Here is a 57671-nt window from a genome sequence, read left to right as displayed (position 1 = left end):
TCCTCAGAAAGCTGTTTTCGCGTCTCGGATTTGCCTGTCGGATCACCAATGCGACCCGTAAAATCACCGATGATTAGCTGTACCTCATGGCCCAGATCTTGAAATTGGCGCAGCTTCTGCAAAACGACCGTATGCCCGATATGAATATCTGGCGCGGAAGGATCTAAACCGAGTTTCACTTTTAAGGGAATCCCGGTTATGACGGACTTGATGATCTTCTGTTTGAGCGCATCTTCGGGTACGATTTCTGCTGCACCGCGCTTAAGTATGGCAAGCTGATCCTCTACTTGTTGCTACTGCTCTTCCGATAACTGATCCCATGTAAACATACAATCCCCCCGTTCAATTGGTCAAAATAGCGTACTGAAATGCAAAAAAGACAACCTCAACGTCCACAAAGGGACGAGAGATTGTCTCGCGGTACCACCCTAATTAAAGAGAGCGGATTGCGCGCCAATAGGCATGCAGCTTCTCTTTCACTTAGAAATTTAACGACAATAAATTGCCGGGTGTAAGCTACTAATGCCCATATAGCGCACTTTCCCCTCACCAACTCAGAACTGTAATTCGGCATATAAGCATGCATCGGTTTGCACCATCCACCGACTCTCTGCAGCAGCGGCCTATCTCCTACTTCGGGCATCGCCCATGTTCGTCATCGCGTTCACGAATATTAGATTATGGACCATTTAAACATAACTAGCTCACATTTGTCAACAGACATTAACTAGCGGCTTGTGACGTGAATCTTTCCTTCTCCCTGCGAAAACGTAACCGGAGCAGGCGCAGCCATTCATAGGCACGATCCAGCTCTTTTCCTTTGAGCTCTTCGGGTCCTGTAAGCGTCTTGAGGACAGGCTTCAAGTAGCGATCCCCTTCAGACTCATAAGCGTTCCATGCCTTAATCTGCTCTTCTTCAGGGACCGAAGCTAGCTCCGCTTCCACAAGCGGATCCATGTCGTAGCCTTCGCGCTCTAAGTCTTCAACCCATAGCAGCAATTCTCTGCGCGGCATCGTCAAATTCGCTTGAAGATCAGCGAGACTGCCGCCGCCTGCCACGATTTCCAGCAGCTTACGCTTGCTGACTTCGCGATCAAGCTCGATGCGCAGCTTTTGCTCTTTCTGAGCAAAGAGCCATCCTTCGAATTTGATCATGTCAACGTAGTTCGCCACCCAATCCAATGGAAAACCATTCGTACGTGATCTTTCGCCGATTAGTCCAAGCAATTGCTCAGCGTACATCGCTGTCTTCTGCTCGCCGAAGCCAGGAATTTGCTGCAGCTCTTCCTTGCTCTGCGGTAAAAAGACCGAAATCATCCGCAGCACGCGGTTCGTCGCCAGGATGTAAGGCGCCTTCTTCTCACGAGCAGCCTGTTCTCGGCGCCATGTACGAAGGGATTCGTACATCTCTTCATTCGGATTTTCCTCACAGTAGTACGTTAACATTTGGGTCATCTTCGCTTTTCCCGTTAAGCCTTGCGTTAATTCCATTTCTGTCTGAACCAAGGGGCGGAAACCTGATCTCATCTTCTCACGCAAGCCTTGGCGGAACGCATACAGCATCTCATCCCAGCTAATGCCTTGGTACCACATATCTTGCCCGAGCCTTCCAGCGGCATCTGGTTCACTCCAATGCACACACCAAATCCCATGTTCTTCCGCAATCGAGACCTGCGCGGAGATCAGTTGTTGATCCCCTAAATTCTTCTCTAACGTGTTCAGAAATACAATGTTCATCCCTTCAATTCCTCCAGACGTTTCACGAATTTAGTTTCAGAAAAACGAAAAAGCACCTCTTCCGCCGTAAGGCAGAAAAGGTGCTTCCTTTTTCTAATATCCAAATCATACCATGTTTGTCAGATAGGCGCAAGAACCGTTTTGCCACCAACCCTTTATCGGTTATAATGGGGTCATACTAGAAAGAGAATGGAGAGTCCTTATGTCTGATTATGACTTCTTATACGATCATCAAGAAGAAACAACGACCCGTTTTGTCTGTTTCGTTGGCAATGCGTTACACCGTTTTGACCTCGCTATTATGACAACAACTCGTTACTATGGCAAAAAGCTGGTCATCGATTTGCAATCGGGACGCAGCGCTGTAATTGGTCCGGATGATTTGGCTGAAGAGGGCTATCTGGAGCATGTTTTCAAAATTAATGAGGAACAAGCCGCAGAACTCAATGAGTTCTTATCCCAAATTATCGGATCGATTCATTTCACGGATATTTAATGCGGTGACGGGGGAAACTGGAAAAAGCAAAACCTGAAAAGGAGGCTTATCCATGCGTAAAAAGTCATCACAAGTCAACCATGTAGAGGGATTAGGCTTCCTCTCAGAAGACCGCCTCGCTGCGTACACTGACCTCAAGTCCGTTGAGTCACAGCGAAACGACATGATTCCTGAGGAGTTTCCGGAAGGACCCTACGGCACAAGCATGCTGTCAGAGTCACTCGGAAAAAGCACCCCTTGGCGAGAGGACCAACGTCCGACCAATCGTTTTGCTTATGAAAATCGCGAACTGCATGAAGGCATTACAAGAGATTATCCTGGCGCAGATGATGCAATAGGAGAATCGACCGAAGGCTTGTCCTAGGTACTAGGTACGCAGAAACGCCGCTAACACCCGTAATTGGGACGTTCGCGGCGTTTTTGGTTATCGTCGATTATTTACCTAGCAGCTCCAAATGTCTGCCAATATGATGTCGCAGTCCTTCAGCAAAGACAGCCTCTTGCTCAGCCATCGTTTGGAAGAATTCATCTGCAAACGTGCGGCTGCCGTCAGCATTCTTCGCTTGAAGAAGCAAACCGTACGTAATGTGCAGCAATTGACGCGCATTATTTTCTTCCATGTAATCAGGAAGCTGTGCATCTGTTACATCGCTAAGTGGAACGATCGCGCTAATGTCCGTCGTAACGTGGTAATAAGCTGTCGCTTCCACAAAGTGATCAAGCGCATATTGGTGCATACGGCGATAAAGCGTCGGATTCACTTTGGCTACAACACGTACCGCTTCGAGCCAATTCGTACCCGCAGTTTTGATATGGAATAAACCATTCGTATATTGCCCGATCAACGGGAACACACTGAATTTATCACTGCCGGAATGGATACTCAACTTATATTCAAAATGCACAGCAATGGCCGCATGACTCGCTAATTCACGCTCAAATTGCGCGATATCGCCGATGTAGTCGATCCCTTTTTGGAATTCGCCGCAGAAGCGTGGCGCCATACTGAAAATCGTAACACCGCGGTCACGAAGCTCATTAGCTACCAAGTAATGGGCCTCTGGGGAGGTTGGTGTCGCTGTTTCATCGATGGAAATTTCGAAATCGACCGCACGATCTAAGGTAACGATATACTTACGGTAGATCGCTTCCATGAAATTGATAGCCGCATCATAAATGAGAACATCTTTCTTCAACGCTTCTGCCGTATAAGCAAGTGTTGCTCCTGGCACATTCGGTGCCGTTTGCAAGTAGCGCTCTTCATAGCGATTACGCAAGCTGGCTGGCAGCTGCTCGTATTTCGCGGCAATGTCCGCTTCGGACATGGATTCAATGGTGTTATCGATATTCTCGGAGCAATCCAGCGTCAGCATCGTAAATCCAAGGCGCAGCGCGTACTCAATATCCTCTTCTTTCTTCAAATGGTCGCCATCCGCGCCATATCCGTCCGTGTAGCCCTCTTGCAGAACCGCATAAGCCGCGGCATCCAGAACATCCTCGTACGTGCGGCCCGTCAAGGCAAGCTCACGAATACTTTGCTGAGCCAAAACAGGGCGAATATCTTTACCACGGATCGTTTGGATATGTCCAGGACTTGCAATTCCAAGGCGATCACCTAAGCCCATCGTCGCTACTTGCGTACCGAAAGCTTGAGGTGCTGTATATGGCAATAATTGATTGATGATCAAACGGTTTTCATGAGAAAGAGGGGCTATTTTCCCGCCTTCAACAGTTTCTCCTTGCAATTGATCGAATAATTCTCCAGACCCAACTACAAGTAGTTGCTTGCCTGATGTTGTCCGCACCATAAGCAACGTGGTATCTCCCACTTGTGTTTGAGATGCGCCATATACGTTGATGACTTCCGATGAAAACTCGCTTACTTTCCCTGCCCGTAAGGCTTCTATTAGTGCGTTCATTTAATAATCCTCCTCATAAATGCAAGCGTTTGCTATTGTTCTATAGCTTCATCATATCGCAAGTAAAGAGAATTTTCTCTTCATCTATTCCTATTTTAGGCGAAAACTGTTCATATCTTTCACTCGAATTGTGCTATACTTCCTTTACAACCTTCAAGTGGGAGGAGATCAGCCATGTCGCGTACCGTTACCTTCGGCAATGAAGATGAAGGTCCTTTTTATTTTCAACACATTCATCGTTCAGGTCCCTTCGAGCGGACTCAACATATGCATGAGATGTATGAGCTTTATTATTTATATGAAGGAGAACGCATGTATTTCATTCGTGACCGCTCATATCTCATTTTGCCTGGAGACCTTGTACTCATTGATCGTCGCGAGCTTCATGCCACTTCAGATTCCGATAAACTAGGACATGCACGCGTCGTCATTAATTTCGCAGACAGCCTTGTTGAAAACGCAACAGATGAAGCTCCCTTCCTTTTGAATGCGTTCCAACATACTTCACCTGTCCTTCGCTTGGATCTGCCTACACGGCGGATTGTCGAGGATCTATTAGGCAAATTAATGCAAGAAGCCCGCGAGCCTCTGCTCGGTCAAGCTTTTGCAATACGGCAGTATTTGATTGAGCTGCTCCTTTTCACTGCCCGCTTCGTTCGTATGCATCCCGTCACATCACCTGAGCATGTCTCACCCCTGCATCGCAAAATATCAACCATCGTGCGCTATCTCAATGCGCATTATGCGGAAACCGTGCGGCTCGAGGAGCTCGCCGAGCGATTTGAAATCAGTCCTGCTTATTTAAGCCGGATGTTCAAAGAAATTACTGGCTTCTCGCTAGTTGAGTATGTGAGCCTTGTTCGCGTTCAGGAAGCGCAGCGTTTGTTGGCTACGACCAAGCTCAAAGTGATCGTGATCGCTGAGCAAGTAGGTTTCGGTTCTCTTGTGCAATTCGGACGTGTTTTCAGGCAAATGACGAAAATGACGCCATTGCGGTATCGACAGTCGACTGTTGTGCGGTAATCAAGACATGAAATCTAAAGATGCCATCCAAAAAGAAAAGGGGATTAACCAATAGAAGCGTAATGCTCCTAATGGCGAATCCCCTGTTTTCACTTACTATTACTTGTAAATGGTAAAAATCAGATCCCGGTTTCCGCTATTTTCCGTACTCCAGGTTGTGCCCCCGTTTGTGGAAACCCGTTCAACACCGCCGGTGTATGTATTGCTGTCGTTGTAAGCAAATCCATATTTATTGTTCGTTGAACCATCATCGAGCGAAGCAGGCGAGCGCAAAATAATGCCGTATTTCTGCGTCGTATCAAGCCCAGTGAGTTTTGGATAGATGGCGTAAGGAGTTGCCGCTCCAGGAATATTGTTCGATGGCAGCGCTGCTGTAAACAGCTTTTGCACAGGATTGTTATTCACATCCAGCTTCACGATATCGATGTAGAGATTGTCTTCAGGCACTTTGCTCACATAGCTCTCATACAGATACATATCAATTCTCGGCAAGCTGCTGGACGTTAAGGAGAACGTCTGCATGCGCTGTAGATTAGCGCGAATATCCGAGTACGAGCTGTATGTTGCAGTGCTGTTGTCCTGATCGATCATACTGCCTGTATTGCCAGTTATGTTATAGGCTTCTATCTCATTAATCGACGCTAAGAAGTTGGCTTTGCCCACATAAATTCGGATCTTCGACGTTGAAACGGTTGGAAAATCAAACACTCGGTTATCTCCGATCGTGAATCCGTTCTTGAGATTAACAAAGCTGGTTCCATTCCAGTACTGCAAATTGTACGTATTGATTTGGAAATTCTGATTGCCATAGCCGTATTCTTTGACGGCAATACGGTTCACGCTGGTTGCAGCACCGAAATCAATCTGCACCCATTGATTATTATATTGGCTGTCCGCAGCACTCCAACGTGTTGAAATGTCGCCATCTGTTACTTTGGAAGCCTCGTAGCCCGCCGAATAGAAGCTGGAGGCTGTTGCTGTTTTGCCTGCCGCCAAATTCGCAGGAGCAAGTGGCAAAGCGGAGCTCGTCGGTGAAATTCGTAAAATAACGGATTCACCTGGTTGCTGCAGTCGTGTATAGCTGCCAGTGAACGTGCCGATTTTGGTGTTACTATAAAGCTCTGTAATCGTGTAAGTCGTGCTTGCGCTAAGCCCCAGATCAGCGAAAGTTACGGTCGTAGAAGCCGAACTGTTCATGTTCCAGTTGGACAATCCAACGATTTTATCACCATTTGTATCCGTGGAGTAAATGGCTGACGGCGAATGCTCAAGCTTATGGTAAAAGTTCGTCATCTTAATGGGTTTAGCCGCTTTCCCCTGTCCAGATAGAGCAATCAAAGATGGATTCGTCAGAGCTTTCATTCGATCTTCCGAAATAAATGGAACGTTGTCTCCAATAATGTTATGTCCGCCTTCAAGCATCGTTACCGTCGCGTAGAGCTTACTCTGATTCAGCGTATTCTTGTAAAACCCATTTGCGATATTTTCGGGCAGTGCCATGTCGGGGTCATTATAGGTATAAAGTGTACCATTCGTCCACCAGGATGCAGCGGAGTTAAAGGCTTGACGCTCGATACCCGAATAGAGATCACCTTGCAGCGGAATGGTTGTGTCGATCCCTGATCTTCTGCCATGCGCATACCCAGAAGGGAGCAGCGGAGCGATCGATTCGTTAATATAAATATGCTGCGTAGCCGAAAGCAGCTCGTCGCGCATGATCTGCATGCCGATACGGTATGCCTGCATCCCGTTTTTGGAAGCATCATAATGGTTGCCTTCATACATGCCCAGATCCAGAAAATCCAGCTTCGCATAATCCATTCCCACATTGACGAAATCGACATCCATCAAATTTTTCAGATAAGCTTGCGCCCCTGGATGCGTCGCATCAATGATGTACGTGCCTGCGCCGAGATACGTTTGGATTGGAGATCCCGTGCTATCCTTAAGCGCGATATCTTGGAACGTGAACGTAGGAGCCCCCGGAACCGTATCGGTCAGCTTTTGGTAAATAAAGAAAGGTGCTGTGTAATTGCCCGCTTTCAAGCCCTTGTTGTGCACATAATCGGAATAAGCTTGGAAATCAGTGGGATACGCTTGGCCTGACGTTCCTTTATAACAACAGTCTAGATTCATATAAGTGTAGCCCAATGGTTTCAGGTTAGCGGCAAAATAATCAATCATGCCATGCATGGCATCTACCGTTGGCAGACCGTAGAAACTGTAATAGCTGTTGTAGCCCATCGGCACACCGTCGGTCCATGAGAGCTTCGGTTCACCTACGGCATACGTTTGACCGAATTGCTCCAGACCATCTTGGTAATTACTGTAATAGCCAAGGAAAAACTTATCCGACGAGATTGAGGTTCCACTTTGCGCTCCACCCGCATTATAGACTGAAAATCCCGTTAACGGACCATTAGCCGTGGATGCTTGATGCAAATACTGCATGCTCTTCCAGTTAGGCGTATTGGCAGCACCTGCAATAAATCCTTGCTTGCTCGTATTATCGAACATAGCAGCCACCCAATAACTCGTACCGTCAAACGCGCCCCAAGTAGTCGTTGAGGTGTTTGTACGATCGATTTGATTCTCACCGTTACCAAAATCATTCACAGGCGCAACGCCGTAATCGTAATTATTATTGTATGGCGTTGTGTAAATCCGTTTATCCGTACCTGTGCCAATGTCCAAATTATTCGCTGCAATCGGCTCCAGGAAGTTAATGCTTTGCGAAGTACTTTTCGTCACCGTCATGCTGGCTAGTGCAAAAGGTTTATTCTCATACAGGGTTATGTAAAGAATAATGGATGAACCTGATGTCAGCGTATTGGTAATGGTTAATTTTTTACCATTAATGCCATAACCATCCGTGCCAATTGTTGCCCAGCTCGCTGATCGAGTCCCTGCATCGAAAGAACTGATCCGTGTTGAACTTCCCGTTACACCGTAATCGGAGTAGAAGTTGCTGATGATGCTCGTTGAACCGGAACTGAAATTGCCTTTACCTGTCGACAAATCGTAGGTGATCGTTAGCGTCCCATTCGATGCGGTTACGACATTCCCTGTCTGAGAGATGTTGACTGTGGCGGCCAATGCCTTCGTGGCTCCTGCTTGCAGCAAACCGACAAACATCACTGCGAAAACGGCAATGGCTAAAAGAGATTTTTTAATCATGAATTCCCTCCTGTTTTCATTTCTGTTAACGCTTACAATTCCGATTATAACGTTCCATCCAGGTGCAATTAAATCCAATATTTTGTGGAGAATATGTCTCAATTTTTGTGACTTAGCTTCCTAAGATGGGGCCGATTCCAGTGAAAAAGGTGGAGTCCCAAACTAACATGGCCCAGTGGCCACCACCAAGCATAAAATGTACTCGGCCAGTGACCTGATGTTTGAATGGAACATCAGGTCACTGGCCGATACTTTTTGGGCAAGATACACTCGGAGTCCCCAACCAAAGCCTCGTATGAGCGAGTACTTGCCGAATAGGGAATCCTCGTGTGCTTATTGCTACAGAAATCGTGATTATTCGGGCGATAAGACCAAGGCGAGTGCGTATTGGTCGCATGAGGTGCCATTTTGAGCAGCATACTTGCCTGATAAGCAGTCCTAGCGTGCCTATTGTTTCTGATCTTGCGATTATTCGTGCGATAAGACCACCGCGAATGCTTATTGGTAAAATGAAAATAGCTACTCTAGAAGTAGTAAAATCTACTTCCGGGACCCTCCTCACTTCCAACCTAATTCAATCGTTTTAGACGTATCATTGAACTCTTATAATCCCCGCGCAATGTCAATGGAACGCCAAGGTGCATGAGTGTAGAACCATGACGGACGACCGCTTCCCCATTGTCCATCAGTATTTCATAAGACGCTTGAAGCTCAAGCGCTTGCAGACGTAAGTTCCGTACTTCGGAACCAAAATGCTGCGATTGTAAGAACGTAAACACAACGATCTCGCTATTATCTATGCTATTGTATTGATAAGCCGCCACATTCGAATCTCTCAACGAAGAGAGGCGGTATAAGCTGCCACTTAAAATAACTGGCCTAATTTCCTTGTACAGCGCCACATAGTGCTTCGCTTCTTCCAAATCCGCTACGGACCATTTGCTGATGTCCGCCCCGATGCCTAATCCACCCATCATCGCGCTATGGAATCGGTACGATAGAGGGAGGCTTCTGCCGTTAAAGCTGTGCGGCGACTCGGTCACCCAGCACATCATGACCGCCGGACTGTAAGCGTATGTGAAACCCTCTTGAATCGTTAGCCGATCGCGCGCATCGGTGTTGTCACTAATCCAAGCTTGATCCGCATAGCGCAAAATACCAAGATCAATTCTCGCGCCGCCGCCTGCGCAAGTCTCAAATTCCACATGGGGGAAACGTACTCTAAGCTCCGCCCAAATAGCGTACAGGTGATCCACATGCTTCATCCATATGGACTCTGTCTGGTGCCCTGAGGCAGCCGTGCCTGGCTCCGTAACGGTTCGATTCATATCCCACTTGATGAAAGAGATGTCATACTTCGTAAGTAATGTCGTCATGAAATCGAGAACGAATTGTTTCACTTCCGGCAGCCCCAAATTCAGCAGCAATTGATTGCGCAGCTGCGTACCTTCACGCGTCGGGAATTGATACACCCACTCCGGATGTGCTCGATATAAGTCGCTGTCCGGATTAACTGATTCCGGCTCGACCCAAAGGCCGAACGCCATCCCTAGTCCCTTCACATGGTCAATTAGTTCCTCTAGACCGTGGGGGAATTTCTCGGCATTCACATACCAGTCGCCCAAGCCCGCTCGGTCACTGTGACGCTGACCGAACCAGCCGTCGTCCACGACGAAGCGCTCCACACCTAATCTAGCTGCCTGCTGTGCCAGCTCCTTCTGCCCTTCCACCGTGACGGCGAATTCCGTCGCCTCCCAGGAATTGTACAGCACTTTGCGCAGCTTGTTCGTCGGAAGCACGTAATCCCTTTGGTATTGGTGCAGGCTGCGGCTCATCTGACCGAAACCGCCTGAAGTGAATCCGCCGACGAATACCGGTGAAGTGTATGCTTCACCCGATGCTAGCACGAAGGAGCTGTCGAAATCATTCACGCCCCCTACGATTCGCACATGCCCGAACGTCGTCTTCTCCGCAACAATTTTCCAGTTGCCGCTCCATGCAAGCGCGCCGAACCATACGTTACCGGATGTTTCATCTGCCTTTCCATTGTCCATGGCGAACCATGGATTGGCATGTGGGCCCGTGAATCCTCTGCGCGATTCCAGCACCTTTTTACCCTCGGACAAGACCGTCGATCTTAATTGGTACTCGCCCGCCCAACGCCCTGTCACATGTGTCATTCGGTAATCAGGCAGAGCCTGCACCGTCCAGACGGCTGCCATGACCTGCTCGATACGAATGGGTTCATCTAGCCCGTTGTATACCTGCACGTAACGTTCAATTAAATCGTGTTCAGGTATCCCTTTGTAATGAACTTCAACGCGTATCGCATAAAACACATCTACCAAGCGAAGGACAACCTCATTATCGCTCGCTATGCGGTGCCCTTCATATTGCAGCTTCAAGTCCCTTACGCCATCAGCAAACGAAACCTTCAACGCCGGTTCGGCATAATGACAGCCACCCCAGCCTCCGTACTCTTCGGTCTCCCGATCGATTTCCGCATCAAAAGAGCTGTGTAGTCTGCCACCTAGTAAATGACTACAATCCGCGGCCTCTACATGCGCACCCCAATATACATGCTGAAGGGTCCCTTTCTCGTTGATTCCAAACACGTAAGAGGAGTGATTCGTACGGATTTCGAAGATATTTTCTTTGTCCAAATATGTTACAGGCACTTCTACCGTCCCCCTTTTATCTAGCCTTTGATTGCCCCAGCGGCAATCCCTTTAATGATGAATCTCTGCATAAATAAGAAAAAGATGATGATCGGAATCATGCCCATAACGGCATACGCAAACGCAAGATTTAAGTCACTGCTGTATTGACCGAAGAAAAAATACTGTTGCAGCGGGATTGTCCGGTAATTTTTGTCCTGCAGATAAAGCAGCGGAAGTAAGAAATCATTCCAAATGTACAGCGCATTTAAGACGAGTACCGTCGCCGTAACCGGCTTCAGTAAAGGCATGACAACTCTGATAAAAATCCCCGGTGTCGAGCACCCATCAATCCTAGCGGCTTCTTCGATCTCACGGGAAATCCCTTTCACAAAACCGGTGTAAAACAGCACGCCCATCTGCACACCGAAACCACCGTAGATCAGTGCAAGTCCCCAATGGGAATTGACGAGGTGAAACGATTTGCCGATCTGATACAACGGCAGCATAATAACTTGAAAAGGCACCATCATACCCGATAAAAACAGGATGAATATAAAGTTATAGAACGGCTTATTCCTGCGTGCAATCGCATAACCGGAAAGCGCAGAAGCGAAGATAATCAACGCGACGGAGATCGCTGTAACAATTAAGCTGTTGATCAGTGCAGCAGGATATTTGGACGTATTCCACGCGTGCGTATAATTAGCAAAGTTCAAACTCGTCGGCAGCGCATAGAAGGAGTCGAAGGTTTGCTTGGCTGTTTTGAGTGACATAAGCAGAGCAACATACATTGGAAATACAAAGAGGATAGCCAGTATGGCGACCGCAACGAATGTGCTGATTCGTGTTAATTTCATTACATCTCCACTTCCCGTCTTCTGAAAATGGATAATTGAACAATGGTCACAATGACAAGTATGACGAAGAACATCATCGATAACGCCATGCCATAGCCGGCTTTAAAGGAATTGAAGGCCGTTTTGTAGATGAACGTCGTGATTACTTCCGTCGCAAAGCCTGGTCCCCCTTGCGTGGTGACCCATACAAGATCAAACACTTTCAATGATCCTGTCAAAACAAGGAGCAGATTAATCGTTATCGAAGGCGCAAGCAACGGTAATGTGACATGCCAGAACGCCCGCCACATGCCGGCTCCGTCCATTTTGGCACTCTCTAGAAGCTCGCTTGGAATGCCTTGTAAACCAGCAATATAAATAATCATTGGCGCACCCACGCCCTGCCATAGGGCTACGAGAATCAATCCAAACAAGGCATGATCTGGGTTGCCAAGCGGACTTGTCACATCCCAGCCGAATATACTGAACAGCTTGGGAAAGCCCGTGCTGAAATTATATTTCCAAATAAAACCGGATAAAACGATAGAAAGGATGCTCGGCAAGAAGAAAAGCGTGCGGAACAAGTTTTTCAATTTCAAATAAGAATCCAGAAGCAAGGCCAATAGAAGAGATAGAACATTGATCAGCACCATGAGGATAATGGCATATTTAAACGTATTTCCAAGTGCGGACCATACGTCCGAGTCTTGGAAGGCATGCACGTAGTTTTCCCAGCCAATATACGTCAGCTTGCGTGATACACCGTCCCAACTTGTGAAGGAATAGCGGGCCCCCATCACTAGAGGAATGAGCACGGCTAACGTAAATAATAGAATACCCGGAATAAGAAACAGGACATACCAGAACTCACCACGGATCGTTCGTTTTAAGCTTCCCATAGGTGTTATTCCCTTTCTGATGCATAACGGCATAGGCAGCAAGCCTATGCCGTTATAACTCTGTCGTTATTTGTGATTTTTGGCAACCCAGTCATCCAAATCCTTAATAATTTGATCAGGCGTTGCTTTCTTAAAGAACACTTTTTGAACGTATTGCGAGAATTGATTGGTCCAATCAATCGTCGTTGTAATGTAGGATTGGGAATCATACGTAAGCCCTTTATCGAAATACGGCTTCAAATCATTGACCGCTGGCGCGATGTCGGTAGATGCACCTTTAACATAGCTGAGCGAATTAATATTTTTTACCCATGCGTCTCCGCCCTCTTTGCTCGCCATGAAGGACAAGAACTTTAAAGCCGCTTCTTTATGCTCTGATTTGCTGTTCACAGCGAGTGAAGCATCCGGGTTAAATTCGAGCTTATTCAAGCTTTCGTCATTGCTGAATGGATACGGGAAGTAGCCTATGCCCGTGTTATATAGATCTGGATTTTTCTTTTGAATATCCGCTAAAGGCCAAGTACCCATATACATCATACCGACATCGCCTTTGGAAAAGAGATCTACGACCCCATTGTAATCAACGCCGAGCTGGTCCTTGTTCCCAAGGTCAAACAAATCTTGCGCATGCGCGATTACGGTCTTAGAAGCCGGATTATCAGCAAATTTGGCTGTGCCCTTCTCAATTTTGGAGAAGAAGTCTGCTTGCTTCTCTACAAGCGCTGTGTTACTTGGCAGATCTCGGCTTAACCACATGCCTAACGTCCAGGTGTCTTTCCAGCCAAGGGCGAAAGGTGTTTTGCCCGCATCTTTAATCTTTTTAGCTGCTGCGATCATCGCATCGTACGTTCTAGGAACTTGAAGCCCCAGATCGCTGAATATTTTTTTGTTATAAAAAACAGCAATTGGCGTCGCGTTAACGGGCATGATATAGTTTTTGCCGTCGGTTGCTTGCGCTTTCAATACGCCTGGATCGAAGTTCGACATGAAATCTTTTCCTGTCAAATCTTCCAGATAACCGCCATCATGCAGCAGCTTCGTATTGCTGCCCGCATTTAAAGTAAACACATCCACAATGTCGCCGCTAGCCATTTTCGTTTTGAGTAATGTGTAGTAATCATCGTATTTAACAGGTTGTACCTCGACCTTAATGTTAGGGTTTTGTTTTTCGAACTGCTCAACGATTTTGGCTACACCGTCAGTCACATCACTTTTGAAATGCATGAAGGTAATCGTAACCGGCTTCTCTACTTTGGCCGTTGCGGCAGCCGTAGGCTTGCTGTCACTGCTCGCAGCGGGTGTCCCTGTACTTGCTGTATTGGTGCTGCCGTTGCTGCCACAAGCTGACAATAAAAGGGCCACCATCGTTGCGGAAAGACCTGCACTTGCAAACTTTTTCATATCTTTACCCCTCTTCCTCAATCTCGGTTTAGAACACGAATGGCTCGTTCTGAATCCTATCTTACGCTTTGAAAGAAGGAATCGTAATAAAATAAATTGTCGTTTCGATGTTCAAAATTTTGTGAATTAGGAGATGCCAGCATGCTGATCTCGGTATTCCGATGGGGTTTGTCCTGTAAATTTTTTGAATACTTGGCTAAAATAGCGTTGATTTTCATAACCCACAAGCTCCGAAATCTCATTAATTTTATGATCGGACAAGTGCAATAACTCGCATGCTTTTTCCATCCGTTTACGCGTTACGTACTCAATGAAGTTTTCAGAGGTCACCGTTTTAAACTGCTTACTTAAATAACTCGGGTCGAGATGAAAACGTGTCGCGATGTCAATCAGACTGATATCTTCAAAATAGTGCGCATCCAAAAAGGCAGCAATCTCGTGAATCGAGTAAACGGATGGGGTCATTCCTTTGCTCGCATGATAGTCCTCAATCGCTGTAACGAACTGGGTTATGAATAGGCTGAACTGGTTGAAATCAACAATACCCGCAATCGAACGAGCATCAAAAAGCTGCGGATAGGACAAGGTCAATTCTTTCATCTCAGCGGCGGCCGCCTCCGTTAATTTTGTAAGCGCTCTCTGACCCTGACGAATGGACACGCCGCTCACAGTACCCGCTTTCTGCAGTAATTTGTGCAGCAGTTCGCGACTTTCCATAGCGTTGCCAGCGGCAAACGCTTGCTGCATCGTCTTCAGCTCAAATACGGTCAACAAATCTGGAGAGACAGGTACCACTACGCTTGATTGATCTGCGGGGCTCATTGTAATTGCAAAGCACGTCGCATGCAGCTTGTTGTTTTTCAACTGATCATAGGCAGTATCAAACGCGTCCGACAATCGCTCTAGTTTATGGAAAACATGACTTAACCCAGCCACGACATCTAGCCGCAGCATCTCGTTAATCGCGCTATGGAAGGTGGCAAGTAATTGCTTAATCTGCGACTCCTTGTAGACCGAATCGGGCACATACAGACAAAGCTTCATTCTATCGTCCGATTTGTAGAGGAGCGGAACAACATCCTGCCCAGATGAGTTCAGCACTTCGGTCAAAATATTTTCAATGCTATACATCAACAAGTCCGCATTCCCATGGAACTTCGTGGTCGATATATCATCAAATTTGCGAAACATACATACCGCCAACCGATAGTTCCCTTCAGCGCTTGAAATCGACAGCGCTTCCGCTTGCGCCTGAATATCGGCCACATTCGTGATACGACGGCTAGTTACATGCTGCAGGAATACTTCTCTGCGGACCTGCCACATGTCTTGCGCGAATTTCTTTTGCTGCTGAAGCGTCAGATGGTTGTGGCTGGCTTCAATGGCTTTCATTAACGCACTCCTTAAATCCGACAGGGATATCGGCTTTAGCACGTACTCGCAAGCCTGATACGTCACGGCCGCTTTCATATATTCAAATTGCGAGTAGCCGCTAATGACAATGACCTTAATCTCCGCATAGTTGGTATACAAGGCTTCAAGAAATTGCTGCCCATTCATAATCGGCATGTTCATGTCTGTCACAATGATGTGTGGCTTACTGATTCGCATAAGCTCCAGGGCTTCCTCCCCATGCCGCGCTTCCGCGATAACTTCTACGTTCAAAGCAAGTTCACTAATCATTTTACTCACTGATTTTCTTCCCAACGATTCATCATCCACGACCATGACTTTGTACAAAGCTGTCACCTCCATTAAGGTTGTAAGGTATTCGTATGCGGATGGTCGTTCCGAGTCCGATCTCGCTCTCGATGTCCAGGCCGAATGGCGGTCCGTAAACGAGTCTAATTCGTTCATGAACATTCTTGAGCCCGATCGATACCCCATAGAACACATCCGTCGACTTGTTCTCAAACGATGACCGCAGTGCCATCAATTTATCGTTCTCAATACCAGGTCCGTTATCTTGCACGGCCAACACAACAGCATCATCTTCTCGAAATACGCTAACCCCAATCCGAAGTGGGTGCTCCTCTTCCCGTTCGCTGAAGGCATGCACAATGACATTCTCAATAATGGGCTGCATGACGAATCGGATAATGGCACAGTCCATGAGATCCGAGGACACATCCAATTCAATCTGCAATGTTTCCTCAAAACGAAGCTGTTGGATGTACAAATAATTATTGACATGCACAAGCTCCTGACCGATCGTGGACGTTACATTCCCTTCATAGAAGCTGTAACGGAACATGTCACCTAATGCACGGCACATCTCGTGAATTTCATAATCCCCAATGAGTACAGCCTTCCCGCCGATCGCCTGCAGCGTATTATAAAGAAAATGCGGATTGATCTGCATTTGCAGGGCAAGAATTTGGGCTTCTTTATTGAGAAGCTGCATTTCATACTCGGATTCAATGAGCTCTCTGATTTTATCTGTCATGAAATTAAAATTTCCCGTCAGTTCCGAAATGTCATCCCGATAATTCGCATTTTGCTGCAGACTGACATGAAAATTACCTTTGCGGACAGCTTTCATTGCTTTTCCAAGAAGCTTAATCGGTCGGGTAATGTAGTGCTGTGCGAGAATCGAAAGTAAGGCAATACTTAGCATGACGAAAATGAAAGCGACTAGTGTCGTCAGCAAAATATTCCTGCGATTCTGCTCTAACTCCGGATTTGGATACACGATGGAAAGCGCCATATTCCCATAATTGAGACGCGAAGTGCCGACAAGTAAATCTTTCGTTTTCGAAAACTGGATAGCTTTCGGATCATTTTGCCCGCTGATTTCCGGCTTTGCGTACTTCGGTACAATATTAGCATATTGAGTATTCGTCTGATAAAAAGGCTCACCACTTGAATTCTGCAGCACGATGACATTCGGTGTGTGATTGTTCGCTTCAATCATCTTCGTTAATTCCTTGCCTTGGATGTAGAATACAAGCGATCCGAATTTCGTTCTATAAAACGGATCATAAATCGGAATCGAATACACAAAAAAATCTTGTTGCAGCACCGCATCTGTATAGGTGAACATTAGCGCTTGCTGAAATGGCAAATCGAGCATCTCCTTGTAATGAGGAATGCTCTGATCCACTTTGACCGACTCGTAGCTAGCCGCCCTGGACCACGAATCTTCCAGCTTATTATCTTTGCCGAAGATCATGATCTTAATAATGTCTTTGTTTTTGTTCTGAATCAGCAAATCATAATTCTTGATCGATTCCCTAAGTTGAATGATTTCAGCATCATTGTAATTAGCGCCATGCTCCATCAGAGTAAGGATGCGCTCAAAGCCATATATTTGCAGGGCTGACGAAGAAATATTGCTAAAATATTGATCCAAATACCCAGATAAATACTCGGCATTTTGGTTCGAACTGCGGAACATCGAGTTTTCCAAGGAACGCGTGCTCGACTTGTAAAAAATCATCGAAAGGACGAGCATAGGGATCAAGGAGATCAGAACACTGCTCCAGACAATCTTCGTGCGGATGCTCCTATTAATAAATAGCCACCTGATCATGCTATCCCAACTTCCCTGTTGTTCAAATTAAAATTGGATCGATTATATCACATTGTAACATCATTACCGCTTCTGACAATTCAACATTTTGTTTTCTTGATGTTCAATTTTTTGTTCGAGTCCTTTTCCGCTTATGTGTCCAGATAGAAAAAAGACAGTACCTTGGCGTAGGCACTGTCTCTTAGTCGATCGATCGCTTATCCGATCAATCTGATTAACCCTTTATAGGCTATTTCTTCGAATTTGCTTATAACCTTCTCTCGCTCCATCGCCCAAGCACAATCTTCAAGTGCACAGGCAACTGGCGCATCCAAGCGGATCGTAGCCAGATCAAGCGATAGATGAAGCATATCCAATTCAGCCTCGATTTTAGCTCGAACGCCCTTTGGAAGCGCGGCTAAGTTCTCAAGGATACCTGCGATGTTCTGATACTCATTCAGCAGTTTCGTAGCTGTCTTCTCGCCAATCCCTTTAACCCCAGGGTAATTATCCGCGGTGTCCCCCGTTAATCCCTTCAGATCAATGATTTGAGCTGGCGTCAGACTCTTCTCTTCCATCAGTGTATCCAACGTATACACCATGTAGTTCGACTGCCCTTTTTTCATAATGATGACTTCTGTATTCTCTTCCACAAGCTGGAGCATATCATGATCCCCGGTCAAAATCTGCACTTTCATGTGAGGGCTGTATGTACGAGCTAGCGTACCGATGCAATCATCGGCTTCATAACCTACTACCCCTACATTCGGAATGTTGAAGCTGGCTGTTACCTCTTTCACAAGGTCGAACTGTGGGATCAATTCTTCCGGAGCAGGACCGCGGTTCGCTTTGTAAGCTTCGAACTTCTCTGTACGGAAGGTTTTGCTGCCCATATCCCAACAGCATACGACGTGCGTAGGCTTGAAGGTGCCGATCGCATCGAGCAAATATTTCAAAAATCCGTATACACCGTTAATCGGCACACCATGATCCGTTCTCATGATATAACCACTCGATGAAGTTGCGTAGTAACCGCGAAATAATAAAGCCATGCCATCTACCAACAGCACAGATTCAGATGAATTTTGTGTCAACATAATCGCTCCCATTCCAGTAATTCCTATGAAAAAATGATTTCGTTACGCCTAGTATAGCATGGGAAAGCGGCTCTCGAAACGAAAAACCCGCCATCAGTAAAAGTTACCAATGCCGGGTTCGTGATCTTTATGCAGTTAGCGGCTCGTGTGCCATTTGATTTCTTGAATGAATTCCGTGAGAGATTCTTTCAATCTTGTGGAGATTTCGTCATCCAGGATCGCTTGCCCCTGATCGCCCCATGTCACTTGTTTATCTAACACATACACACCTTGCAGAATGTTCTGTGCACCAAGAACAGATAATACGGGCTTAAGTGCATAATCTATCGCAAGCAAGTGTGCAATCGTTCCACCAACAGCTAGAGGAAGAACGACTTTTCGCTCCAGTCCTTTTTGCGGCAGCAGATCTAGGAAGGCTTTTAATACACCGGTATAAGAGGCCTTATAGACAGGCGTAGCCACGAAAACAGCATCCGCCTCAGCGACAAGCTTGTTCGCATTCACGATCGCCTCGCTGTCGAACTTCGCATAGAGCAAGTCCTCCGCAGGGATATCACGTACTTTAATCCAGTTTACTTCCAAATCCGCTTGTTTAAGCTCATCCTTGGCGATTTCGATGATCCCGTGTAAGCGGGAAGTTGGTGTTGGACTGCCTGAAATGATAACGACTTTTGCCATTGCATTCACCCTCCAGTTTCATTTGTGAAAAGAAAAGACCCCCTGATCTTTGTCATGCAAAGTGGGAGTCTCCTGTTGTTTGGTCGACGGTTTAATTCATAGTAATTCACTTGGGATTATAGTATCATGACCAATTGGGCACGTCAATCCCTTTCTTTTAAAAGAAATTCCAACCCGGCATCCACCGTAAAAAGAACGAGTATTTGGCTGGAATGATCATTCCCGATAGGATCGGATAGAACAAGACGAATAGCACGAAGACGGCAACCAAATAGCCGTATACCCATCTTCTTTTGTGCACAGGCCCCTTCTCTAAGTAGTCCTTGATGTAATAAGTTAAGATCAGGACTAAGAACGGCACCATGGCAAAGTAGTGATAAATAAATGTCAGCCTTGGCACTAGAATCCAAGGTAAATACTGCGAGCAGTACGCAATCAGCAGCATGCGCAGCATTTTGTCCTTACGTGTTATTGCGGTATAGAAGGCCAACAACACAGCAATAAAGCCAGGCCACCATACGAGTGGGTTACCGAATGAAACAATGCTCGAGAGCATGCCCGTCGGCATCAGCTTTGCTTGGTAATACCAGATCGGACGAATCATCATCGGCCACTCCCACCAAGGTGAGGAGAACGGATGTGTCGCGACTAAATTTTTGTGATAATCATACATATGTTTTTGATAGGTGACGACGTCTTTCAGACCATGACCAGGACCTGGTACCATCATGAATGGGATATAAGATAGCGTATATACACCTGCTGGTATGATCACGAACGTTAAGACGCACCAGAGTAAGGTGAGCAAGGTATTTCGCACAAAAAGCTTCTGTACCCGTTGCAGTTGTGCAGTCTCAGCCACGGATAGACGTTCATTCTCCGCATTTTCCTCTACGCTATCTTCAACTACAGCTTCAGCTCCTGCTTCAGTCTCGAGCACTTCTTGCCGATCCTCACGAAGCAGTCGTCTTGCGAACTGGTACTCTCGGAATCGTTCCCATAAGGAAATTAACAAGAGTAAGGCTAAGCCTGCACCGCCATAAATGACGATCCATTTGGACGCGGCGCCGATCCCAAAGAATAATCCAGAAACACCTAATGGAATTAAGGTGGTCCACAACTTTTCTCGGAAGAAGCTCAGGGTCGTATACCGATACATGAAATAGAACATCAGCATGATAAAAAATACACCATACACATCAATCGTAGAAATGCGCGTTTGGGCAAAATGCATGAAGTCAAAGGTAAATAAGAAAGCCGCAATCAAAGCGTATTCTGATCGGCCAAACATGCGCTTGGCGAATACGTACATGATGGGAATCATGCCAACGCCGAACAACGTACCGATAATACGCCATCCAAATGGATTTAACCCGAATATGTATATGCCGAGTGAAATGAATATTTTGCCGAGTGGTGGATGCGTGCTTTCGTATGGCTCGATTTTGTGAAGATGCTCGTAAGCCGTTCTTGCATGATAAATTTCATCAAAGTACGTTCCGTTCATGTACGTTGGCGTATAGGGAACGACACTCGGTTCGTCAAATAAATTAGCGGTCTTCCCCTCATCCGCGGAGTTAACATCTTGTTCTTTTACGCCGATAATCGGTAAAGGTGTCGTGCCTCCATCCCCGAAAATCCCAATCTCATGGAGATGCAGCGCTGCCCCTTCTTGCGTGTCGATGACAATTTTCACATACCGTGCTTCCTTGTTGGCTTCAACGGTATTCCACGTGAACACCTTCGTGTGGTCGGATTTCACAGGCATGGCATCCTGCCATTGCTCGCCATCTTTGGAGAACCAATACGAATACGCTCCTTCACCAACACCAGCAAAGCTATTGATACGCGTAATCTGATGCGGGCCGCCGAGATCAGCAATGACGGTCTCCCCTGCATTCGTCGGCTTCCAGAATGTTGTAGGATCCTTATGTCCCCCCAGATGGAACAAGGCAATAATCGTATAGACCACCACGAGTGCGCCTAAATACAGGACATCCTTTTTGGAGAAAAAGCGCCCGCGGGGACTTCTTTCAACCCGATCCTCCGTTGGATGAAAGATAGCCTTCCAGAGCGCGGTCTCTCTGATATTCCTAGGGCTGCTCGTATCATTTGCCAATAGATTCTCTTCGATCTGATCCTTGTCCAGCGCTGTATATTGATCTGTCGGAGGTTTTGTCTCCTCCATATGTCCATCCTGATCTGATTTCACGAAAAGCCTCCATCCTAATGTACATGCATAAATAAACATCATAACATTGATCGCCGAAATGGTCAGCATCAACGGATCATACCTAGGTATGTGATAGTCCTGATGGAAGCTCCGCAGAAGCACATCGCCAATATTGATAAAGTGCGTAATACTAAAACCGATGAAAAGCCATAAGATCCGGCGATCCTTGATATAAATATAACTGACTAAAGCAAGCAAGAGTCCGTAGTGTAAGTAGCGCTCGTGCATTTTGGTCATACACATAAAGACCGCTGTAATAAATAAGAACGACGCATACAAAACCACGCCGCGCCGCTCCCTGCCAACCGTGTACAGAAAGCAAACATATATGATTGACAGGCCCATTAGCACAAGCCCTATCCATTGGTAAGACAGGTGCCAGAAACCGCTATTGATGTCTATGAAATTGCCGCCTAAGAGCGCTATCACATTGAAGGCATTGAGAGAACCATACGGATAGGAAGCTAACGTACCTGAATACAAGCTAATCATCCAACCATAGCCTCTGCCTACTGCAAAAGGAAGTGCAAGCACGGCCATTGTCGCCACGCCGGTCAGAACGCTCAAAAGCCATACCATCGGTTTACGCGTCCGTATGACGTCGATGAGCAGAAAAAGGCCAAAGAGCAGCGCCTGCGGCTTCAGCAAGAGCGCAAGTGCAATAAAGAAGGCGGCCTGCGGCAATTTTCCCTTCATTTGCATTAATAGTGTCGCAACAATAAACAACATGAAGAAGGAATCCACCTGTCCCCATACCGCAGAATTCGCCCAGATCGCCGGATTGAACGCAAAAAGGCCGGCAATCCATAACGCCTGCACCCAGGTCCGTGCCCCTTCACGTTTGCTGATCGCTAATCGGAACAGCAGATAGACGGTTCCCAGATCCGCAAGGATGGATGGGAGCTTAAGGATGAGCAAGGAGCTCCCGCTCTCCCAAGGAATAGACAGCTTATGATGCAATAAGCCCACCAGATATAGCACATACATGTAACCCGGGGGATAGTCGAGGAAATAATCCTTGGCATTCGTGTATAAGTCATTTAAACCGACCGTATAGGCACGATCCGCCCATGCCATGAACGTTCTTACATCCGTATCGTAGCCTACCCATATGGGCGCCAAAACAAGTCTAAGTATGAGAGCAATCAGAATCATGAATCCTAGTAGAAAGTAAGTATTGGGAGCTACTCCCTTTTGCTTAAACCAGCTTGCCATGAGACATCTCCTTAGCAGTGAACTATCCTTATTATACCTGTCCACACTCTTGCAGAAAAGGAAAAAAGCACCGACCCTAGGTCAGTGCTTTGGTTCAATCTTTTCGATGCGCTCACAAATGTCATGCAACCAGTCATAGTCCCCTGTTATGGAGGCACAAAGCGATAAATTTTCAAGTTTTAACCGGTTCCATACATAAGTAGCGTTAGCTTCCATGCACAGCATTAACTCTTCTTGTTCAACCTGAGTCAACTCTCGTGCTCTGCGTAGTGTCCATAACTCCGCCATACGTTGGTGAACCGCTAACATAGTTCTTATGCCCCCTGCTCCGTGAAGTCGCTTCCATATCTAGTATGGACAAAGTAAAGAAAGCCAAAACCTTTCTCTCACATGCAATAATGATCCGCAAGGAATGAAAAGAAAGCAAGCGAGCTCGACCACTCACTTGCTTTTCTAAGAGACGTATATTGAGATAATTAAGGGATGTGAATAACATCAATTCTATCTACTGGGTAGTAGAAAATCGTACCACCATTACTAACAATAACTACGTTGCCATGTTGGATACCAAGAAATTTTCCAGAATGGTTAGGAGTTGTCCCTGCGTGAATCGTAATAAAAGTACCAAGACCAACGTGTGCCAATGTTGCATATACGGAGCAATTCATTGTGATTTCCTCCCTTCAAGCTTTATACGATATTGTATTCTAGCTTTTACTTTTTGATATAGACGAATGAAGACTAGCATGCGTATATTTTAAGATTCGGGGACATGCCTGAAGGATATCAGGCTGAAATGCTAGACTTCTTCTCTATGTAAAGCTTGGACACCGATCTAGTCAAAACGAAAAAAACCTTCCTATCTCAATTGTCATTGAGGTAGAAAGGTTCTCGTTTCTTAGCATTAGGCTGTGGATTCTTCTTCCGAATCACTTGCTGCGTCTGTGCCTTCGAGGAAGAATTGTACGAGTTTCACGTGCTTTTTCAACGATTTCTCGTGAATGAGATTGATTTTTCCGTTATCTAATGAACCAAATACATAGATTAATTCTTCGTTGTCATGTGACCAATCGAAGCCATCTAGGAGTTGTAAGGACTGCGTCCACTCTTCGTTATACTCACCATTCGGGAACAAGAAGCGATTCGCATAGAGAGCAATACTCTCTTGAATAACGCGGTTCGCAGACGTATATTGCGCCAAACCTGGCTGCTCTGGCATCATAGGTAGAATCGTATTGAAGAATTGATGCAAGATTTCCACATAGGTGGAAGGATCATGACGAATCTTACGTTGAAGCTCATAGGAAGGCTGCATTCTGCCAGAGAATAGCATGGTCGCCGTCGCGTACAACCAGCTGAAGCAAGTAAAGTTACGGTTAAAGGAAGTCAGATTACTTCTTCTCTCCACACCTGCCGCTTTAAGATACACATTGTGATCCACAACCTGCTGGATAACGAGATTAAGTGGGTCAATGGAATCGAAAGAGTGGCCAAGCTCCTTACTCACTAGCTGCACTTTGGAGTTGATATCGCCGAACAGCTGTTGCTCTTCTTCTTCGGTTAAACCAATATAGATTTGCACAGCAAGCTGTGTTTCCATAAGGTCCAAACGTCTGCCTTCCAGCTGATTAATCGTGCCCTCAGTTTCTTCTACTTCTTGCTTGATTTCAGCATCATCTGCGAATTTCCGTTGCTTGATCTTAAGCAGAGCCAGCTTCTTTTCATAGCGTCTGACTTCCTTCTGCATCTGATCATTAACATAACCAAGCGCAAGAATTCGATGCTGACCATCAAGGATAGAAAGCTTCGAGCCATGTCTCAAAAGGAATTCCTTTGCCCCTTTGGACAACTGGTTCACTTCACGAAGCGATAAAGTAACAGGACCGAAGAAGACATGGTCCAATTCACGCTCTTGCAAATACGTCGAAATCTTCCGGCGCTGCATATTGCTCAGCTTCCGTTGAACCATCGGATCGATCATCGTATAGTTAAGCAGATCCTGAACGCGCAAAGCCACGGTAGCAAGACCGAACTTTTCGCAGAAAGGATGAATGGTCATTTTTAGGCGTAATCCTTCCATTAGCTCACATCCTCCTTATTCGCAAAGCTAGCCTTATAGTCTTCGGCATCACTGATTAGGAAGGCATTTTGCTCTTGGTAGAAGCTCTTAATGTGATTATAAGCCTTCATAATACGTGTGCGTCTTGGCAAACGATCTTTCTCTTCACCTGCATAGATACTATTCCAGTTCACGTGCGGCAATATTTTGAGGGCATGCTCAAGCGCATAGCGATTGAAGCTGCCTGTTTTCGTTGCTTCTTCGTGCATGAACAGCGCAAGCGCGATCTGAATATTCTCGGACCACACAATCTCACCCTTTGTTGGAGAAGGCAAGTGAGTTAATAGTCCGTTAAAATAACCACCTGCAAGCGAAACGAGTTCTTGCAGATCTTTGTCCGCGTATTGATAGTTGTTATTCCGAGCTGCTGATTTCATCCGGCCTTCGAACAAGCCAACCAGAATCTCAATCAACAAATGGTAGGAGAACAAGTACTCTGGCGATTTCCCGCGTTCAGAGAACATATCGACGGTCAACTTCTGCATCGCAGGCGCTTTGGCTGCAAGCTCAGTTGCAGCTACATGATAGAATCTGCGTTGATCGCGCAGCACGGCCAAGTTACCGCCAAGTTTACGAGGAAGCTTATTAATGTCAGAGAACAATTGACGTTCTTGACGTGCATTAATGTCTAAATAAGTCATGGTCGAGATCGGGAACGCATACAAACGACGCAGCTTCTCCGTAATCTCTTCCATTTTGTCGTATTCACGACGATCCTTCGCACGAGCCATTTGGCTTTGCAATGTTTCCATAATCCGTTGGAACGCAGCTAAACGATGCTGACCGTCTACGACATACAATTTCTCAATCGGTTGAAGACGAAGTGCACCATGCTCCTCATCGTAATACCCTGCACCTCTCGCCGAAAAAATAATCCCTGGGAAATAAATCGGTTGGCGATCCTCTAAATATAAATTGACGTAGTCAATCAGCTTTGAGAGATTACGTGGGATGATCGCACGCTGTACTTCTAAATCTACCTCAAAGATAGAAAATAGTTTACTTATTGGTAATGTAGCAGCAATTGTTGCTTGCCCAAACGTCTGTCCTAGAATTCCGGGAATTTCTACGAACGACGATGGCTTCTGATCAGCTAATAGTTCCGATAGTGAGGAAATGGCATCCATATGCTTACCCCTTTCAACGTATAAATTTTCAAAATCACCTTACAACAACATATGTCTCTCATTCTCCTATTTTTACCAAAATCTCTAACTTTCATTCTAAGGTTCGAAGCCAATCTCCTATACGCCCTGCTGCCTCAAGTAATCGAGCTTCATTTTGCACTAAAGCAATACGGACAAAACCTTCTCCTTCCGCGCCAAATGCATCGCCAGGAATAACTACCACACCTGTCTGAAATAACATTTCCCGGGAAATTTGTCGAGACGTCCAACCTTTTGGTATCGGAGCCCAAATAAACATCGTTGCTTTCGGTGGCGGAATGATCCAACCCGCATCGTTTAATGCCGAAATAAACACATTTCGTCTTTTCTCATAAACACTTGAGACAGAATGATCGTTTTCCATGTCCTCCTCTAATGCTGCAATACCTGCTGCTTGAATAGCTCCGAACACACCATAATCAATATTCGACTTCAGCGTTTTCAGTGCTTTGACCGCATCCGCATGACCCGTGAGGAACGCGATGCGACAGCCAGCCATATTGAAGCTTTTGGACAAAGAATGGAATTCAATGGCAACCTCCTTAGCGCCTTCGATCTCCAAAATGCTCATCGGCTTATAGCCGTCAAAAGCCATTTCAGAATAGGCTAGATCGTGTACTACAAGCAAATCATGCTTCTTCGCATAGCCGATTAAATGCTCAAAGAATGCACGATCTGCAACAGCAGATAACGGATTGCTGGGATAGTTTAACAAGATGAATTTTGCTTTCGCAGCCACGTCATCTGGGATGTCCTCTAGTTGGGGTAAAAAATCATGTACGGCGCGCAGCGGTAATAAATAAGGCTCTACTCCCGCCAGCACGAGACTTGCCGAATATATAGGATAACCTGGATCAGGGACAATGGCGATATCTCCTGGATCACAGAGTGAAAGCGCTAAGTGAGCGAGCCCGTCTTGTGAGCCCATTAAAGTTAAGATTTCAGTCTCAGCATCAAGGTCAACGCCGAAACGATACTGATACCATTTGGCGACAGCTTCTCGAAAGGCTAGGCTGCCTTCAGAGGACGGATATCCATAATGTGCCGGTGTCCGAACAGCGTTAGCCATCGCATCCAGAATTCGCGAGGAAGGCGGGAGATCAGGGCTTCCTATACCTAAATCTATGACGTCCACCCCTTGGTTCATAACCTCTCTCTTCCATTCTGCTACTTCTGAAAATATAGCCGAGCCGAGTTGTTGCAATCGTTGCGATCCTTTAAATGTCATGGGTTACTTCCTCATTAATATGTTAGTCATGCTAGGATTCCGACTTGATGAACAAGTCTGATCATATAAAGTAAAAACAAGATTAAGACCAAATAGGCGATACCAAACTTCCAGCGTGTTCGTGCCGGCACATCATAATAGCTTTCCTGTATCCCGAGCGGGGTATATTCGACTTGAACTTGAAGCCCTAGGTAGAAGCCGTCTTCTTTATTCAGTTGTTCAACCTTGACTAATTGAACACGTCGGATAAGCGACTGCACAGGCATATAGGCATGCCCCTCAAAACCAATACCTTGCCATTCCATCGTCAATGTTTGCCGGCCCGCTCCAGGACCTTGTAGATCTGAATAGGTCTTGAATGCCAAGTCACGTGTGTGATTCTCGCCTGGGATCATGTACCCTTGCTGCAACAAATGATTGGCGGCAAATTCAAAGCGAGTAGCCACAGTTACACGTTCTTCCTTGTTCCGGTATCTGACAAACTTTTTGTAGAGATCCCAAGCAAACATAGCCCAAATGACAAAAAAGATCAGCTTATTAACATAGTTATGAATATAGATAATGAAGACGAGTCCACCAATCAAACCAAGTGCCCACAACCAGCGAGTCACCGCTGTCGAGATTCGACCGCCATCTAACGGATGAATCGGCAATAAATTAATTAGATTGAGGTAAAATGCCGCATAAGCGACAGATACGATCACACCCGAATCCAAATATACACCTAAGCCAAAAGCGGCAACCCCGCCGACGGTGCCAAGGATCGGACCGCCAATACCGATGAAGGCTTCTGTGGCGGCATCACTCGGATTTTTTTTCATAGTTATCAATGCACCAAGAAAAGGGATAAAGACAGGCGCTGAAACTGGTAGCCCTTTCATCTTCGCCGCCAACACATGACCAAGTTCGTGAATAAGTATCATCACAACAAGCCCAATTGCAAATGGCAGCGGAGCTAGGTACGCATAAGCCCAGATCGTAATAAACATAGAAATAATGGCGCCGCCAACCTTACCAAACTTCAAAGCAGCAAGGAGCAGCTTCCCTTGGGATAGAAGGACGGCGAAAAATCCACCAATGGCGAGGGGTGATTTTTTGCGTGCTGGTTTCTTCTCGTTGTCTGCCATGTTTACATTACCCCTTTGCCCATACGTCCTCAAACACATCTTCCTTGAAACCAACCGTTACTTGATGACCATCCGTTACGATAGGGCGCTTAATTAATCTGCCATTAGAAGCTAATAGTTCAAGCATCTGCTCTTGCGACATGCCTGGCAGCTTGTCTTTCAAGTTCATCTCTTTATATACTTCACCAGATGTATTGAAAAACTTCTTGATCTCAAGACCGCTAAGCTTTAGCAATTCCGCTAGTTCTGTCGCCGTAGGCGGCGTTTCGAATAAGGGAACGTTGTCTTTAATCTCAATCTCATGCGCCTTCAGCCATTTTATTGTACTACGGCATGTCCCGCATTTATCGTAACCATACACTGTAACACCCACGTTGTAATAACTCCTTTATGCCGTATGATAATCTAAATAGAACTACTTAAAATTTTGGGCTAATTGACAAGGAAAGTCAAGTAATTGTAAATAAAAACCATCCGTAAATTGGCATGGTTTTTATGAATTTACCTGCTCAACGTCAACCATTGCTCCAATTCGGATAAATCAGCAGGTAAAGGGGCATGAAATTCCGTCCATTCCCTCGTACCTGGATGTACAAAAGCCAATTTAAACGCATGCAGTGCTTGCCGATCCAAACGTCCACTGACTTCAAGATCAGCAGCAAGCTCCTCATACTGGGGCAACGTGTACATCTTGTCACCAAGCAGTGGATGCCCTAAGTGCCGCATATGCACGCGAATTTGATGTGTCCGGCCGGTTTCAAGCCAAATGCGAACGAGTGTCGCCTTTGCGAAATGTTTGACGACCTCATAATGAGTCACAGCCGCATAGCCATCCTCTCGAACAATCCGAACATGAGGCTGATCCGGGTCACGATCAATGGGCTCATTGATCGTCCCATTCGGTGAAGTGAGCGTACCCCATACGAACGCAAGATACTCTTTTTTCACCTGATGCTGAATCATCTGTTCGGAAATTTGTTGATGCACATAAGGTGTCTTCGCAATGGCCAGAACGCCCGAAGTTTCTTGGTCCAGGCGATGTACCGGACGGAAACGGCACGTGATTCCCGCTTGCTGCCAATGATACACTACGCCATTCGCGATCGTATTCGTGTAATGACCATGCGTCGGATGAACGATAATCCCCGCATCTTTGGCAAGAATAAGCAGATGCTCATCTTCGTGGAGAATGTGCAGGGGGAGATCCTGAGGCAGGATATCCTCCGATTGCTCCTCTTCCATGCGAATTTCCACACGGTCGCCTGCTTTGACTTTGATATTGATATACTGGCGTTCCCCATTTACCGTAATCCCACGCTCTGTCAGCTTAATACGGGATAACAATTTACGGGAGACCATCAATCTTTTTTGCAGCACCGTTTTGAGAATGAAGCCTTCTTCCTCTTCCGGCACAACGTATACTAAGGGTTCATAGTAGCTCATGATTTACGTTTAAACACCTCAGCACTACGGATATATTCCACATCAGCAATTCCCTCACGGAAATTCGCAGTGCGGGCGATCGTAAAGAAAAAGTCCGACAATCGGTTCAAATAGCGGCGTACCTCCGGATTAATCTCCTGCGTGCGTGCGAGTGTAACCACTAGGCGCTCGGCTCTCCGGCACACGGTACGGCATACATGCAAAGTCGAGGATACCGTCCCCCCACCTGGCAAAATAAAGCGTGTAATATCCGGTGTCTCAGCATCGTATTTATCAATCCACACCTCAAGTGCATCTACCATATCTGCTGTTACTTTATAAGGACGGAGATCCTGCTTCAGAAGCGCCAAATCTGATCCGCAATCAAACAGCTCATGCTGCACCTGCAGCAAATCTGGCAATAAATCCGGGTATTTCTGTGAATCCATGAAGCTCATCGCTTGACCAAGGAAGCTGTTCAGTTCATCTGTTGTGCCATAAGCTTCAACCCGATCATCATCTTTATCCACACGACCGCCAATCACACCGGTTTGCCCAGCATCTCCTGTGCGCGTATATATTTTCATCTCAGATACCCTCCATTTTCGTAGGCTTAGATACTCCCATCATCTCATAGATGCGCGACATATCCAAGTAATGCCTCACATGTTCAGCCAATCGATCAAATGCCGCCTCACGCCGTTCTTTATATCGCAGTCCCTCTGAGATCGGGGATAATCCTTTGTTCGCGCGAATGCGATTTAACCATGCTCTACGAAAATCATCATTATGCAGAATACCATGAATGTAGGTGCCCCATACACGTCCGTCTGAGGAGGCAGCGCCGTCATCATGCAATTGCTGTGATCCTAAAGGATGATGGGAATTCGTACCACTTTGTGCCGTAATCCGAAATGGAGCCATACTATCTTGCTTATAATGGGTACGCCCCATATGAATTTCATAACCATCGATAGCAATTTCCAAACGTTCCCCAGCGAAAAGGGTACTGACACCCTGCACCCGAACCGTTCGTTTATCTGACGTAAACATAGTTTCCGTAGGCAGCAACCCCAAGCCCTCGAGCGCTTCATGCTCCGATTCGTACCGGCCAGGATCTGAAAGCGTGACCCCAAGCATCTGGTATCCCGCACAAATACCTACAACATGACCACCTTCCTCCTGCACAAAAGAGGTCACTCGCGCCGCCAAGCCCGATTCCTTGAGGTAATGTAGGTCTTCCATCGTATTCTTGCTGCCAGGCAACAGAATCACATCTGGCTCTCCCCAATCCGCAAGATGGTCGATGTAGCGAAAATGTACATCTGATTCCTCTTGCAGCGGATCAAAGTCAGTAAAGTTCGAAAGACGAGGCAAGCGAATCACAGCGATATCCAGTTGATCAGGACGTTTCATGAGGTCATCTGTAAACCTATTACGCTGTGCCCTTTTGGAATCCAAAGACGCTGAATCCTCATCTTCAATGCCAAGCTGCTGTAGATAAGGGATAACACCAAGAACCGGCTTACCAGTCCGCTCCTCCAGCCAATCCAAGCCGGGTTTCAACAAACTGACATCGCCACGAAATTTATTAATAATAAATCCTTTCACACGATCTCTTTCCTCGGGAGTCAGGATCTCGAGCGTCCCTACAATCGAAGCAAAAACCCCGCCACGATCAATATCGGCAACGAGCAGAACCGGCGAATCTGCCCAACCGGCCAGCCTCATGTTCACAATGTCGCGATCTTTCAAATTCACCTCGGCTGGGCTCCCAGCACCTTCCAAGACAACCAAGTCGTATTGGCTCCGCAGTCGCGCTAAGGCATCTTTCACGATGACTTCTGCTTTGGGCAAATACGATTCACGATACGTTCTTGCATCCAGATCAGCATACGGCTTTCCATGCACAACCACTTGTGCCACCATATCTTGCTTAGGCTTCAGCAGAATCGGATTCATATCGGTCGTAGCCGCAATCCGGCAAGCATCCGCCTGCACACCTTGAGCCCTGCCAATCTCTTTACCATCGAAGGTGATATAAGAGTTAAGAGACATGTTTTGTGATTTAAAAGGGGCCGTCTGCCAGCCATCTTGCGTGAAAATACGGCAAAGTGCTGCCGTAAGAATACTTTTGCCAACGTCGGATGCCGTGCCTTGAATCATCAATACCGAAGCTTGCTCCGCACGGTTACTCATTGAGAACCCCCTCCTCTCCAATCGGATATACATCGCGCATGAAGTTGCTTAAGACTTGAATCAGCCGTTCGTTATCCTCACGGAGACGGATCGCTACACGACAATACCGTTCATTCAATCCTTCAAAAAGCGAGGCATCGCGAATGAGAATCCCTTGATGTCCCATATATTGCTGCGCTTGTTTGACAGTCTTTCCACTCGATTCTGGAAACGCAAACAGCAGAAAATTCACATCACTCGGCACCACATCCAACCCTAACCGGCTAAGCTCCGCCATCAACCACGGTTTCTCTATCTGAAGCCACTCTCTCGTGGACTGCTCAAAAGACTCATCTTCCAGTACCGCAGCCCCAATACGTTGTGCGAGATAATTCACACTCCATTGCACCTGTTGATAGCGCAGCTGCGCGATAAGATCAGGATGAGCTACTACAAAGCCTAGGCGAATGCCGGGAATCGAATAGAATTTAGTCATGGAACGGATGACGATCAGATCTTGGCACGTGGAGGCAAGCTTGAGCAGCGAGTGCTCCTTTTCTTGTTGAACAAAATCCATAAACGCCTCATCCAGCACAAGCTTGCGTCCACTCCCTAGTAGATGCGAGACGATCGACGAAGAAAGAATTCTCCCAGTCGGATTGTTGGGATGACCGAGGAAAAGTATATCTAGCGCAGTAAGCGAGGCTTCCACGTCTTGCCACTGAAGCTCGAATTGGTGCTGAGGGAACAAAGGAAGGCTAATGAGCCCGCCCTCTACTTTGTGAACCGCCTCCTCATACTCGCTAAAAGATGGCCTAGCAAGCCCTGTAGTCGTCGGCTTTAACACGCGAATAATCAGATCAATGAGCTCTGCAGCCCCGTTTCCAACCAAAATACTTTCGGGATCGATCTCGTATTTCTGGGACAGCTTCTGCCTCAGTTCACGAACAGCAGGATCTGGATATTTGACAATATCACGCCAGCTCTCTATCAAAATCTGCTTGACTACCTCGGGCGGCCCAAGAGGATTCATATTCGAACTGTAGTCCAGAAATTGCTCCTTCGGCCGTCCAAAGGCTTCCGCTGCCGTCCATAAATCACCGCCATGGCCGTATCGCTCCAACATCATAGTCACTCCTTTCACTCTTAAAGTTTATAGCACATTCATTTGAATAAGGATGATCGCAATGAGAAGCACGCTCTCTAGCAGCTCGTTCAATGCTCCGTATGTGTCGCCCGTTAGGCCGCCTAATTTGCTGCTGATATACGACGCCATACTAGCACCGGCAAGAATCGTGATGGCTGCAAAGCCTAATATCAGGCTCCAATTTGGCAAAAAGGTTGTGTTGCTCGTGTATATGAAAAGCGTAGTTGTAAGCAGGGCTACTAACAGAGAAATAACGACATGCCCCGTTTGAACGCCACGAAATAAACTGCCTAACCCTGAATTCGGCCTCGCATACGGCCAATGTTTGATCGCCGCCACCATAAACCAGCGGCTCCATATCGGAATGACCGCCAGTAAGAGTAATAGACTACTCCCCTCGCCATTTTGTTGCCTATCAAGCAATGTGTAGAGCAAGGAAAATTTTAGAAATAGATGAAGGACACACACAATAACCCCCATAGCACCAACGCGGCTATCCTTCATGATCTCTAGCATTTGCTCACGCGACCTGTGACTGAGGATACCGTCAGCCGTATCCATGAGACCATCCAAATGGAGACCGCCTGTAAGGACGACCCAAATCGCTAGCACCAAGATCGCTGCTGGCATTGGCGGAAGAATATAGCTGAGTCCCTCAGCTGACAACAGGAGAAGCAGTCCGATGACGAAACCAACGAATGGGTAAAATACGGCGCTTCGCTGGAATACGCGCTCCGTATAATCGATCTGCACGGGGATGGGCAAACGGGTCAAAAACTGAAAAGCTGCTATGCAGGCACGCAGCCAGTCTACCAAAGCACGAGTATGACGCACAGGAGTCCTCCCATCACTACAAAACTAACGCCGTAGAGCATTCTCACGGCGTAGACAATATCCTGCTGCGTACGCGGACGCAGCGGCCAGCCCAGGCGAGCGCGCTCACTCGCAGCGCCGCCATAGACGTTCAGCCCGCCGAGTTCGATCCCGAGTGCCCCGGCTACCGCCGACTCTGGGATCCCGCTGTTCGGGCTGGGGTGTAAATGCGCGAAGCGGCGTATCGCCGCCGCGGCGCGCCGCGCAGAGAGGCCCCGCGACAGCAGGGCCACGAGAACGAGCAGGATCCCGGTCAGCCGCGCCGGGATCCAGTTCATCGCGTCGTCCCAGCGGGCCGACGCCCAGCCGAAATGACGGTATCTGTCATTTCGGTAGCCGACCATCGAATCCAGCGTATTCGATGCACGGTAGAACATCGCTAGCGGCGCACCACCAAGCAGCGCATAGCACAAGGGCGCGATAACCGCGTCCACGATGTTCTCCGCGACCGTCTCCACGACGGCTCGCGTGAGCTCCTCCTCGTGGAGCACCTCTGTATCCCGGCCAACGATGTAGCCGGTGTACTTGCGAGCGTCCGCGAGATGGCCTGACCGCAGCGGATTGTAGACGAGGTAGGCTGCGTCTTTCAATCCCTTGATCGCGACAGTTGTCGAAATGAGCCACGTTGAAACCGCGTAACCGAACCAGCGATGGACGCCATCAGCGAAATGGACAAGCAACAACACGCTGCCGAAACTCAATACAACTGTTGATACAGTGAGGAGAAGACCTTTCAGTCGCAGTAATCCTGAGCTCTCCTCACCGCTGCCGTCTTTCGTTATGGCGTCACGCGGATGAAGCTTGTCCTCCACGAAGCGAATCCATCGGCCAATTACAATAACAGGATGAGTTGGCCACTTCGGGTCACCAATCATCCAGTCCAAGGCTATGGCGGCCGCCGTCATCCAGACGATTTCCTGCCAACTATATATCCACATAAGGGTTCACCGTTCCATACTTGCTCGGAGGCATCTATTTATTCAAGCTTGTAAGCCCTGCTTTTTAATTCTAGGGGGATACCGACTGTCACTAAAAACACCTGCTGACATACCTCAGCCATCCGTTGATTCATCCGGCCAGCCAGATCCCGAAATTGCCGTCCCAGTCGATATTCTGGCACGATGCCATCGCCCACTTCATTCGTGACGAGAATTAATTGTCCACTGTAGGAGGACACCGCCTCCACAAGTTCCTCTATTTGCGCTGTCACGCATGCGATCTCATCGCTAGCATCTTCGTAATGGAGCAGCCAATTCGTCAGCCATAGCGTCAAGCAGTCCACTAACACCACAGAGCCCTCGTTGCTCTCGTTCAGCTGTTCCAAGCAAGCCCTCAGCGCATACGGCTCCTCCTTGGTTTCCCACGGGAATCCAGAACGCTGCCTCATTTGCTGGTGCAGCCCTACCCGCTCCCGCATTTCCTCATCGTAGATGTGGGAGGTCGCGATGTAAATCCCCCGCTGGCAGCGATGCATAGCCAGTTTCTCGGCGAAGGCGCTCTTGCCGCTGCGCGCACCGCCCGTTACCAGAACCGCCATAGCGCGTCCCGCCTCCTTCTCTACAGGTCAAGCGGCTGTAACCTGCTCATGTGTGCACGTACGGCTGCTGAATAACTTTCCGTAGGACAGCTTCCAACTAGCCGCCTTTCCCTTAACCCCGCGACACGCCTGCGCTCTCGAACGTCGCCATTTCCTTCATGATCTTGCCTGCGGCATCGATCAAGTTGAAGACGAGCACCGCGCCTGTGCCTTCACCCAGTCGCATATCCATTTGCAGCATCGCTGCGAGGCCAACCGCTTCTAGCAGCTTCGTATGCCCTTGCTCCTGCGACAAGTGCGAGGCGAGCATGTAGGACGCGCTTAGCGGGGCTAATCGGCTCGCCACGAGAGCAGCTGTCGACGAGATGAAGCCGTCGACCACAACCGGGCAGCGGTGCTTCGCCGCGCCGAGGATCACCCCAACAAGTCCGGCGATCTCTAATCCCCCGACCTTGCTTAATACCTCAAGGGCGTACTCTGCGCTCGTGTTTAGAGGTTCACGCAGCGCGTTCACTTCCAGCGCCTTATTCACAACGCCTTGCTTATGCAGCCAAGTCGTGTCATCAATACCTGTTCCACGGCCTACCGTTTGACTAGCCTCCATGCCTGTCAACGCACATAATATCGCTGCGCTCGCCGTCGTATTGCCAATCCCCATTTCGCCTGTTGCGAAAAGTCGGTAGCCTTTTGCCACCAAATCTTCTACGATCAGGGCGCCAGCTTCAATCGCTTGGATCGTCTCATCCAAGGTCAGCGCCGCTTCTTTTGCCATATTGCGTGTGCCTTTTCTGACTTTACGCGATACGAGATTCGGATGTTCCAGTTCCGCGTTAACCCCCATGTCCACACAAACAACATCAGCACCCGCATGTCTCGCAAGTACATTAACTGCAGCCCCGCCGTAGAGGAAGTTCAGCACCATTTGCGGAGTTACCTCTGCTGGGAACGCACTGATGCCTTCCTCACATACCCCATGATCGCCAGCCATAACGATAACAGCTTTCTTATCAAAGGTTGGCATTACTTCACCAGTAATCCCTGCAACTTGACGTGCTATATCCTCTAATTTTCCTAAACTGCCCTGTGGCTTCGTCAATTGATTTAAATGATCATTTGCTTGATTTGCCACCTCTTGATAGATCGGCTCAATAGTATTAATTAATGCTGTTAAATTATTCATGAACATTCATCCTCCGGCCTGTATTTATTTCCCTGGTTGTAATAAAATCTGGGGTACCTCACTTACGGGATGTTTCATAACAATCGGTTCCGTTCCGTACACTTCTGCGATACGCTCACTCGTTATCAGTTCAGCGGGCGTTCCAATCGCGTGTACCCGGCCCTCATGCACAATCATCAAGCGCGTACAATACTGTGCTGCCAAATTTAAATCATGCAGGACAGCAACGACGGTAAGCGCCGACTCTTGCTGCCAGCCCCGAATATAATCCATCATCTGGATTTGATAGCCAATATCTAGAAAGGTTGTGGGTTCATCCAGCATAAGCAGGCTCGGCTGCTGGGCCATCACTTTGGCCAGAGCAACTCGCTGACGTTCACCGCCACTGAGGCGCTCTATGGTTCGATCTGCAAAGGTATCTAACTCGAGTTTAGTCACAATCGCATCAATAAGCCCATCCGCATCTGCCGTATCCTCACCCAGCCAATTCTGAAAGGGGTACCGTCCCATCTCGACCACTTCACGTACCGTGAAGCCGACTGGAGGTAATGCATCCTGCTGCAGCACAGCGAGCCATTTGGCCAGCTCTTTGCGGGAATAGGAAGCCACTGGCTTATCTTTCAGAAACACCCGGCCTATTTTGACAGGATCCATACCGGATATCAAACGGAGCAACGTAGATTTGCCACTGCCATTGGGACCAATAATACCAAAGAATTCACCTTGCCCAACCTCAAAGCTAATCTGATGTAGCACCTGTTGTTCGCGAAAATGCTGGTCAAGCCCCTCCACTTTAATCATCGTCATCAACCTCTTAACGTCTTCTTATCTTTATGGAGCAGATAGGCAAAAAACGGGGCACCCAGGAACGCCGTAATGACCCCCAAGGGAATTTCTGTTGGGCTCAATAAGGTTCTAGCAAGGGTATCTGCCCACAGAACGTAAATCCCTCCGCCAATTGCGGATAACGGGATGATCAAGCGATAATCGGGACCAACCAATAGTCGGACTAGGTGCGGGACGATGAGACCAACAAAGCCGATGACGCCTGCCACAGACACAGCAGCTGCTGTAATCAGCGTAGCAGTGATCAGAACAATCAACTTCGTACGCTCGACATGAACTCCGAGATGGGCAGCTTGGCGCTCCCCCAGTGCTAGCAGATTCAACGATCTTGCATACCCTAGAAGAATCACGAGTCCGATAACGAGATAGGGTGCAATCATATACGTGTATGACCAACCTCGCAATGCTAGACTACCCATTAGCCAGAAAATGATTTCATTAATCGTTTGGTTGGAAATTGAAACCAAGAACGATACAAAAGCACCTAGAAACGCTTGCATCACGACGCCAGACAGAATCAACGTCTCCATCTTCAGCTTCCCGTCAATCAACGCAAGCTTGAGAACCAAGAAAAGGGAAGCAAGCCCTGTCACGAAAGCTACAATGGGGATGGACCATTGGCCAAACCAAGCGAATTGCAGCCCGAAGTAGATCAGAACCGCAGCCCCGACTGAAGCACCTGAGGAAACACCAAGCGAGTAAGGATCAGCGAGCGGATTGCGAAGCACACCTTGAAAACCTGCACCAGCCATGGAGAGTACGGCCCCTACCAGAATTCCAAGTAACACACGGGGCATTCGAACTTTATTTATAATTTGTTCAGACGATTGCGGCCAGTTTACCTCGATGTGATTGCCAATCCAAGGCAGATGCTTACCCAAAATCCCTACGATCTGAGAGATTGGCAGATGGGCAGCGCCGATCGACAAACTCACCACAATAGAAAGAAGAAGGAGTATAACTCCTACTCCTCCCCCCATCAACAATTTTCTTTTCATTATTTCACCAATTCAGGATAGATGCCTTTCGCCATTTCCAATAAGCCATCCGTTAATCTCGGACCTGGGCGGCTCAATAGATTTTGATCAAGGCCTACCACATGTTTATTTTTCACAGCGTCAATGGCATCCCAGCCACCGCGTGTACGAATAATTTCGTCTAACGATTTCTTACTTTTCGTATCAACCACACCATTTGCAAATAAAATCACATTCGGATTTTGTTGAATGATCTTCTCTTCGCTGATTTCGTACCAGCTGGCTTTGTCAGCTGCAACGTTAATTCCACCTGAAATATTGATCAACTCATCCATGAATTCGCCGCTGCCTACGGTCCAGCCTGGAGCAAATTCAATGTATACCTTTTTCTTGTTCTCTTGCTTGACATCCTTCACGGCATCGACCACTTTCTTGCGATCCGCTTTCATCTTGGAGACAATCTTCTCCGCTTGATCCTGATGATCCGTAATTTGTCCATACAACTCAATGTTATTAATCACATCATCTAACGTTTTGGGCTCTACTTTGAACACATTAATGTTCATTGCACGAAGCTTTTCAACCGATTCTGGATTCATTGAAATGCCTGTGAAAATAATATTTGCATTGGAAGCAATAACCGCTTCTACATTCGGCTTGGTGATGCTTCCGAGCTTAGGTTTTGATTTCGCTGCTTCTGGGTAGTCATCATAATCGGAAACACCGACGATATTTGCTTCTAAACCAAGTGCATACAACGCTTCTGTCTCAGCAGGAGAAACCGATGCAATCTTTTCAGGTGCTTTATCAAAAGTAAACTCTTTGCCTGTTGCATCTTTCACTTTCAACGGATAGGTCGTCTTTTTTGCTGCAACTGGAGCCGTCGTCGTCGTTGGAGCTTTCGTCCCCGCTCCCCCAAGCTTCGACGGATCGGATATTTCCGTTTCCTTTTTGCCACATGCTGCTAATGAGATAGCTGTTACGACGGCTAATGTAAGAATTAGACCCTTTTTAACCAAATGCTGTTTCATCGATAGTTCCCTCTTTCTTTTTTTCTTCATTATCAATCCTGTACCCATAAAAAAGCCCCCCCGTTCACAAGGAACGAGAAGGACGAGAAATCGCGGTATTGGGCAACGAACTTGCCTGCGTTGCTTCCTGATTTAACGCGATCCTTTTCCTCGAAGGATGTCGTAAAACGAAACAATAGGCAAGGTAACCTGACTCTCCAACCATTCGCATGATTGAATTACAGTGGCGGGACCGTGCCGGACTCTAACCGGCTTCCCCTTTTACTTCTAAACTTTGTACCCAAAGCTTATCAGCACCTATCGTGACTACTTACTATGATCAATCTAATTGTCGATTATAGATGTTCTCTTACTTTTGTGCAATAATTTTGAGAACTTTTAAGGCCTCGTCCATTTTCGGTGCATTTAGAGGAACGAACGCGACTAATCCTTTACCTTCATAGCCTTGTTCCTTCATCCACTTGTTCCCTTCAAGCGGAATGCCATAGAGATGCTTCTGAGCTTCTTTGCCCTCTTCCTTGATTTCGATAACGCCATCCGGATAGTCCGCAGGGTTGATCGTATCATCCAAGGAAACGAAGCCGGCCTGATTACTCAAGCCTTTGAACTGCTCATCGGCAAGGATGAAAATGCCGTTACCACCAGCCGCCAGCTCAACAATCATTTTTTCCATTGAAAAAATAGGAGACGTATTCAACTTCACAGTAGGTGTATCCCCTACCTTCAATTTCAGTGAAGTTTCCAGCTTCTCCGCCGCTTCACTTGGGAAACCATTAGGACCCATGATAAATACCGATACATCAGGCTTAGGTCCACCGCAAGCTGTAAGGGTAAGCACCATGCCTAGCATGAGAACAAGCAACCATTTTGCCTTCATTGTATGTAATTCCCTCCGTCGTACGCTCTCTTATCGATAGTCGCCAGAAAAGTCGGTTTTCACCGACTTTTCTTACAAGCTGTCATATATTCATTTATCTTCTGATCCAGAATTGTACTTAACTCGACAACATCATCCGATGTCATTTCCCGACCTTCTGTGACCATTTGTTCCATTTTACGTCTCAACGTATGAATCTCTTCTTCCAGCAAAGATAGGGAGTTTTGCTTCTTGGCATGTCTGGATAACCAACGTTGTCCGAAATCTTGCTCACGAATTTGAAACTGCTTTGGAAAGCTAGTAAGTTGATATTCCATAAAAGCCATGCTCATCCCTCCTCACTATAAGAATAACAGTTTTCGTCAATTATGAACATATTTTTTTACAAGTTAATCTTATAATTTCCGCATAAAATTACCGATTCTCTCAAGCGCTTCATTGAGCTGTGAAACACTGTACGCATAGGAGCAACGAAGGAATCCTTCCCCGCCTAAACCGAACACATCGCCAGGTACAGCAGCAACTTTCGACTCGAACAAAAGACGTTGTGCAAACTCATCCGATGTTAAGCCGGTAGCTGCAATACTTGGGAACGCATAGAACGCACCTTGCGGTTCGTGACACTCGAGTCCTACCTCACGGAAGCCTTTGACGATCAGCCGCCTTCGTTGATTATAGGATTCTATCATCCGATCCTTCTCTTCAAGTCCATTCGTCAACGCTTCATGCGCCGCCACTTGCCCCATGACAGGTGCGCACATAACCGTGTATTGGTGAATTTTGGTCATAGCGGAGATCAATTCACGATGTCCGCAAGCATAACCCATGCGCCAGCCAGTCATAGCGAATGCTTTGGAGAATCCGCTGACCAAAATCGTCCGGTCTTTCATACCTGGAACAGCTGCGAAGCTTACGTGCTTCTGACCATATGTTAATTCTGCATAGATTTCATCGGAGATGACGATCAAATCTTTCTCCTCAACCACTTTAGCAATAGGCAGCCAGTCTTCGTATGTCATAATGCCGCCGGTTGGATTGCTAGGATAGCATAGAATCAATATTTTGGAACGCGGCGTAATCGCATCGCGAAGCGCTTTTTCTGTTAGCTTGAACTGATCCTTGGCAAATGTTTCGATGCCTACAGGCACGCCGCCGCTAATCGCGGTAATCGGTGAATAAGAGATATAGCAGGGCTCTGGAATTAAGATTTCATCCCCTGGCGTAATAAGTGCACGTAAGGCCAGATCGATAGCTTCGCTGCCGCCAACCGTTACAAGCACTTCATCCGTTGGCTCATATTTTGCTTTAAATGACGTATATAAATAGTTCGCAATTGCTTCGCGAAGCTCTGGAATACCAGAGTTCGGCGTATATTTGGTGCGGCCGCGTTCCAACGAGTGCACAGCGGCTTCACGTACGTGCCACGGTGTGGAGAAATCCGGTTCGCCTACCCCGAGAGAAATAATATCGTCTTTACTATTGTTAACCAGGTCAAAAAACTTTCGAATACCTGATGGCTTCATTTCACGTACGGCAGGAGCGAGGTAGTCCTGCATGGATTTGTTCGTTGGTTGAATCGTAGTCTCATCCTTAATCATGACGTTCCCTCTTCCTTACGGCGAAACAAGCATCCGGTGATCATCTTCCTGATCCTCGAAAATAATGCCGTCTTGTTTGTATTTTTTTAAGATAAAATTCGTTTTTGTGGAAAGTACACGATCAATCGGTGAAAGTTTGTTCGATACGAAAGAAGCAACTTGCTTCAGCGAGCTTCCCTCAATTTCAACAAGTAAATCGTACGCACCTGACATGAGGTAAACCGATTTGACTTCCGGATATAGGTAGATCCGTTCCGCAATCGCATCAAAACCGCGCCCGCGCTCCGGCGTAATTTGCACTTCAATTAGGGCGGTAACCTTTTCGTCATCTACTTTACTCCAGTTTACGACTGTCGCGTATTTGACGATGACCTTATCCGCTTCCATCTCGCTTATCGCTCGCGCAACTTCGGCCTCCGCCGTTCCTAACATGGTGGCGATCAGATCCGCGCTCCTGCGGGCATCTTCCTTCAGTAAATCGAGAATTTTAAGCTTCAAAGTATCCATGGTTAAACCTACCTTTCTGAAATTTGTTCGTTCATCCATTCATCTTACAATGAATCACTGTCCTAATTCAATTACTGCGCGCAAAAGATAGGCAGAAAATTTATATATAGGTAAAAATTCCACTTGGACAAGCACAACAAATAGCCACAAAGAGAGGCTCCTAGTGGCTTTCATTATCTTTTTCATGCCTAATTTAAAAAATATCCATACTTAAATACCTTTCACCTGTATCTGGCGCAATGCACAATACCCTTTTGCCTGCACCTAACTTTCTCGCAACCTGGATCCCAGTCCAAACCGATGCACCAGCAGACGGACCAACCAGAATCCCCTCTTTACTGGCTAAATCTTTCATCGTTTGGATGGCATCTTCATCTGACACTTGAACAATTTCATCATAGACACTGGTGTTCAAAATAGCAGGAATAAAGCCCGGACTTGTGCCTACCAGCTTATGCGGCCCTGGGCTTCCACCAGAAAGGACTGGGGACCCCTTAGGTTCCACCACATAAATCTGGATATTCGGCAGCTGCTCCCGCAGCACTTCACCAGTCCCCGTAATCGTACCGCCTGTGCCCGATGTGGCAACGAACGCATCCAGCCTGCCTTCCATCTGTTGCAGGATTTCCGGCGCAGTCGTAACGCGATGAATGCTCGGATTCGCTGGATTCTCAAACTGCTGTGGAATGAAGCTCCCTGGGATTTGATCTCGCAGCTCCATCGCTTTCGCGATCGCACCTGGCATCCGCTCGGCAGCAGGCGTAAGTACCACTTCAGCACCGTAAGCTTTCAGAATATTGATACGTTCCTTACTCATATTATCCGGCATTATAAGAATGGCTTTATACCCTTTAGCCGCGGCATTCATTGCAAGACCAATGCCCGTGTTTCCACTCGTAGGCTCTATTATTGTTGCACCAGGCAGAAGATGACCTGCTCTCTCAGCTTGGTCAATGAGATTCCATGCTGCCCGATCCTTAACACTGCCGCTGGGATTAAAATATTCCAACTTCACATACAATTCCGCTGCCTCCGGTTCCAATAAGCGGTTAATTCGCACAGCGGGGGTATCGCCAATTAGCTCCGTGATGCTGTTTACCATTTTCTTTGACATAGGGTGCCCCCTCCTTTTTCCTCCATCATGCTATCCACATTTTGATGTGGAAGGATAGTCCATGTCAAGGCTTGGATGTGGGTAATTGATTTCGGATGAATAACCATGAGAAGAACGTTGAACTTCCGGTAACGAGCATCAGTACATTGATGACAAGCGGCTCCTTACTCCATGAAATGACACAAATAAATAACAGCACACCGCACACACGCCCTACATTCAACGAAAGTTCACGAAGGACGATGTACTCCTCCCGCTGCTTCGCCGACTCCTCGTCGGACCCGATGAGATCGAAGACCACAGATACCATCGGAATGGAGTACATGGGAAAAAACAGCGCAGATCCAAGGCCGAAAATGAGGAGCGTTGTAAATGACATTTTCCAGAAGAACGGCAATATGACGAGTACAACCATGACCGAACCAATAAACATACTCTTTTTTCGAAAAGAGGGTCGAATGAACCGGCCTGCCGCCCAGAAACTCACCAACGCAACGGATGACGTAATTAAAGCAAAATTACCTAAACTCGCTTCACTTGATGTTGCGATATACACGAGTAATCCGATCATGAAGCCAAAAACGCCCTCACGAACGCCCTGACAAGCCAGCGATAAACTCACTCGTTTCCATGGTGTATGCGGTTGTTTAAGTATTTTTAGAGGCAGAAACCATGCATAGGTGCCACTTACTTTCCTTTTTTTCAGAAAAAAGCTGATCACGACACCTAACACAAAAATGCCTAGTGAAATGGAAAAAATAAGACGATAGCCCGCTACATCTCCCAAGCTCACAATAAGTAACCCCGAGATCCACGGCGCAATAATGCCTGCCCCCGCTCCTAGCAGACCCACCCAGCCATTAAACTTGTCCCGATTGTCAGGATCCGTGACTTCAAAGTAAACGACATTGAAGGAGATCCAGAATAGGCCAACGGAGATACCTTGAACCAGCCCCAACCAAACGAAATAATGGATGCTGCTCGTCCCCATCCACAACACTAACAGATAGAAACAGGCAGATATCGAAACCCCAGCACGCAAGCAGTTCATTTTGTTGTGTTCTTTAACCCATTTTCCAGCGAGCCAGAAAGTAATGGCCATCGTCAAATGAGTCGTTAACGTAAACCAGCCGATTAATGTAAAATCATTTTTGGCTTTCCACAAGTAAACCCCGACGAACGTACCTGATAACGCATTCGCTCCGCCGAATAACGAATGAACAATAAGTAAAAGAATCGCTTGAGCATCCAGCTTTCCCTGGCTCTTCACATTCGTTTCCATATTCCTCCTCCTGTTAGACCGATTTAGGCTCTTGTTAAGCTTCCCCATTTGAGTCAAAATATGAGGTGAAACTACGCAAAAAAACCGAATCCATGAGGACTCGGTTCGATTTCCACCTTGATTTATTCCGATTTGATACGTTCAACCATCAGTAAACGGTCTGTATCCGAAAGCACTTTCTCAACTCTAAAGCAAGATGGACATACATAAACGTCCGATGTAAAAGGACCCGTCAAGAAAGCACTGCCTAATGTTTTGGGAATGATCGGCGTGAAAGCTGTCTCACTTGTCACTTCTGTTCCCGCAAGGAGCATGAATTCATGACAATTCGAGCATTCAGGTGCTTCTTCCTGTTCATCCGTCAACTGCTGTACCTTTTCTCCATACTTGTCGAGCGGCTCATCTGAATCATCCCAAGCAAGTGATAAATCCTCATCAGACTCGGCATATTCTTGCTCATTGAAGCGCAGCTTTTGACCTGTCTGTTTAACCTTCAGATCAATGCTCCGATAATCGTTTAACTCGTTAAAACAATGTGGACACTCATCTTCAGGTCCAATCTCGGGATCCCAAACAATTTCTGTCTGACACCACGGACAAACGACTTCCTCATTGCCACTCATGTCGTAATCCTCCACCTATTGCATTCATGCATATTTCAATACATAATAAACCCCTGCCGCTACAAATACAAGCGCAATAGCAAACAAGGTCCCCCACAGGTATTTCATTATTCAAGCCTCCAAAACTATGCTTCTATGTATGATACTAAGTTACACAAGCTCCAACCACATAGGATAAAGAAACAGATAGTATTAAGGATAAAAAGCCTACTGCACGATTATCCTTCTGAATTTCCTCGTCAATTTTGAAGAAAGGCGTCAGGAATTCAAAAATAAAGTAAGCTACCATTAACAGCAGGAAGCCATAACCGGCCCAGACGAGTGAGTGAATCATGGTGTCATTGTTTAGAATCGCAAATCGGAACAAGTTACAAATCCCGAAAATTTTCCCACCTGTTGCCATAGCTACAGACAGATTTCCTTTTTTAATTTCAGCCCAATCGTCATACTTCGTCACCATTTCAAAAATAGTTAGAAAGACAACTAGTGCGACCACAGCTACAGCAAAAAACGCGAGCGTTGATAAATACGGGTTGCTTAACAAGACATCCACCTCTTCGTTCATATCGTCCCCTGCCTTCCTTCACAAGTAGAGAGACTCCAATCGAATTGTCCAATCACTTGCCCTAAACGGGAGTAGAGACTGAGTATGACTCAGTCTCTCGCAGGTACTCCTAGTATAACATTAGGATTGTTTTTTTTCAGCAAGCTTCGCGCGCATAGCCGCTAACTCATCATCAATGCCACTTTTGCTAGCGCCTAGACCATCTAGCTCATCGTCTAAGCTGCGGTTTTTCGCACGAATCTCTCCGCTTGCTTGCGCTTCAGCTTCCATTTGAAGAACTTTCTCGCTCATGCGATCAAATCCTTTAGCCGCATTATCCGTACCAAAGCCCGACATCGCTTGGTTGATTTGTTTTTGAGCTTTCGCTGTTTCAGCACGAGCAATCAACAAATCCTTTTTGTTTTTCATCTTTGTGAACTCATCTTTCATCTCCGTCAATTGCGCACGAAGTTGGTCCGCATTCGTTTTCGCTAGATCATATTGACGTTTCAGTTCATCGTAACGAGCTTGGTGCTCTTTCTTATCTTCTAGAGCGCGGCGGGCTAAATCTTCATTCCCTGCTTCGAGGGCTTTCATCGCCTGCTCTGTACGTTTCGTTACCATCTCTTCTGATTCTTCAACTTGCAGCTTGTATTTCTTCTCAATCGCGATTTGTTTCGCGACAGCAGTCTCTGCTTCCAAAATATCTTCTTCCATATCACGTAAAAACTGATTTAACATTTTAACCGGATCTTCAGCCTTATCTAGCAAATCATTAACTGAAGCCATTGTCATATCACGAAGTCTTTTGAAAATTCCCATCTAAAATTCCTCCTAAGGTTTAATACTCTTTTATATCTATTTCATACGTAACACCAAACAATCAGTTTCAAAAAGGATTAAAAATTTTAGATTTATTTCATTTCGACAACCGTAACTCCAGCTCCGCCCTCGTTGTAATTCCCCATCCGATAGCTTTTCACGTGCTTATGACGGCGCAAATATTCCTGCATACCTGTACGAAGCACGCCTGTGCCTTTGCCATGAATTAAATAAACTTGCCCGAAATTACTCAGAAAGGATTCGTCTAAGAATCGATCCGCTTCGATTAGTGCCTCTTCCATATTCATGCCGCGCATATCCAATTCCATTTTGACATTATCGTCGCGGGTGCGTTTTAGCGTTGTTGCCGTTTTCTGAGGTTGTTTCGATGGCGCCGCATTCCCTGTTTTCTCGAGATTAGATAGCTGCACCTTCATCTTCATAATCCCCAACTGCACATTGGCTTCCGTTGTGCCTACTAGCTCAACTACGTGTCCTTTTTGCCCCAATGAAATGACACGCACTTCATCTCCGGCTTCAATCTGCTCCGGTTTCTTCTTCACAGCGCGAACCTGTTTGCTCCTTAGCTCAGGAGTCGCTTGATCGAGGCGTCGTTTGGCTTCAACCAAACGGTGGTCCTTAACCCCGCCAGCTTCCTCTTGCGCCATGCGGCGAAGATCTGCGATAACTTCGTCGGCTTCTCGGCGAGCTTTTACCACAGCCTCGCGAGCATCACGCTCCGCTTTCTCAAGCAGCTTATCCCGCTGCTCATCGAATTTCAGCTGCTGCGCCTCCAGTGATTTGCGCATCGCTTCTGCTTCTTTGCGAAGCTCCTCTGCCGCATAGCGTTCGGATTCCGCGATCAGTCGGTTCTCTTCGAGAGAAGCAATCATCGACTCCACACGTTGATCTTCTTCTCCCACCTGTGTACGGGCATGCTCAATAATACGTCTGGATAAACCTAACCGCTCGGCAATGGCAAAAGCATTACTTCGTCCGGGTACACCAACCAACAAGCGATATGTTGGACTTAAGGTTTGAACATCAAATTCCATACTAGCATTAATCGTGCCAGGCTTCTGATACGCATAGGCCTTCAACTCAGAATAATGCGTCGTTGCAATAATGCGACACCCAATTTGATGAATATAGTCCAAAATCGAGATGGCCAGCGCAGATCCTTCGGCTGGATCCGTACCAGCGCCAAGCTCATCAAGCAACACTAGGCTTTTGGGCGTCATATCTCTCAAAATACTTATGATATTCGTCATGTGACTGGAAAAAGTACTCAGATTCTGCTCAATACTTTGCTCGTCGCCAATATCCGCATAAATCGCATCGAACACGCATAGTTGCGTGCCTTCTTCCGCAGGAACAAAAAGCCCTGACATCGCCATCAAGCTAAGCAAACCTACGGTTTTCAGGGAAACCGTCTTACCACCCGTATTGGGCCCCGTTACAATTATTTGCGAGTAATCATTACCCAGCTCCAAGTCCAGTGGTACAACGGCTTCTGGCGCAATGAGTGGATGTCTTCCTCTTTTAATTTTGATGAAGCCGCGGTCATTCAATCTTGGCATTGTGGCTTTTAACTCTCTTGCCAAGCCCGCTTTCGCAAATGTAAAATCGAGCTCCGCCAAGAGATCAACATCTAGTACAAGCACATCAACTTGTTCGGCTACTAGCTCCGTTAACGCCCGCAAAATCTTCTCAATCTCGGCTTCCTCTTTAAATTTGAGTTCACGAATCTTATTATTCAGTTGAACGATGGCATCCGGCTCAATGTATAGCGTCGCACCAGAGGCCGACTGATCATGGATCATCCCGCCAAAGCTCGATCGATACTCGGACTTAACCGGAATAACGAATCGGTCATTTCGGATCGTGATGAGAACGTCCTGCAGCATTTTCTGAACAGACGAATTGCGCAGCATCTGCTCAAGTCTCTCACGGACTCTGCTTTCACCCGTGCGTAGTTCACTTCGAACACGCCCTAATTCAGGACTAGCACTGTCCACAACAACCGCATTTTCATCAATACAGCTGTTAATTTTATCTTCTAACTGTTTATTCTCTGTCAGTAAATCAACTTGCGCCTTGAGCATCGGAATCGAATATTCCTCATGAACAGCAAGTACAAAGCGCTTTAACCTACGTGCTCCAAACATCGTTGTAGAAATTTCTAACAACTCATTCGGATTTAACATCCCGCCAATGCGAGCTCTATGCAGGGGCGACCGTATGTCGCGAATACCGCCGAATGGAGCATTTCCTTTCAGCCGTTCAACATTAACGGCCTCATCCGTCGTCTGCAAGCGCAGCTTAACAAGCTCGAAATCCCCTTTGGGTTCTAACTTAAGAGCCGCATCTTTGCCAAGTGATGTTGACGCATGATGCTCAAGCTTATGTAAAATCTTCACGTATTCTAATGTTTTTATAATTTTCGGATTCAACGTTCCCAACCTCTTTTCTCTACCCTATATTATAAACCAAAAAGAACCTGATTAGCTACGGAGACAATGATTATATGGAAGATACTACCCACCATAAATATCATAATTTTGGATACACTAAGTTGTGCATCTAATCCTCTGCCAAAGGAATGCAAATCGTCACGATCAAAGCAACTTGCAAGTAACTTGCATTAAAAATCGCTTCTTGTCGCAGGATTCCTACTCCTAGACAAAAAGAAGGAGGTTCACGACATGCATCTTCTTGGACATCTAGTAAGGTTTATTGTTTCGGCTTTGGTTTTAATGTTTGTGAGTTGGTTAGTGCCTGGATTTAAGGTCGGTGGATTCTGGAGTGCTTTTTTCTTAGCACTAGTCATTGCCATCGCTGCTTGGATCATTGAAGGCATCTTCGGCAAACAAATCACTCCATTTGGCAGAGGAATCGTAGGTTTTCTAGTGAGTGCGCTCGTCATTTGGGCCGCTCAATTTATCGTGAGCAATGTATCTACGAGCATGATAGGTGCCATATTAGCCGCTTTAGTCATTGGGATCATCGACTTGTTCATTCCTGTTAAAACCCCTTTCGAACAGGGCATCTCAGGAAGAGAAGATCGTCGATAACACTGTCCGCTTCGATAGCTGACAGCCCAGGTAAAGCCAAAAAAAGATCGGTCTGCAGCGTTCCTACTCGCCGGGCCGATCTTTTCTATGTGGTTTCACTAGTTTGTCACTGTATTTTGGTAATAGGTCGTGTACAATGATGGAGAAATCATTATGTATACGGAGGGTTATACCCATGAAAAAACTAATCATTCTCATGATGGGACTAGCTATTGTCATTGCCATCACAGCATGCGGAAACAAAGATTCCAAATCATCCGAGTCCACCACCACGCCAGCCGCCTCTACCGACGCAGCAGCTGGACAGCAAATCGTTTTAAAAGCTACCAACTATAAATACGATCAATCCGAATACCACGTCAAAAAAGGCCAACCCGTCACAATCACACTTGATAATTCGCAAGGCATTCATGGGGCAGCTATTAAAGAGTTCAATATTAACTTGAGCAATGGTAAGAAAAGTGTCACATTTACACCAGACAAAGCAGGTTCATTCCCAATCAATTGCTCCATCATGTGCGGTGCTGGTCACGCGGATATGAAAACAACACTTATCGTTGAATAAGTTAACGAAGCATAAATTTTATACAATGAGCCACAAAGCCTTTTTACGTTTTCACGTGAAGAGGCTATTTTTTATATTTTGATAGTGATTTTTATTCTTATTCCTTAGATTATCTTTGTCGCACCCTTCAGCGGACTTGAAAATACCGCAAAACATAGGGATACAAATACACCGAGAAGAACGCATCGCCCCACTTTTTAAATACATTTTCTGTTGTGTGCTTTACTTTCCTCGCTGTCATAAACAAAAACCTTCCTAAAGCACTCGTATTCCTCATGTTCTTAGCAGAATGCTTATTAATATTATTATTCCGCCCATTGAGACCTTCTTCACTATTATTCAGAATCTCCGTTTCTTCTGTTGGATTCGCAAGCTCACGCGAACGTGCGTAACGCTTTTCTAAGGCGAATTGAAGTTTCTCAAGCAGCAATCTAGCGGTTCGATAATTCACACCAAGTAGATTCGCAAAAGCTGCAACAGTGTATGTCATCTCATCTTGTAAGATGATTCGAATGGCTTTGAACCATAGTAATAAAGAAAGTTTAGATTTATGCATAACGGTACCAGCCGTGATCGAAATCTGTGTACGACACTCTTTACACTCTAGCAAGTTACGTGTCTTCACTTTATAAAAGATATGATGGTCACACCTTGGGCAAAAGAACCCATTAGACCAGCGATTTTTAATCAAAAATTGCTCGCAATCTTCCTCAGTTTGAAACGTATTCTCCAAAGATTCAACAAGTAACATCTCCATAATACGCACCGCCTCGATCGGAACGTTTGTTCCTATATTTATATTATATCGAACATTTGTTTCCATGTAAAGGAATTTTTGCTAGGTCGGATAGTGCTATATCGATGAGATGCATTTTCTGTGGTATCTACAATTTATATTTAAGGAGGCTGCGGAAAGATTAAGAATGACACGGCTATCGGTAGCTTTATTTGGGTGCTGAGAGATTGGAACTGGCTTACGGGCGGCGGAGGCATGGGGATGAGATGAAGGCTGCTGGCTTGGCAATTAACAATTGCAACGGTCGAAGGCGGCAAATGCAGAGTGCTCAAGGTACCGGGCAATTGGCGTGTTCTAGACGTTGCTTTAGCGATTAACAGTTGCAACTTTCGAGGGGGCAATGGCCGAGGGGTCGAGGAGACAAGGGAGATCGGCAGGTCTTAACGCTGATTGATCGGTGTGATAATTTAAACGTTCGAGTACTGCAATAGCTGAGAGCTCGAAGTGCCGAGAGAAATTGGCAGGTTCTGGACGCTGCTTTATCGGTGATAAATTCAACGTTCGAGTGTGCAATAGCCGAGGGATCGAGGTGCCGAGAGAGATTGGCAGGTTCTGGATGTTGCTGTATCGGTGATAATTTCAACGTTCGAGTGTGTAATAGCCGAGGGATCGAGGTGCCGAGAGAGATTGGCAGGTTCTGGACGCTGCTTTATCGGTGACAGTTGCAATTTTCGACAAATGCGATAGCCGTTAGCTCATGGTACCCGAGGCGATTGGCAGTTCTGGACGCAGGGCGTGAATTAAAGCGATTAGGGCTGCAGGCTTCTTACTTTACTTTTGTAGATACCTCAGAAAATTGGTTTCATCAGATACTTGCCTCCCCCAGGAGCGTACACCACCAAAATAACAATAAAAACTGCCTCTTTCAACACGAAAGAAGGCAGTTTCTATAAGGAAATTCCCTGTTTCCACAGGTCATGGAGCTTACCTGCTACTTGTGGCAACTCGTTGATCAAATAGGGAGCGATAGATGAGCTTTTTAAAAGCTTTTGGGAGCCATCAGAGGGAATGATGGTCATGACATTTACAGCGATTACGATGATTAATAAAGCTTCCGCTAGCCCTAGGCATGCACCACTCCACCGATTGATGGCATTGAGTCCTGGGGTTTTAGCGAGAATGTTCAACGCTCTCCCAATGATTATGAGGGCCAATTTGACCCCGAAGAATAGGAGCGCGAAGGCGATAGCATTGAGGATATAGGTATCCACATTGAGCCCTTTAACGATGAACTCATATTTGTGATAATTTTGATAAGTTGGTAATGAGATTGCGTTCTTCAGTAAGGGAGCAACATCCTTGTAAAAATAAAAAGCAACTAGATAGGCGAGAATCATACCCGCAATCGATACAATTTGAGCAATAAATCCCCTGAAATAACCAATGAGCAACCCAAGCGCTATAATCGACATTAAGACATAATCAAGTGTATTCAGTGTCACTACAGGCTACCCGACTGGGCTGTCAGCATCAATAAGCTCGATCCATTCGTTATATTCGGTTTGTAGCTTAGCGTATTCTTCACGTAATTTTCTGTATTCTTCCTTCACAGCATGTAACTCTTCCTGATGTGCCTCGTCGTTCATATTCATCTGAAGGAGTTCTTCTTTTTCAAGTCGAGTTTCCGACAAAATACGTTCTATTTCATCTTCAAACTGCTGTGCCCGTGCATCCCGCTCCGCTTGCATTTGATCCAATAAGTCTTCTATTTGTCCTTGATAGTGATGAATAATGGAAGCTTTTTGTTCCTCAAGTTGTTGTTGGAAGGATATTTGCTGCTCTTCCAGCTGCTGCTGCAAGGATGATTGTTTTTCTTGGTAGTGGCCTTCTAGCTCACGCTTCTCTTCTTCAAAACGTCGCAGCTTCGCCTCTTCTTCTTCTTGATACAACATCGAGAGGGAGTCAATATCCTCCTCATGCGCACTTGCCGCGACTTCTAGCAAAGCTTGATGCTGTTGTTTAATGCTATGAAGCTCAGCTTGGTGTCCACTTGTGATGGCTGCAAGTTCATTTTGATGCTTAGTCGCGTTGGCGGCTAATTCACTGTGGTGTTTACCGCTGAAGGATGCTAATTCGTTCTGATGACGCTCTATGATAAGTGCCAATTCAATTTGATGCTGCTCCGAGATCGATGCTACTTCATTTTGGTGATGTTCGGAAATAGATGTTATTGTTGTCTGATGTTGCTCTGAAATAGACGCCAATTCGGCCTGAAATTGTTCAGAAACAGATGCTAACTCATGTTGATGGCTTTCTGTCAGTGAGGCTATTTCGAAATGATGCTCATCTATTGCTGATACATTTTCATTCTGAAGTTTTTCTGAAATCGCAGACATTTCTAATTGGTACTCTTCTGATAAGCTCTCTAGTTCACTTAGATGACTATCTGAAAGAGCTACTAATTCGGTTTGATGCTCTTCTACCATCCTTGCTATTGTAGCTTGGTGCTCTTCTTGCATCGTTTCAATCGTTAATTGTTGCTCATTTCGCAAGGTTGTTAGTTGAGATTGATGCTCATGCTTCAAGCTGGATAGTTCGGCTTGATGTTGTTTGTTTAAGGATTCAATTTGTGTTTGATACTGCTTATGGATTCCCGAAATGTCTGAACCGCTTTGTTGAGAAAGAACGGCTAGCTCTTCTTGATGCTGTAGGTCGGCAATTTCTTTATCTTGAATATGTTGCTGAATGAGTGCATTTTTCTCATCTTGGAGCTTTTTCAATAAGTTTTCATTCTCACTACGTTGCAGGTCTGCAATTGCTGCAAGTTCAACCTTGTGCTGCTCTGTTAACTTTTGTATTTGTTGAGATTTTTGTTGCCGAGCTTGCTCAAGCTGTTGTTTGCTTTGTTGATGTTGTTGTTTCTCTTGATCTAAAAGTTGTTTAAGTTGCAGTTGCTGCTGTTTCCCCTGTTCAATCTGTTGCTTCGCTTCTTGATACTGTTGTTTCCCCTGATCTAATTGTTGCTTCACTTCTTGTTGCTGTTGTTTCACTTCTTGTTGCTGTTGTTTCTCCTGATCTAACAGTTGTTGAACTTCTTGATGTTGTTGTTTCTCCTGATCTAACAGTTGTTGAACTTCTTGATGTTGTTGCTTTTCCTGATCTAACAGTTGTTGAACTTCTTGATGTTGTTGCTTTTCCTGATCTAACAGTTGTTGAATTTCTTGATGTTGTTGCTTTTCCTGATCTAATTGTTGCTTCACTTCTTGATGTTGTTGTTTCTCTTGTTCTAGCTGTTGTTTGACTTGCTGTTGCTGTAGTTTCTCTTGATCAAACTGTTGCTTCACTTTTTGTTGCTGTTGTTTCTCTTGATCTAGTTGTTGTTTAGCTTGCTCCGCTTGTTGTTTAGCCTGATCCAACTGTTGTTTAGATTGAACTTGTTGTTGTTTGGCTTGTTCGATCTGTTGTTTGCTCAGCTCAAGCTGCTGTTTCATTTGCAGCATTTGTTGTTTAGCTTGCTCGTGTTCCTGTTTAGCTTTAAGTGTTTCTTGTTTTTGTTGTTTATCTTGATCCACAAGTTGCTGCAGTTTGCCATTCTGTTCAGTCAGTAATGCTTGATTCTTGTCGTCTTCTTGTTTTAATTCAGAATAACGTGTGGTTAGCTTCTCATAGGCGATTTTGGTCGCTTCTTGTTCTTTCTGGACTTTGCTGAGCTCTTCCAAAATTTCATTCATGCGGAAGCACTCATCTGCCATGTTCACAGCTGCTAGAACAGCGATCCGCTGCGAATCTAGGCGCGGGTAACCTTTGGCGATGCGAAACATCTGATCATTCACATATTCGGCAACACGCTTCATATGATTGGTGCTTGTATCTGCTGCTTTAAGTTTATATTGGTGTCCATATATATCAACAGTAATTCTTGTTTTATCTTCAGTTGTCACGTTAAAATCCTCCCTTAAGATGAAAGGCTGGTCCTATCGAGAATAATTTCGATAAGACCAGCCTATATTCCTGCAACCTAGAAGGAAAGTTACACTATTTTCTTAACTCTGCCTCAAATTGTTGTTCAAGAGTTGACACAACTTTGGCATGGAGTTCTGTGACTTCTTCATCAAGGAGTGTTCGGTCTGTGTGACGGTATACAAGTGCGATAGCTACGCTCTTGCGGTTAGCCCCTAGACGTTCTCCCGTGTAGATATCAAAAACCTGAATGGATTCCAATAATTCGCCGGCAACGTCTGTAATTGCTTGCTCCATAAGCCCTACTGGAACACTCGAATTAACAACAACGGCGATATCACGTCCGATGGACGGATAGCGTGGAAGCAATTTATAAACAATCTCATCGCCTGCCGCTTCCAAAATCGGTGAAAGCTCCACTTCAAGTACGTAGGTATCATCCAAATCACGCTGTTGTTGCGCAGTCGGGTGTAATTGACCAATGCGGCCAATGACTTTAGATCCTTCTGCAGAAGTAAGATGAATTTCAGCTGTACGACCAGGATGAAAGCCCTCTAATGCTGCCGATGTATACGTAAGACCTTTAATGCCAAGATATTGAACCAAACGATCGAAAATACCTTTAATATCATAGAAGTCAACTGCTTCAGACTTCTGTGCCCAGTGTGCTTGACGGCGTTTGCCTGTTAATACAATGGACAGCAGCAGTTTCTCTTCTGGCAATGTGGAAAGCGCATTTTCATTCGTGATGAACGCTTTGCCGATTTCGAAGATGGCGACATCATCCATCGTACGGTTACGGTTATAGCTAACGACATCTAGAAGATGTGGCACTATGCTCGTACGCAATTGACTGCGGTCTTCGCTCATTGGCATCGCTAGTGAGATCGGCTTCGCTGCCGGGTATAGACCAGGAATGGCGTCTACTTGTGATTGCGGATTCGTTTCGACGCTTGAGCCGCCATGTGTGCGCGGGTTCGTGAAGGAATACGTAATGACTTCGTTCAGTCCGCTTTGGGTTAAAATATTCCGAGTAATCCGGCGGATCGCCTGCTCTTGAGACAGTGACCCTGGCGTTGTAACACCGGTCATCAAGGTTGTCGGGATGTTATCGTAGCCGAAGAGGCGTGCTACTTCTTCGATCAAATCGACATCACGTGTAATGTCTCCGCGGCGGCTCGGCACATGAACAAGCAGCTTGCCTTCGCCTGCTTGCTCGAATGTGAAATGCAAGCGCGAAAGGATTTGCCCCATCTCGGCCAACGTAAGAGCTGTGCCGAGGTAGTTGTTCACGCGGTCAGCTGCAAGCTCGATGCTGACCGACTTGTGTGTGCCAGTAACGGCTTCGACGATGCCGTCAGCGACTTTACCGCCTGCGTATTGCGCAATCAGCGCAGCAGCACGGTTCAACGCGGGAAGCACCGCTTCCGGGTTCACTTCTTTTTCGAAGCGAAGGCTCGCTTCCGAGCGCAGACCTAACTGACGCGATGTGCGGCGGACAGAGCTGCCAGCGAACTTCGCGGATTCCAGAAGGATCCGTGAAGTGCCATCTGTCACTTCCGAGTTAGCGCCGCCCATAACGCCAGCGATCGCTACAGGCTTTGTGCCGTCCGTCACGAGCAGCATGTGCGGCTCTAGCGTACGTTCCACATCGTCAAGTGTAACGAGCTTCTCGCCCGCTTCAGCGAGTCGTACATCGATGTGACCATTATTCAGCTGCTCTACATCGAACGCGTGCAGCGGCTGGCCGTATTCCAACATCACGAAGTTCGTGATGTCCACGATGTTGTTGATGGGGCGAATGCCCGCCGCCATCAAGCGGTTCTGGATCCACAGCGGAGAAGTGCCCACGCGTACGCCTTCGATCAGGCGAGCCGCGTAGTGCGTGCACTGCTCAGTCGCTGTGATCTTCACGCTGATGCGATCTGCGGCCTTCACGCCAGCAGCACCAGCTGCTTGCAGCTCAGCTTCCGCATCAGGCAATTTTACTTCGCGGCCAAGAATTGCCGCGATCTCATATGCCGCACCGAGCATGCTTAGGCAATCGGAGCGGTTAGGGGTCAGATCCAGCTCCATCACTTTATCGCTGATGGCCAACACATCAAGAATAGAGCTGCCGATTTCCGTATCCTCAGGCAGAACGAGAATGCCTTCCTGAATTTCCTTCGGAAGCAGCTTATCGTTCAATCCTAGCTCTTTGGCGGAGCAGATCATCCCTTGGGATTCTACGCCGCGCAGCTTAGCGCGTTTGATTTC

General features: G+C 46.5%; 49 protein-coding genes, 1 pseudogene, 1 riboswitch and 1 other annotated feature (2 of these 52 cut by a window edge). Of the genes and pseudogenes, 5 read left to right on the top strand and 45 right to left on the bottom strand.

The features are described 5' to 3' along the window. Positions 1–329 (bottom strand): annotated as a pseudogene (gene tyrS, locus A8709_RS32325) (tyrosine--tRNA ligase); it reaches 931 nt to the left of the window's first position. 66 nt (positions 330–395) lie between these two features. Continuing rightward, positions 396–652 (bottom strand) — a binding site (T-box leader). 71 nt (positions 653–723) lie between these two features. Beyond that, on the bottom strand, positions 724–1737 hold the full coding sequence (locus tag A8709_RS32320; RefSeq protein ID WP_065859069.1) for an HRDC domain-containing protein: 1014 nt from the start codon (positions 1735–1737) through the stop codon (positions 724–726). A 202-nt stretch (positions 1738–1939) separates the two neighbouring features. Here A8709_RS32320 and A8709_RS32315 point away from each other — a divergent pair, with 202 nt between their 5' ends. Next, positions 1940–2233, top strand: a complete 294-nt coding sequence (locus tag A8709_RS32315) for a DUF3055 domain-containing protein (protein WP_065859067.1) — start codon at positions 1940–1942, stop codon at positions 2231–2233. Between the two features lie 52 nt (positions 2234–2285). Continuing rightward, positions 2286–2597 (top strand): hypothetical protein, encoded by a 312-nt coding sequence (locus A8709_RS32310; RefSeq protein WP_065859065.1) that lies wholly within the window; start codon positions 2286–2288, stop codon positions 2595–2597. A 70-nt stretch (positions 2598–2667) separates the two neighbouring features. Here A8709_RS32310 and A8709_RS32305 read toward each other — a convergent pair whose 3' ends face one another. After that, positions 2668–4152 (bottom strand): tagaturonate epimerase family protein, encoded by a 1485-nt coding sequence (locus A8709_RS32305; RefSeq protein ID WP_065859063.1) that lies wholly within the window; start codon positions 4150–4152, stop codon positions 2668–2670. A gap of 174 nt (positions 4153–4326) precedes the next feature. Between A8709_RS32305 and A8709_RS32300 the strand changes: the two genes are divergently transcribed. Then, on the top strand, positions 4327–5175 hold the full coding sequence (locus tag A8709_RS32300) for an AraC family transcriptional regulator (protein WP_065859061.1): 849 nt from the start codon (positions 4327–4329) through the stop codon (positions 5173–5175). Between the two features lie 99 nt (positions 5176–5274). On the opposite strand, the gene A8709_RS32295 is transcribed toward A8709_RS32300, so the two are convergent. The 38 genes from A8709_RS32295 to A8709_RS32110 all read right to left on the bottom strand — a co-directional run bounded on the left by A8709_RS32295 (position 5275) and on the right by A8709_RS32110 (position 49533). Beyond that, on the bottom strand, positions 5275–8352 hold the full coding sequence (locus A8709_RS32295) for a discoidin domain-containing protein (protein ID WP_065859059.1): 3078 nt from the start codon (positions 8350–8352) through the stop codon (positions 5275–5277). A gap of 569 nt (positions 8353–8921) precedes the next feature. Continuing rightward, positions 8922–11030, bottom strand: coding sequence for an alpha-galactosidase (locus A8709_RS32290; protein ID WP_065859057.1), 2109 nt, complete (start codon positions 11028–11030; stop codon positions 8922–8924). A 20-nt stretch (positions 11031–11050) separates the two neighbouring features. Further along, the gene (locus A8709_RS32285; protein ID WP_065859055.1) at positions 11051–11869 is read right to left on the bottom strand and encodes a carbohydrate ABC transporter permease; all 819 of its coding nucleotides are present in this window, start codon (positions 11867–11869) and stop codon (positions 11051–11053) included. Continuing rightward, a complete protein-coding gene (locus A8709_RS32280) occupies positions 11869–12747 on the bottom strand; it encodes a carbohydrate ABC transporter permease (protein ID WP_065859053.1) in 879 nt (292 codons plus the stop codon). The genes A8709_RS32285 and A8709_RS32280 overlap by 1 nt, the downstream gene beginning before the upstream one ends. A gap of 66 nt (positions 12748–12813) precedes the next feature. Next, positions 12814–14148, bottom strand: a complete 1335-nt coding sequence (locus A8709_RS32275) for an ABC transporter substrate-binding protein (protein WP_065859051.1) — start codon at positions 14146–14148, stop codon at positions 12814–12816. Between the two features lie 126 nt (positions 14149–14274). Beyond that, positions 14275–15888 (bottom strand): response regulator transcription factor, encoded by a 1614-nt coding sequence (locus A8709_RS32270; RefSeq protein ID WP_065859049.1) that lies wholly within the window; start codon positions 15886–15888, stop codon positions 14275–14277. Next, positions 15863–17680, bottom strand: coding sequence for a sensor histidine kinase (locus A8709_RS32265; RefSeq protein ID WP_065859047.1), 1818 nt, complete (start codon positions 17678–17680; stop codon positions 15863–15865). The genes A8709_RS32270 and A8709_RS32265 overlap by 26 nt, the downstream gene beginning before the upstream one ends. A 197-nt stretch (positions 17681–17877) precedes the next feature. Then, positions 17878–18753 (bottom strand): 5'-3' exonuclease, encoded by an 876-nt coding sequence (locus A8709_RS32260; protein WP_425262367.1) that lies wholly within the window; start codon positions 18751–18753, stop codon positions 17878–17880. A 138-nt stretch (positions 18754–18891) separates the two neighbouring features. Then, entirely contained in the window at positions 18892–19434 is a 543-nt protein-coding gene (gene ssuE / locus A8709_RS32255) for an NADPH-dependent FMN reductase (RefSeq protein ID WP_065859046.1), read from the bottom strand. A gap of 157 nt (positions 19435–19591) precedes the next feature. Continuing rightward, positions 19592–22882, bottom strand: coding sequence for a glycosyltransferase family 39 protein (locus tag A8709_RS32250; RefSeq protein WP_065859044.1), 3291 nt, complete (start codon positions 22880–22882; stop codon positions 19592–19594). Between the two features lie 81 nt (positions 22883–22963). Continuing rightward, on the bottom strand, positions 22964–23191 hold the full coding sequence (locus A8709_RS32245) for a DUF7667 family protein (protein WP_065859042.1): 228 nt from the start codon (positions 23189–23191) through the stop codon (positions 22964–22966). A gap of 167 nt (positions 23192–23358) precedes the next feature. Then, positions 23359–23550: a hypothetical protein gene (locus tag A8709_RS32240; RefSeq protein ID WP_065859040.1), complete on the bottom strand. Its 192-nt coding sequence runs from the start codon at positions 23548–23550 to the stop codon at positions 23359–23361. Positions 23551–23786: 236 nt separating this feature from the next. Further along, positions 23787–24962 (bottom strand): DNA sulfur modification protein DndB, encoded by a 1176-nt coding sequence (locus A8709_RS32235; RefSeq protein ID WP_065859038.1) that lies wholly within the window; start codon positions 24960–24962, stop codon positions 23787–23789. Then, positions 24962–26128, bottom strand: coding sequence for a DNA sulfur modification protein DndB (locus tag A8709_RS32230; protein WP_065859036.1), 1167 nt, complete (start codon positions 26126–26128; stop codon positions 24962–24964). Before A8709_RS32230 ends, A8709_RS32235 begins: the two co-directional genes overlap by 1 nt. 91 nt (positions 26129–26219) lie before the next feature. After that, complete coding sequence (locus A8709_RS32225; RefSeq protein WP_065859034.1) at positions 26220–27395, bottom strand: aminotransferase class I/II-fold pyridoxal phosphate-dependent enzyme; 1176 nt, start codon at positions 27393–27395, stop codon at positions 26220–26222. 26 nt (positions 27396–27421) lie between these two features. After that, positions 27422–28522 carry a site-2 protease family protein gene (locus tag A8709_RS32220; protein WP_065859032.1) on the bottom strand — a complete coding sequence of 367 codons (1101 nt, stop codon included), beginning with the start codon at positions 28520–28522 and terminating at the stop codon, positions 27422–27424. Between the two features lie 7 nt (positions 28523–28529). Continuing rightward, positions 28530–28895, bottom strand: a complete 366-nt coding sequence (locus tag A8709_RS32215; protein WP_065859030.1) for an arsenate reductase family protein — start codon at positions 28893–28895, stop codon at positions 28530–28532. A gap of 128 nt (positions 28896–29023) precedes the next feature. Further along, positions 29024–29965 (bottom strand): RluA family pseudouridine synthase, encoded by a 942-nt coding sequence (locus tag A8709_RS32210; protein WP_065859029.1) that lies wholly within the window; start codon positions 29963–29965, stop codon positions 29024–29026. After that, on the bottom strand, positions 29962–30531 hold the full coding sequence (locus A8709_RS32205) for a cob(I)yrinic acid a,c-diamide adenosyltransferase (protein WP_065859027.1): 570 nt from the start codon (positions 30529–30531) through the stop codon (positions 29962–29964). Before A8709_RS32205 ends, A8709_RS32210 begins: the two co-directional genes overlap by 4 nt. Position 30532: 1 nt before the next feature. Further along, a complete protein-coding gene (locus tag A8709_RS32200; protein WP_065859025.1) occupies positions 30533–32143 on the bottom strand; it encodes a cobyric acid synthase in 1611 nt (536 codons plus the stop codon). Further along, the gene (gene cobD, locus A8709_RS32195; RefSeq protein WP_065859023.1) at positions 32136–33248 is read right to left on the bottom strand and encodes a threonine-phosphate decarboxylase CobD; all 1113 of its coding nucleotides are present in this window, start codon (positions 33246–33248) and stop codon (positions 32136–32138) included. The genes A8709_RS32200 and cobD overlap by 8 nt, the downstream gene beginning before the upstream one ends. Before the next feature lie 27 nt (positions 33249–33275). Next, on the bottom strand, positions 33276–34103 hold the full coding sequence (gene cobS / locus A8709_RS32190) for an adenosylcobinamide-GDP ribazoletransferase (protein WP_065859021.1): 828 nt from the start codon (positions 34101–34103) through the stop codon (positions 33276–33278). After that, positions 34079–35080 (bottom strand): adenosylcobinamide-phosphate synthase CbiB, encoded by a 1002-nt coding sequence (cbiB, locus tag A8709_RS32185; protein ID WP_065859019.1) that lies wholly within the window; start codon positions 35078–35080, stop codon positions 34079–34081. Before cbiB ends, cobS begins: the two co-directional genes overlap by 25 nt. Positions 35081–35118: 38 nt before the next feature. Further along, entirely contained in the window at positions 35119–35679 is a 561-nt protein-coding gene (gene cobU, locus A8709_RS32180) for a bifunctional adenosylcobinamide kinase/adenosylcobinamide-phosphate guanylyltransferase (protein ID WP_065859016.1), read from the bottom strand. A gap of 112 nt (positions 35680–35791) precedes the next feature. Further along, positions 35792–36859, bottom strand: a complete 1068-nt coding sequence (gene cobT, locus A8709_RS32175) for a nicotinate-nucleotide--dimethylbenzimidazole phosphoribosyltransferase (RefSeq protein ID WP_065859014.1) — start codon at positions 36857–36859, stop codon at positions 35792–35794. A 24-nt stretch (positions 36860–36883) separates the two neighbouring features. Continuing rightward, the gene (locus A8709_RS32170; protein ID WP_065859012.1) at positions 36884–37660 is read right to left on the bottom strand and encodes an ABC transporter ATP-binding protein; all 777 of its coding nucleotides are present in this window, start codon (positions 37658–37660) and stop codon (positions 36884–36886) included. 5 nt (positions 37661–37665) lie between these two features. Further along, positions 37666–38703 carry a FecCD family ABC transporter permease gene (locus A8709_RS32165; RefSeq protein ID WP_065859010.1) on the bottom strand — a complete coding sequence of 346 codons (1038 nt, stop codon included), beginning with the start codon at positions 38701–38703 and terminating at the stop codon, positions 37666–37668. Beyond that, positions 38703–39713 (bottom strand): ABC transporter substrate-binding protein, encoded by a 1011-nt coding sequence (locus A8709_RS32160; protein ID WP_141692728.1) that lies wholly within the window; start codon positions 39711–39713, stop codon positions 38703–38705. The genes A8709_RS32165 and A8709_RS32160 overlap by 1 nt, the downstream gene beginning before the upstream one ends. A gap of 161 nt (positions 39714–39874) precedes the next feature. Continuing rightward, positions 39875–40029: riboswitch (cobalamin riboswitch) on the bottom strand. 33 nt (positions 40030–40062) lie between these two features. Next, positions 40063–40590 carry a hypothetical protein gene (locus A8709_RS32155; protein ID WP_065859008.1) on the bottom strand — a complete coding sequence of 176 codons (528 nt, stop codon included), beginning with the start codon at positions 40588–40590 and terminating at the stop codon, positions 40063–40065. A gap of 59 nt (positions 40591–40649) precedes the next feature. Then, positions 40650–40916: an aspartyl-phosphate phosphatase Spo0E family protein gene (locus tag A8709_RS32150; RefSeq protein WP_065859005.1), complete on the bottom strand. Its 267-nt coding sequence runs from the start codon at positions 40914–40916 to the stop codon at positions 40650–40652. A gap of 69 nt (positions 40917–40985) precedes the next feature. Beyond that, on the bottom strand, positions 40986–42188 hold the full coding sequence (locus A8709_RS32145; protein WP_065859002.1) for an aminotransferase class I/II-fold pyridoxal phosphate-dependent enzyme: 1203 nt from the start codon (positions 42186–42188) through the stop codon (positions 40986–40988). Positions 42189–42203: 15 nt separating this feature from the next. Further along, positions 42204–42695 (bottom strand): Lrp/AsnC family transcriptional regulator, encoded by a 492-nt coding sequence (locus A8709_RS32140; protein WP_056609404.1) that lies wholly within the window; start codon positions 42693–42695, stop codon positions 42204–42206. 193 nt (positions 42696–42888) lie between these two features. Beyond that, positions 42889–43809, bottom strand: a complete 921-nt coding sequence (gene cysK / locus A8709_RS32135) for a cysteine synthase A (protein WP_065859000.1) — start codon at positions 43807–43809, stop codon at positions 42889–42891. Positions 43810–43873: 64 nt separating this feature from the next. After that, the gene (locus A8709_RS32130; RefSeq protein ID WP_065858998.1) at positions 43874–45091 is read right to left on the bottom strand and encodes an MFS transporter; all 1218 of its coding nucleotides are present in this window, start codon (positions 45089–45091) and stop codon (positions 43874–43876) included. A 122-nt stretch (positions 45092–45213) separates the two neighbouring features. Beyond that, positions 45214–45714, bottom strand: a complete 501-nt coding sequence (locus tag A8709_RS32125) for a hypothetical protein (RefSeq protein ID WP_065858996.1) — start codon at positions 45712–45714, stop codon at positions 45214–45216. Between the two features lie 145 nt (positions 45715–45859). Continuing rightward, entirely contained in the window at positions 45860–46279 is a 420-nt protein-coding gene (locus tag A8709_RS32120; RefSeq protein WP_065858995.1) for a DUF350 domain-containing protein, read from the bottom strand. A 120-nt stretch (positions 46280–46399) separates the two neighbouring features. Beyond that, a complete protein-coding gene (locus A8709_RS32115) occupies positions 46400–47080 on the bottom strand; it encodes a PspA/IM30 family protein (RefSeq protein WP_065858993.1) in 681 nt (226 codons plus the stop codon). 92 nt (positions 47081–47172) lie between these two features. Continuing rightward, positions 47173–49533 carry an endonuclease MutS2 gene (locus A8709_RS32110; protein ID WP_065858991.1) on the bottom strand — a complete coding sequence of 787 codons (2361 nt, stop codon included), beginning with the start codon at positions 49531–49533 and terminating at the stop codon, positions 47173–47175. Between the two features lie 252 nt (positions 49534–49785). Between A8709_RS32110 and A8709_RS32105 the strand changes: the two genes are divergently transcribed. After that, entirely contained in the window at positions 49786–50154 is a 369-nt protein-coding gene (locus A8709_RS32105) for a phage holin family protein (RefSeq protein WP_065858989.1), read from the top strand. Positions 50155–50329: 175 nt separating this feature from the next. Then, entirely contained in the window at positions 50330–50719 is a 390-nt protein-coding gene (locus A8709_RS32100) for a cupredoxin domain-containing protein (protein ID WP_065858987.1), read from the top strand. A gap of 127 nt (positions 50720–50846) precedes the next feature. Here the strand turns inward: A8709_RS32100 and A8709_RS32095 are convergent, their stop codons facing one another. From A8709_RS32095 to pheT, 4 genes are all read right to left on the bottom strand, one after another. Then, positions 50847–51476: a transposase gene (locus tag A8709_RS32095; RefSeq protein WP_065858985.1), complete on the bottom strand. Its 630-nt coding sequence runs from the start codon at positions 51474–51476 to the stop codon at positions 50847–50849. 926 nt (positions 51477–52402) lie between these two features. Next, positions 52403–52957 (bottom strand): CvpA family protein, encoded by a 555-nt coding sequence (locus A8709_RS32090; protein ID WP_279615910.1) that lies wholly within the window; start codon positions 52955–52957, stop codon positions 52403–52405. A gap of 6 nt (positions 52958–52963) precedes the next feature. Continuing rightward, positions 52964–55396 (bottom strand): cell division protein ZapA, encoded by a 2433-nt coding sequence (gene zapA / locus A8709_RS32085; protein ID WP_065858983.1) that lies wholly within the window; start codon positions 55394–55396, stop codon positions 52964–52966. A gap of 94 nt (positions 55397–55490) precedes the next feature. Beyond that, on the bottom strand, positions 55491–57671 hold the 3' portion of the coding sequence (gene pheT, locus A8709_RS32080) for a phenylalanine--tRNA ligase subunit beta (RefSeq protein ID WP_065858981.1). It continues 312 nt past the right edge of the window; only the last 2181 of its 2493 coding nucleotides appear in the window; its start codon lies beyond the right edge, outside the window; its stop codon occupies positions 55491–55493.

It is taken from the genome of Paenibacillus pectinilyticus, from assembly GCF_001700435.1.
GTDB lineage: Bacteria > Bacillota > Bacilli > Paenibacillales > NBRC-103111 > Paenibacillus_E > Paenibacillus_E pectinilyticus.
This window is presented reverse-complemented; position numbering and strand designations above follow the sequence as displayed.

What these genes read in the sequence shown, in the direction of transcription:
- A8709_RS32225 (WP_065859034.1), bottom strand. Translation starts at nt 27,395, where the DNA reads ATGACATTTAAAGGATCGCAACGATTGCAACAACTCGGCTCGGCTATA.
- A8709_RS32320 (WP_065859069.1), bottom strand. Translation starts at nt 1,737, where the DNA reads ATGAACATTGTATTTCTGAACACGTTAGAGAAGAATTTAGGGGATCAA.
- A8709_RS32210 (WP_065859029.1), bottom strand. Translation starts at nt 29,965, where the DNA reads ATGAGCTACTATGAACCCTTAGTATACGTTGTGCCGGAAGAGGAAGAA.
- A8709_RS32095 (WP_065858985.1), bottom strand. Translation starts at nt 51,476, where the DNA reads ATGGAGATGTTACTTGTTGAATCTTTGGAGAATACGTTTCAAACTGAG.
- A8709_RS32170 (WP_065859012.1), bottom strand. Translation starts at nt 37,660, where the DNA reads ATGATTAAAGTGGAGGGGCTTGACCAGCATTTTCGCGAACAACAGGTG.
- A8709_RS32310 (WP_065859065.1), top strand. Translation starts at nt 2,286, where the DNA reads ATGCGTAAAAAGTCATCACAAGTCAACCATGTAGAGGGATTAGGCTTC.
- A8709_RS32245 (WP_065859042.1), bottom strand. Translation starts at nt 23,191, where the DNA reads ATGTTAGCGGTTCACCAACGTATGGCGGAGTTATGGACACTACGCAGA.
- A8709_RS32200 (WP_065859025.1), bottom strand. Translation starts at nt 32,143, where the DNA reads ATGAGTAACCGTGCGGAGCAAGCTTCGGTATTGATGATTCAAGGCACG.
- A8709_RS32165 (WP_065859010.1), bottom strand. Translation starts at nt 38,703, where the DNA reads ATGAAAAGAAAATTGTTGATGGGGGGAGGAGTAGGAGTTATACTCCTT.
- A8709_RS32145 (WP_065859002.1), bottom strand. Translation starts at nt 42,188, where the DNA reads ATGATTAAGGATGAGACTACGATTCAACCAACGAACAAATCCATGCAG.
- cbiB (WP_065859019.1), bottom strand. Translation starts at nt 35,080, where the DNA reads ATGTGGATATATAGTTGGCAGGAAATCGTCTGGATGACGGCGGCCGCC.
- A8709_RS32150 (WP_065859005.1), bottom strand. Translation starts at nt 40,916, where the DNA reads ATGGCTTTTATGGAATATCAACTTACTAGCTTTCCAAAGCAGTTTCAA.
- cobT (WP_065859014.1), bottom strand. Translation starts at nt 36,859, where the DNA reads ATGAATAATTTAACAGCATTAATTAATACTATTGAGCCGATCTATCAA.
- A8709_RS32230 (WP_065859036.1), bottom strand. Translation starts at nt 26,128, where the DNA reads ATGGATGCCATTTCCTCACTATCGGAACTATTAGCTGATCAGAAGCCA.
- A8709_RS32240 (WP_065859040.1), bottom strand. Translation starts at nt 23,550, where the DNA reads ATGAATTGCTCCGTATATGCAACATTGGCACACGTTGGTCTTGGTACT.
- ssuE (WP_065859046.1), bottom strand. Translation starts at nt 19,434, where the DNA reads ATGGCAAAAGTCGTTATCATTTCAGGCAGTCCAACACCAACTTCCCGC.
- A8709_RS32140 (WP_056609404.1), bottom strand. Translation starts at nt 42,695, where the DNA reads ATGGATACTTTGAAGCTTAAAATTCTCGATTTACTGAAGGAAGATGCC.
- A8709_RS32295 (WP_065859059.1), bottom strand. Translation starts at nt 8,352, where the DNA reads ATGATTAAAAAATCTCTTTTAGCCATTGCCGTTTTCGCAGTGATGTTT.
- A8709_RS32285 (WP_065859055.1), bottom strand. Translation starts at nt 11,869, where the DNA reads ATGAAATTAACACGAATCAGCACATTCGTTGCGGTCGCCATACTGGCT.
- A8709_RS32220 (WP_065859032.1), bottom strand. Translation starts at nt 28,522, where the DNA reads ATGGCAGACAACGAGAAGAAACCAGCACGCAAAAAATCACCCCTCGCC.
- A8709_RS32275 (WP_065859051.1), bottom strand. Translation starts at nt 14,148, where the DNA reads ATGAAAAAGTTTGCAAGTGCAGGTCTTTCCGCAACGATGGTGGCCCTT.
- A8709_RS32130 (WP_065858998.1), bottom strand. Translation starts at nt 45,091, where the DNA reads ATGGAAACGAATGTGAAGAGCCAGGGAAAGCTGGATGCTCAAGCGATT.
- A8709_RS32280 (WP_065859053.1), bottom strand. Translation starts at nt 12,747, where the DNA reads ATGGGAAGCTTAAAACGAACGATCCGTGGTGAGTTCTGGTATGTCCTG.
- A8709_RS32300 (WP_065859061.1), top strand. Translation starts at nt 4,327, where the DNA reads ATGTCGCGTACCGTTACCTTCGGCAATGAAGATGAAGGTCCTTTTTAT.
- A8709_RS32305 (WP_065859063.1), bottom strand. Translation starts at nt 4,152, where the DNA reads ATGAACGCACTAATAGAAGCCTTACGGGCAGGGAAAGTAAGCGAGTTT.
- A8709_RS32160 (WP_141692728.1), bottom strand. Translation starts at nt 39,713, where the DNA reads ATGAAACAGCATTTGGTTAAAAAGGGTCTAATTCTTACATTAGCCGTC.
- A8709_RS32265 (WP_065859047.1), bottom strand. Translation starts at nt 17,680, where the DNA reads ATGATCAGGTGGCTATTTATTAATAGGAGCATCCGCACGAAGATTGTC.
- A8709_RS32315 (WP_065859067.1), top strand. Translation starts at nt 1,940, where the DNA reads ATGTCTGATTATGACTTCTTATACGATCATCAAGAAGAAACAACGACC.
- A8709_RS32115 (WP_065858993.1), bottom strand. Translation starts at nt 47,080, where the DNA reads ATGGGAATTTTCAAAAGACTTCGTGATATGACAATGGCTTCAGTTAAT.
- A8709_RS32250 (WP_065859044.1), bottom strand. Translation starts at nt 22,882, where the DNA reads ATGGCAAGCTGGTTTAAGCAAAAGGGAGTAGCTCCCAATACTTACTTT.
- A8709_RS32155 (WP_065859008.1), bottom strand. Translation starts at nt 40,590, where the DNA reads ATGAAGGCAAAATGGTTGCTTGTTCTCATGCTAGGCATGGTGCTTACC.
- cobD (WP_065859023.1), bottom strand. Translation starts at nt 33,248, where the DNA reads ATGTTGGAGCGATACGGCCATGGCGGTGATTTATGGACGGCAGCGGAA.
- A8709_RS32205 (WP_065859027.1), bottom strand. Translation starts at nt 30,531, where the DNA reads ATGAAAATATATACGCGCACAGGAGATGCTGGGCAAACCGGTGTGATT.
- A8709_RS32105 (WP_065858989.1), top strand. Translation starts at nt 49,786, where the DNA reads ATGCATCTTCTTGGACATCTAGTAAGGTTTATTGTTTCGGCTTTGGTT.
- cobU (WP_065859016.1), bottom strand. Translation starts at nt 35,679, where the DNA reads ATGGCGGTTCTGGTAACGGGCGGTGCGCGCAGCGGCAAGAGCGCCTTC.
- cysK (WP_065859000.1), bottom strand. Translation starts at nt 43,809, where the DNA reads ATGTCAAAGAAAATGGTAAACAGCATCACGGAGCTAATTGGCGATACC.
- A8709_RS32235 (WP_065859038.1), bottom strand. Translation starts at nt 24,962, where the DNA reads ATGGAAGGATTACGCCTAAAAATGACCATTCATCCTTTCTGCGAAAAG.
- A8709_RS32100 (WP_065858987.1), top strand. Translation starts at nt 50,330, where the DNA reads ATGAAAAAACTAATCATTCTCATGATGGGACTAGCTATTGTCATTGCC.
- A8709_RS32125 (WP_065858996.1), bottom strand. Translation starts at nt 45,714, where the DNA reads ATGAGTGGCAATGAGGAAGTCGTTTGTCCGTGGTGTCAGACAGAAATT.
- A8709_RS32120 (WP_065858995.1), bottom strand. Translation starts at nt 46,279, where the DNA reads ATGAACGAAGAGGTGGATGTCTTGTTAAGCAACCCGTATTTATCAACG.